Below are 57671 nucleotides of genomic sequence, written 5' to 3'. Positions count from 1 at the left end.
GGGTTTCGCGCCTGGTCACTGCCTTGCCTGATCGCTCTCTTGCCTGATCACCGTCTTGCCTGGCGACCGCCCTCTCGGCGAGACCGGCGCCTCGCCTCCTACCGCGGGGGCGCACCTCGTCCCCTACCGCGGGGCCGGCGTCACCGCCCACGTACGTTTCCCACGACGGGGCCGGCCTGGGCGGCCGGGATGTCCCTGCGGACGCCCCGGCCCGCCCCGCCCCGCCGCCCGCGCGGCCCGCCAGACTCGCGGGCGGCAAGTCCTGACCGCTATTTCAGCGGCACGTTGTCGAAGCACTTCATGTTCCTGGCGACCTTGAAGGCGCCGCCCTCCAGCTTGACCAGGGCGCCGCAGCCGTTGGGCTCGGTGTGGTCCTTGGGGTAGCGGATCCTGCCGAACCCGGCGTTCTCGTAGGTGAACGAGCCGTTGGCGGTGGCCAGGAACCTCTCCCTGGTCAGATCTCTGCCGGTCTGTTCGAGCACCTTGAGGAAGATGTCGGCGGCCCAGTAGCCGATGGCCAGGTGCTGGGTCAGCGCGGTCCCCGGCGCCGCCTTCTCCACGTCCGCCTTGAGCTGGGCGATCTCCGGGGCCTGGGACTCGAAGGGTTCGAACATGGGAGCCGCGATCACGCCTTCGAGCGCCTGGGCGGTGGCCGGGTCCTTGAGGATGGCGGCGTCGTAGCTGGTCGCGTCGGACAGCAGCCCCCGGTATCCGGCCTTCTTCAGCGCGGCGTACAGGCCGGTGTTGAACTTGGTGCCGGCGATGATCGACACCACCAGGTCCGGCGGCCCGCCGCCGGCCGAAGTCATGATCTTGTTGACGTAGGGCAGCCAGTCCGGCGGCGGGGCCGCGGCGGGCAGGCCGGAGTTGAGGCCGGCCAGCGTGAAGCCCGCCGCCTGGAAGGACTGGGCGATGGTCCGGCCGCCGTATTTGCTGCCGCTTGAGTCTGTCGTCTGGATGTAGACCGTCTTGCCCGCGGACCCGCCGATCAGCTCGGCCATCTGGCTGCCCCACCAGGTCTGCGAGCCCGCGCCCTGTTTGGGGGCGAGGCAGCCGTTGTAGCCGAAGCCGGTCCGCGTGCCGCACCACTGCGGCCCCGTCGCCCAGCCGAACCACGGCACGCCCTGCTGCTCCAGGAAGGTCGCGCCGCCGAAGTTGGGCGCGTGGACCGGCACCAGCGCGAAGACCTTGTCCCGCTGGACCAGTTTCTTGGCCGCCGCGTCTCCCTTGGCGGCGTCCTGGCCGTCGTCCTCGGCCCCGACGAACTCGATCCTGCGGCCGTGCACGCCGCCGGCCTCGTTCGCCCGCTGGAACCGGGCCCTGGCCCCGATCTCGGCGTCTTTGGTGGAGTAGCCGCTCGCGCTGGTCTTGGTGAGCACGCCGCCCACCGTGATCGTCGTGTCGGTCACCCCGGCCGCCCCCGCCGCGCCGGAGGCGCCGCCGGCGGTCCGCTGCCCGGCCGCGCAGCCGACGGCGGTGAGCGCCGCCGCGGTCACCAGGCCGATGAGTCGCACTGCCTGCCGTCTCATGGAACACCCCCTGCCGTGCCACGCGGCCGCAGACCTAATTTGGCCTAGCGCTCGCTTGGTTTCGTCAGCGTAGATTTGGCGCTTCCAGGGTGTCAATGGAGCAGCGCCCGGCAGTTGCGACGTCAATTAAACCAAGCAAATGTTTGCTTATGAACCTGGTCCGGGCTAGCGTGCGGAGCGCACAGGTCTTCGGCGACGGGAGCGGACTGATGTTGATGCGCGCGGCCGTACTCACCGAGTTCGGGGCGGCGCTGGAGGTCCGCGAGGTCGAGATCGCCGATCCCGGGCCGGGCGAGGTCCGCGTCAGGATCAGGGCGTCCGGGGTGTGCGGGTCGGACATCAAGGCACTGGACGGCAAGAGCCCGGTGGTGCGGCGGCTTCCGTTCGTCCTCGGCCACGAGAGCGCGGGCACCGTGGAGAGCGTCGGCGCCGGCGTGACCGGCGTCAGACCGGGCGATCATGTGATCATCGCGATGAACGGGGCCTGCGGGCGCTGCCGCAACTGCGGCGCGGGCCACTTCCACCTGTGCGGCGGACCGGCCCGGACGGCCGCCATCATGGGCACGATGCGCGACGGCACCACCCGGATCAGCGTGGACGGCCACGACGCCCGGACGATGATCGGCATCGGCTCGTTCGCCGAGTACGCCGTGGTCAACGAGCCGATGTGCGTGAAGATCGCCGAGAGCGCGCCGTCCGACACCATGTGCCTGCTGGCCTGCGGGGTGATCACCGGCGTCGGCGCGGTGCTCAACGTGGCCAGGGTGCGGCCGGGCTCCAGCGTGCTGGTGGTCGGCTGCGGCGGCGTCGGGCTGAACGTGGTCCAGGGCGCCGCGCTGGCCGGGGCCACGACCATCATCGCCGCCGACGTGACCGAGTCCAAGCTGAAGCTGGCCGAGGAGTTCGGCGCCACCCACGCGATCCTCTCCACCGACCTGCCCCGGCAGGTCGGTGAGATCGTCAAGGGTGGCGTGGACTACGCCTTCGACGTCACCGGCGTGCCCGAGGTGCTCGGCAGCGCCTTCGCCGCCACCCAGCCCGGCGGCACGACCGTGATGGTCGGCAGCCCGCCCCAGGGCCGGCCGCTCACCATCGAGCCCGGCCTGCTGTTCGCCTCCCGGCGGCTGATGGGCACCCAGGGCGGCGACGCCGCCCCGCTCCGCGACCTGCCCATGCTCGCCGAGCAGTACATGCGCGGCCGTCTCGACCTCGACCGCCTGGTCAGCGAACGCGTGCCGCTGGAGGACGTCAACGAGGCGATCCGCCACGTCCGCGAGGGAACGGTGGCCCGCAGCGTCATCGTCTTCGACTGACGCTCAGCCGTGGCCGGCGCCGACGAGCTCCTTGCGCGGGCCCTCGGCGGGCTCCTCCTCGTGCCCCTCGACGGAGAGGTTGGGCAGGATCCGGTCCAGCCACCCGGGGCACCACCAGTTGAACCTGCCGAGCAGAACCATGGTGGCGGGGACCAGGAAGCCGCGGATGATGGTGGCGTCCACCGCGACCGCCACGGCCAGGCCGACACCGAAGATCTTGACCATGGGGTCGGGATAGGCGATGAAGGCGACGAAGACGGCGACCATGATCAGGGCGGCGGAGGTGATGACCCGGCCGGTGGCGCCCAGGCCCTCGGCCACCGCCCTGCGGTTGTCGCCGTGCCTCAGATACGCCTGCCGTACCGCGGTGAGCAGGAAGACCTCGTAGTCCATCGACAGGCCGAACAGCACCGCGAACAGCATCAGCGGGATGTAGCTGTCGATCGGCACCGAGAAGAACAGCGTGGCCAGGTAGGAGTCGTCCACGCCGACCGGTGGGTCCATGCCGACCAGGCCGCTGCCCAGGCCGAGGGAGAAGACCAGCGAGAGCGCGCCGAACGCGGCGCCGAGCGAGACCAGGTTCATCATCGCGGCCTTGATCGCGACCACCGGCGACCGGAACGCCAGGAGCAGCAGCAGCGCGCTGAGCAGCACCACGACACCGACGACCAGAGGGGTGCGGTCGGCGATCCTGGTGCTCGCGTCGGACATGGCGGCCACCTCCCCGCCCACATGCACCCGCGCCCCCTCGACCCGGATCGCGCGCACGTCCTCGACCACCCGCAGCGCCTGCGGATCGCTGGGCGCGTACTCGGTGACGGCCTGCACCAGGGCGGTGGTGCCGTCGTCGTTCAGCACGGGCTCGCCGACGTGGGCCACCCCCTCGACCGCGCCGACCTCCTCCTTCAGGATCTGGAGCACGGCGGGCGCGGGGTCGCGGTCGACGGCCTTCTCCTCGAGGGAGGCGACCACGATCAGCGGCCCGTTGATCCCCGGCCCGAATCCGGCCTGCATGAGCTCGTAGGAGCGGCGGGCGGCGGTGTCCTTGTCGCCGTAGCCGTCGTCGAGCGGGCCGAGCTTGAGCGCGAGGGCGGGCGCGGTCAGGGCGGCGAGGACGGCGACGCTCAACGCGAGGACGCTCCAGGGCCGTCTGGCCACCCAGGTGCCCAGGGCGCTCCAGCCGGAGGCGTCGTCCGCCGTCCTGCGGCGGCCCACGAAGGGCAGCCGCAGCGCGTTGATCCGGTGCCCGAGCAGGCCGAGCAGGGCGGGGACCAAGGTGATCGAGGTGAGCACGGCGCAGACGACCGAGATGCCGGTGATCCAGCCGAGCGTCTGCAGCATCGGGAAGCCGCCGAGCAGCAGCGCGCTGAGCGCGATGATCACCGTGCCGCCGGCGAACACCACCGCGCCGCCCGAGCTGGCGGCCACCCGGCGTACGGCCTCGCGCACCGGCACGCCGTCGGCCAGCAGCTTGCGGTGCCGGCTGAGCAGGAAGAGGGCGTAGTCGATGCCGACGCCCAGGCCGATCATCGTCGCCATGATGGACGCCTGCTTGGGGACGTCCACGATGTGGCCGAGCAGGCTGATCACGCCCAGGCCGGTGGCGATGCTGACCAGCGCCGTGAAGATCGGGATCATCGCGGCCACCAGCGTGCCGAAGGCGAACAGCAGCACCAGCAGCGCGCAGACCACGCCGATGATCTCGCTGGTCCCGGTCTTGATCTCCTTGTCGGCCGGAGTGGACGCGTCGGCCGGCACCGCCTCGATGCCCAGCGCGCGCACGGGCCCGGCCGCCTCCGACAGCCGCCGGGTGGTCTCGGCGAGCTTGCTGTTGTCGTGCCCCTTGAGCCTGACCGTGATGAGGCCGATCTGCAGGCTGGGCGCCAGGCCGCCGACCCGGTAGGGGGTCAGGACCTCCGCCACGTGCGGGACCTTCCGGATCTCCGCCACCGCCCGCTCCACCGCGAGCTTGCGGGGCTTGGCGACGAGGGGGCCGTCGGCGGAGTAGAGCACGATCTGGACCGTGCCGCCCGGGTCGTAGCCGGGGCCGAAGCCGTCGCGCATCAGGTCGTGGGCCCGCTGCGCGTCCGTGCCGGGTATGGTCACGTTGTTGCTCACGGGACCGGCGAACACGATCGACCCCGCGGTCAGCAGCACCGCCGCGGCCACCCAGAGTGCCAGCACGATCTTGCCGTGCCTCGCGCACCAACTCCCCAGTCGCCCCAGCAAGCCAGACATCGGTGACCGCCCTGTTCAAGACTGAAATGCGCCTGAAACGCCGTCCTGTACGGTCGTACAGAACCTACGATCAAGCGTAGGCGCGGACATTCCAGAATGCTCTAGAACACGTGGGAATGAGACGATGACCACACTTGAGCACGGCTACGACACACGGCGCCGGATTCTCGACGCCGCCCGTCAGCTCTTCGCCGAGCGCGGTTACGCCGCGACCTCACTGGCCGACATCGCCTCGGCCGTCGGGCTGACGAAGACCGCCGTCGCCTACCACTTCCATCCGAAGGACCGGCTGGCCACCGAGCTGCTCGCGCCCGCGGCCGAGGACATCGTGGCCCTGCTGGAGACCGACCTCGGCGGCGAGCGCCAGTTCGTCGAGGCGCTGGTGACCTTCGTGGTCCGGCACCGGACCATCATCCGCCTGATCATGGAGGACATCAGCGGCGCCGACGACGCCCCGCCCGGCTCCCCCGGCGAGGCCATCCGCGCCTTCCGCGACGCGATCTACACCCGTCTGGCCCCGGCGGACCCGGACCCCGCCGGGCGGGTGCGGGCCTGGGCCCTCCTGGGCGCCCTGCAGTGCGTGGTGGTCAAGACGATCGACCTGCCGGAGGAGGTCGTCCGGGAGACCCTGCTCGACACCGCCCGCGCCATGCACGGCCCACCGGCCTGACCCACGCCCGCCGCCCGTCCCCGCACACGCCCCCTGACCCACGGGCCCCGACACGCCCCCCGACCTCCGGCCCGGCCCGCTCCCAGGCGCCCGCCTCCTCCGTACGGGCACGGGGCCGCTCAGCCCCGCCCCGCGGCCGGGGCGGAGCCGAGCACCTCCGAGGCCGTCGGGTCCACCGGGGTGGCCGTCTCGCCGGGGTCGGGGCCGGGACCGCTCTGCCCCCCGACGCCGACCGTGATCACGACCACCGCGCCCGGCCGGGCACAGCCTCCGGACGCGCCCCGCTGCGCCAGCACCACACCGGACTTCGACGGGTCGGCGACGAGGCGGGGGCGCACCCGCACGGTGAAGCCCGCCCCGCTGAGCGCGCCGCGCGCGTCGGCCTCCGTCCGGCCGACGACCGAGGGCACCTCGGCCCCGCGCCTGGACACCACGAGCGCCACCACGCCACCCGAGGAGACACGCTCGCCCGCCCCGGGGGTGCTGGCGAGGACCTGGCCCGCCGGACCCGCCGAGCAGCGCGTGGTGACCCCTCCCGGCACCAGCCCCGCCCGGGTGACAGCGGCCTCGGCCTGCTCCCTGCGGAGGCCGGTCAGCACCGGCACCGCCACCCCCGCGGAGACCGCCAGGTCGACCTCCGTTCCCTTGGCCACCAGCGTCCCGGCCTCCGGCCGGCTGCTGAGCACCTGCCCGATCCGACGGTCGGAATCGGTCGCGGTGAGGGCCCCGGCGACCAGGCCGGCCTTCTCGATCAGGCGCAGCGCCTCGGCACGGTCCAGCCCGGCCAGGGCCGGCACCGCGACCCCGGCGGCCGCCGGAGGCGTCGGGGACGCCTGGGACGGAGGGGCCGCGCCCCTCGTGCCCGTGCCCGGCCGGTCGCTCGGACGGGCCACCCTGGCCGGCAGCGGGGTGAGCTCCACCCGCGCGCCGGGCACCCCCGCCGACGCCTTCGGCCTGTCCGGCCCAGGCTGCCCGTCGCCGCCGCTCAGCGCCGGGACCAGCACCGCGACCAGCACGGCCGCGCTCACCAGCAGCGCCCCCGACACCGCGACCGAGGCCCTGGTGGCCGCCCGCCCCGGACGGGTCCGCGGCTCGGCCGGCTCACCGGGACCGCCGTGGGGGCCGCGGGCCGGCGGCGCGGGCCGGGCCTGGCCCGGCGGGGACCCGTACCTGGCCGGGCCCGGCCAGGTCCCGGACAGATCAGGGCCCGGGACCGGCGGGGACCACGGCGCCTCCGGCCGTACGGCGTCGCCCCCGAGCAGCGCGAGCAGCAGCTCCCGGCTGCTGGGGCGGTTGCGGGGGTCCTTCTCCAGGCAGCCGGCGACCAGCGCGCCGAGCCGCCCGTCGAGGCAGCCCAGCTCCGGTGGCGCGGTGAGGATGCGGTGCAGCACGGCCGCGATCGAGTCCTGCCCGAACGGGGCGTGGGCGTTGGCGGCGAAGCAGATCGTGGCGCCCCAGGAGAAGACGTCGGCCGCCGGCCGGATCTCGGCCCCCTTCACCTGCTCGGGCGCCATGTAGGCGGGTGTGCCCGCGCCGCGCCCGCTCTGCGTGGCTCCCGCGTCCAGTGCGCGGGCCAGACCGAAGTCGATGACCCTCGGCCCGTCCGGGCCCAGCAGCACGTTCTGCGGCTTGAAGTCGCGGTGCACGATCCCGGCGCGGTGGATGGCCGCCAGGGCGGTGGCCGTGCCGATGGCCAGGCGCTCCAGCGCGCCTCCGCCACGGGGGCCGCCGTCGGTGACCTCGCGGTGGAGCGAGGGGCCGTCGACGTATTCGCTGACGATGTAGGGCCGGTCGTCGGCCAGCCCGGCCTCGATCACCTGGGCGGTGCAGAAGCGGGCCACCTGCTTGGCGAGCTCGACCTCGCGCAGGAAGACCGCCTCGTCCTCCCCGAGCGGGCCGTGCAGCAGCTTGATCGCATAGGGCGCCGAGCCCGTCGCGGGGTGCACCCCGAGATAGACCACCCCCTGGCCGCCCTCTCCCAGGCGGCCGACGATCGCGTATCGACCGATCCTTTCGAGGTCCCCCGTCCTGAGCGGCTGCGCATGCGGCACGCGGGCCTCCCTCCCCACCACTCTTCCCACTCAAGGAGAGGTATTCCCGGCAGTCAACGGTGGTGAAGCGCTCATGGTCCCGACCGTGACACTCATGTGATGCTCGGGTCAGGGGGAGCGGACCACGTCTCCGGAGTAACGGGGCACCCGCTCGCCCGTCCTGGTCACCTGGAAGGCCAGCCGGTCGGGGCCGCGCCGGGAGAACGCCACCGTGCCCGGGTAGCACTGGCCGCCGCTGACGCCGACCAGCCGGTAGGTGGCCTCGGAGCCGGTCCGGGAGAGCCGGGCGGCGCAGTGCAGATCGGCTCCCCACCTCATGCTCGCCCCCTCCTCCGTGAAGCGGACCTCCACGGGGAAGACCCGCTCGGCGGTGGAGTGATCGGCGAGGCCCGCCCAGGTGCCCGTGTAGGAGGAGCCCTCATCGGGCCAGAAAAAGGCCGCCCCGGCCACGGCGGCCGCGATCGCCACGCCCACCGCCGCGAGCAGCGGCCACCGGCGCCGCCGTGACGTCCCCACCCTCACCGCGGGGAGCTCGGCGGTCGCGGTGAGAGGGGCCCACGGCTCCGCCTCCGGCCCTCCGTGGGCCGGGAGCTCCGCCGTCGAGGCCGCGGAAGCCGGGGACTCCGCCGTCGAGGCTACGGAAGCCGGAGGCTCCCCCGTCGAGACCCCGGACGGCGGAGGCTCCGACACCGCGGACCCGGCCGCCCCGGGCCCGGAGGCCGCGGGCCCGGGTGTCCCGGCCGGCCGGGAGACGGCGGCGCTGCCGTACAGCCGGCGCAGCACCTCCTCGGCGACCGGCCGGTCCCCGGGCTCGGCGGCCAGGCAGGCGACCACGATCTCCCGGAGCGGGCCGGCCAGCGGGCCCAGGTCGGGCCTGCCGTACAGGATCCTGGCCAGCACCTCGTGGTAGGAGCCGGCGGAGAAGGCGTGGCGGCCGGTGGCGGCGTAGGCGACGGTGAGCGCCCAGCCGAACATGTCGGCCGCGGGCCCGGCCGGCTCGCCCTTGATCTGCTCGGGGGCCATGTAGGCGGGGGTCCCGAAGGGGATCTTTCCGGTGGTGATCGTGGCGTCCATCATCCGGGAGATGCCGAAGTCGATGACCCGGGGACCGTCCGTGCCGAGCAGGACGTTGCCCGGCTTGAAGTCGCGGTGGACCACCCCGGCCCGGTGGATGGCGGCCAGCGCGGTGGCCGTGCCGACCGCGATGCGGTCCAGCGAGCCGTCGGCGCGGGGCCCCTCGGCCGCGATGTGCTCCTGGAGCGAGACCCCGTCGACGAGCTCGCTCACGATGTAGGGGCGGTCTCCGTCGAGGTCGGCGTCGAGCACCTGGGCCGTGCAGAAGGGGGCGACCCGCCGGACGGCCTCGATCTCGCCGGCGAGGCGGCGGCGGACCCTCTCGTCGTCCAGCAGCCGGGCGTGCAGCAGTTTCACCGCGACGCGCGTGTTCTCCGGGGACTCGGCGAGGAAGACGATCCCCTGGCCTCCCGCGCCGAGGCGGCCGGTCAGCCGGTAGCGACCGAGTTGCCGGGGGTCCTCCGGCCGGAGCGGAGCCGGGCGCGACATGGGACCCGACTATAACGACCTCTCGTTCATGCCAGGAAACGCGCGTAATCGTCGAGCACCGGGAGCACGCGGGCGGCGGGGGCGCCGGGGAGGTTGAGCACGACCTCCTCGATGCCCGTCTCCCGGTAGTAGTCGAGCTTCTCCCGGGTCGGCAGCGTCCCGAACGGGATCACCCTGGCCATCTCCCTCCCCGCCTTCTCGCAGGCTTCGCGCAGGGCGGGGAGCGCCGCCCGGACGCCTCTGCCCCCGATCGGCATCCAGCCGTCGGCGTACTCGGCGACGTGGGCGAAGAGCTTCGGGCCCGCCGCGCCGCCGACGTAGACGGGCGGCCCGGACACCGGCTTGGGCCAGGACCAGGACGGTCCGAAGCTCACGTGACGGCCCTCGAAACCCGCCGCGTCCTGGCTCCACAGCGCCTTCATGGCGAGCAGGTGCTCGCGGGCGACGTCCCGGCGGGAGCCGTAGGCGACGCCGTGGTCCTGGATCTCCTCCACGTTCCAGCCGAACCCGACGCCGAGCACCGTCCGCCCGCCGGACAGGTGGTCGAGGGTGGCGACGGCCTTGGCGGTCACGATGGGCTCGCGCTGGGCGGCGAGCAGGATGCCGGTGCCGAGAGTGATCCGGCTGGTCACGGCCGCCGCGTGGGAGAGCGCGACCAGCGGGTCGAGGGTGCGGCTGTACTCCTCGGCGAGCACGGCCTCCCCGGTCGGGGGGGCCGTGCGGCGCGAGGTCGGGATGTGGGTGTGCTCGGGCAGGTAGAGGGAGGCGAAGCCGCGCTCCTCGACGGCTCGGGCCAGCTCGGCGACCGGCATCGACAGGTCGGTGGCGAACATCGTGACACCCAGCCGCATGACAGCCTCCGCTCTCCCCGCGCCGGGCAGGCCCTTGCCAAACCAAGCGATTGCTCGGCTACCATTCCTAGGGTAGCTTGCCAGGCGGGCAATCCTCACGGAAGGGCGCTCATGGCGTTCACGGACTTAGGCGACGTGCGGCTGTTCCACACCGACGACGGATCGGGAGACCCGGCACTGCTGCTCGTCCACGGCCTGGGGTCGGACTCCCATGAGTGGGTCCACCACATCCCCGCGCTCGCCGGGCGGCACCGGGTCATCGCGGTGGACATGCGCGGGCACGGCTACTCGTCCGCGCCGGAGACCGGCAACACCCCACGACTGATGGCCGAGGACCTCGCCGGGCTCTGCGCCGCGCTCGGCGTCGGGCAGTGTGTCGCGATCGGCCACTCCATGGGGGGCCAGATCGTCTCCCACCTGGCGGTGGAACACCCGTCGCTGGTCAGGGCCCTGGTCACGGTCGATCCGGGATACGGCTTCACGGGCGCGGTGGCCGCCTCCTTCCCCGCGCTGATCGAGCAGATGCGCGAGGACCCCCTGGCAGCCAGCCTCCGCAACGACCTGTGGACCTCCACCGGGGCGACCCCGGACTGGCTGCGCGAATGGCACCGGCGGCGGATCCTGGCCACTCCCCCGCACGTGCTGCTCCAGGCGTTCGAGGCGATGTTCGGCGGGCCGGAGCCGCTCGGTCTCCGCCCCAACTCCGACGGATACCTGTCACGCCGGCCCTGCCCGGTGCTGACCTTCTGGTTCGATCCGGCCCAGGCCGCGTGGGAGGCGAGTCTGTTCAAGGACCCGCGCTCCAGAGCCGTCACCTGGGAGGGCAGCGGCCACCGGCTGCACGAGGAACGCCCCGGGGAGTTCCTCCTCGTCGTCACAGACTGGCTAAGGAGCCTGGCATGAAGTTCTCGATATTCCTCAACCCGCAGATCCCCGGCTCCGGATACTCCAACGAGGAGAACGCGGTCGCCAAGCGACCGATCGGGCGGAGCGTCGAGTCCTACCAGGCGCTGCTCCACGAGGTGCGCGAGATCGCGATCCACGCCGACCAGATCGGCTTCGACGCGCTGATGATGACCGAGCACCACTTCCACTCCGAGGGCTTCGAGTTCTCGGTGAACCCGCTGATGTTCCTCACCGACCTGGCGGCCAGGACCGAGCGCATCCTGCTGGCTCCGCTGGGCATCGTGCTGCCCGCCTGGGACCCGATCAGGGCGGCCGAGGACGTGGCCCTCCTCGACCAGTTCAGCAAGGGCCGGCTGAGGCTCGGCGTGGCCCGCGGCTACCAGAACCGGTGGATGAACGTCCTGGGCCAGCGCTGGCAGGCCACCGCCGCCCGCTCCGACGGCTCCAAGACCGACACCCGCAACTTCGACGTCTTCGGCGAAGTCCTGAAGATCATGAAGATGGCGTGGACCCAGGACACGCTGCGCTACAAGTCCGACGTGCTGGACTACGAGGTGCCCGCGCCGTTCGACGGCATCGAGGGATGGCCCGCGCTGGAGTGGACCCAGAAGTTCGGCGCGCCCGGCGAGGTCGACGACCAGGGCAGGATCCACGCCGTCTCGGTCGGGCCCAAGCCGTACCAGAACCCGTACCCGGAGCTGTGGCAGCCGTTCACGATCTCCGACCGCTCGGTGATCCGGGCCGCGCAGGAGGACATCCTGCCGTGGATGTTCACCCCGAACCCGGACGAGCACGCCGCCAAGGCCAGGCTCTACCAGGAGGAGTCGGCCAAGTGCGGCCGCGACTACAAGCTGGGCGAGCACACCGGCATCCTCAAGATCGTCGGCATGGCCGACACCCGGGAGGAGGCCATCGCCACCTACGGCATGAGCATGCAGAAGGACTTCGCCGCCTTCTTCGGCCCGTTCGGCTACCTGGAGGTCCTGCGCAAGAAGGAGGACGACCGGCACCAGCCGATCAGCCCGGAGAAGGGCGACTACAAGCGCATGAACGAGGTCGAGATGGCCCTGCTCGGCGGCCCCGACGACATCAAGCGCGGCATCCAGCGGATGCTCGACCGGATGCCCGACCTGGAGTGGTTCGGCCTGTTCATGCAGGGCCAGCAGGGTGTCCTCCCCCTCGACACCGTCAAGCGCAACCTCGAACTCTTCGCCACCAAGGTCATCCCCGAGTTCTCCGACTGACCCTTCCGAATCTACGAAGCCCGGGGAGGACCCGTGCAGTTCTGGCTTGGAGCGTCGTTCGTCGAGACCGACCAGTTCGTCGAGCTGGCCAAGGTGTCGGAACGGTGCGGCTTCCACACGCTCACGCTGTCGGACCACATCTTCTACGCCGACTTCGACTCCCCCTACCCCTACTCCGAGACGGGCGCGCCCCGCTGGGACGCCGAGACCCACTGGCCCGACGTGTGGGTGACGATCGGGGCGATGGCCGCGGTCACCTCGACCCTGCGCTTCGCCCCCAACGTCTACGTCGCCCCGGCACGGGACCTGTTCACCGTCGCCAAACAGGTCTCCACGGCGGCGGTGCTCTCCGGGGACCGGGTGACCTTCGGCGTCGGCGTCGGCTGGTGCAAGGAGGAGTTCGTCCAGACCGGCCAGGACTTCCACACCCGGGGCCGCAGGCTGGACGAGATGATCCCCGCGCTGCGCGAGCTGTGGGCCGGCGGCACGGTCGAGCACCACGGCGCCCACTTCGACTACGGCCCGCTGTCGATCTCCCCCGTCCCCGCCCGGCCGGTGCCGTTCTTCGTGGGCGGCGACAGCGAGGCGGCCCTGCGCCGCGCGGCCCGGATCGGCGACGGCTGGTTGGGCAACCGCATCTACACGGAGGAACAGCTCGACGAGATCCTCGCCGCGCTCAGACGTCACCTGAAGGAGTACGGCAGGCCGGAGGACGCCCTGGAGATCATCGCTCCCCTCGCGGTCATGCCCGACGCGGGCACCTACCGGCGCTTCGCCGACAAGGGCGTCACCGGCACCCTGGCCGCCCCCTGGTGGCTGGCCACCCCCGAGGAGAAGGCCGGGCACGGCGACGGCCTCGCACTCAAGATCGCCACCATGGAGCGCTTCGCCGAGGAGGTCATCGCGGAGATGTGACCCTGGCCGGGCTGGTCAGGCGGGTGACGCCGAGCGCCGTCCGGGAGAGAGCGACCCGGTAGCCTGGCAGGGTGTTGGAAGAGATCACAGCGACCCGCTACGTGACGCCCCTGCGCGAGGGCGGGTCGCTCCCCGGGGTGGTCGAGGCCGACGACCTCGGCACCTACGTCGTCAAATTCCGTGGCGCCGGGCAGGGCCGCCGGGTGCTCGTCGCGGAGATCATCTGCGCCGAGCTGGCCAGACGGCTCGGCTTCCGCACCCCCGAGCTGAAGGTGATCGACGTCGATCCGCAGCTCGGCGCCCGGGAGCCCGACGAGGAGATCCAGGATCTGCTCAAGGCCAGTGAGGGCCACAACCTGGCGGTCGACTTCCTGCCCGGCGCGCTCGGCTTCGAGCCGCTCGCCTGGCCCCCGGACCCCGGATCCGCCTCCCGGCTGCTCTGGTTCGACGCCTTCGTCCACAACGTCGACCGGAGCTGGCGCAACCCGAACCTGCTCCTCTGGCACGGCGACGTCTGGCTGATCGACCACGGCGCCGCCCTCTGGTTCCACCACAACTGGCCCACCGCCGACCCGCAGCGCGGCTTCGACGCCGCCGACCACGTGCTGGCGCCCTTCGCCACCCGGATGGCGGAGGCCGACGCCGAGCTCAGCGAGCAGATCACCAGGGACTTCCTCGACGGGGTGGTCGACGAGGTCCCCGACGAGTGGCTGGAGGACGAGCCCGGCTTCGACGGCGCGCAGGCCGTACGGCAGGCGTACGTCGAGCACCTGCTGGCCCGCGCGCAGGGGCCCCGCTCCTGGCTGCCCGGTCCTTCGAGCGCCTCCAGACAGGACAGGAAGACCGGCTCGGTCGGTGCGTTCTGGAAGGACAACCGGTGAGAGACGTCTACGAGTACGCCGTGATCCGGGTGGTCCCCCGCGTGGAGCGGGGCGAGCTGATCAACGCCGGGGTGGTGCTCTACTGCCAGCCGCGCGCCTACCTGTGCGCGCGGGTGGAGCTGGACGAGACACGGCTGCACGCGCTCGACGCCCACGCCGACGTCGACGGAGTGCGGCACGCGCTCGGCGCCTACCAGCGCTCCTGCACGGCTGACGCGGGGCCGCTGACCGGCGAGCCGCTCGGCGGCCGGTTCCGCTGGCTGACCGCCCCGCGCAGCACGATCGTGCAGACCGGCCCGGTCCACGCCGGCCTCACCACCGACCCCGAAGCCGAGCTGGAGCGCCTGATGTCCCGCCTGGTGCGCAGCATCTGAGGGGGTCCGGCGTCCGCCCCCGCCCCAGGAGCCGTCCGGGCCGGGCGGGGCGGGGTGCCCGCCGCGACGGGAGCGGGTCCGTCCCGGTCAGGCACCCCGTCCGCGCGGATCTTCGGGCTCTCAGCGGGCCGCGGCGATACGGGTGACGGCTTCGGTGAGGGTCTCCGGTGCGCAGCCGAAGTTCAGCCTCGCGAATCCGGCGCCGGCGCGGCCGTAGCGGTGTCCGGCGTTCAGCGCGACCCCGGCCGCGGCGAGGATGTGTCCGGCGGGGTCGTCGCCCCAGCCGAGGTCCCGGAAGTCGATCCAGGCCAGAAAGCCCGCCTGCGGCTGTCTGTAGCGGACTCCGGGGAGCAGCTTCACCAGCAGTTCCTCCAGCAGTCGCCGGTTGTGGTCGAGGACGCCCAGGACGTCGGCGAGCCACTGGTCACCGTGGTCGAACGCGGCCACCGTGGCGATCACTCCGAGGTGCCCGGTGCGGTAGAGCGAGTGCGGTGACAGGCGGTCGACGTACCGCTTCGGCGCCGGGTCGGCGGTGACGACGGTGGCCGCCTTGAGCCCGGCCAGGTTCCAGCCCTTGCTGGCGGACAGGAACGAGAATCCCCAGCGCCGCGCCTCCTCCGATACCGACAGGAAGGGGACGAACTCGGCCTCGGGGAGGACGAGCGGGGCGTGGATCTCGTCGGACAGCACGTAGACGCCGTACCTGTCGGCCAGCTCGGCGAGCGCGACCAGGTCCTCGCGCCGGTGCACCAGGCCGACGGGATTGTGCGGGTTGCACAGCACGTACGCCGTGGCCCGGCCGGCGAAGGCGCGTTCCAGGGCGTCCAGGTCGAGCCGCCATCCCAGCGGCCCTCCGGCCAGCGGCGCCTCGACGACATGGGCCCCGACCTCGCGCACCCACCAGGAGAACGGCTCGTACACCGGCGGGCTGATCACCACACGGTCTCCGACGCCGATGACGCGGCGCAGGATTTCGACGATGCCGATCCCGACGTCGGCGACGGTACGCACGTCGTCGGCGTCGATCTTCCAGTCCCAGGTGCGCCGGGCGTAGCCGACGACCGCGTCGGCGAGGTCACGGGTCGGCGCCGCGTAGCCGGTGTCCGACCGGTCGACCGCCTCGTGAAGGGCCCTGGCGACCGGCTCCGCCAGCGGAAAGTCCATCTCCGCGACCGGGAGGGGCAGGACGTCGTCCGGGAAGGTCCGCCATTTCGCGCTCCGGCGCCTGCGCAGCTCCGAGAGAGAAGGGATCGAGAGGTTGCCCATGATGGGGACTCCTGAAGGTCTTTCCAGGGATGTGGTGGCGGTAGCCGGAGACGGCGTCGTCCGACGCGTCGTCCGGGCGTTGACGGGATCTCCGGCCCGGGGCTCCGCCGGCCTTGCGGGCGGCCGCCCGGGCGGGAGTCCGGCGCGCCCCGTGACCGCCAGGCGATCCCAGGGTCTGGTCTGCCGTCACCCCTCGATGATCGGTGCCGCAGGGGCCGTTCCGCTTCCGATAAAATGACAGATAATGTCGAAAATCCGCCATTCTCCGCGTGCGATGACGGGCCTCCGCCCCCTGCCCGCCGGTGCCGGAGTCGACGCTCACTGGCACGACGAGAACCAGATCGTCTACGCCGGCCGCGGCGTGCTGGCGGTCACCACCGACGCGGGCAGCTGGATCGCCCCTGCCAGCCGGGCGATCTGGATCCCGGCCGGAACCGTCCACGAGCATCGCGCCTACGGCGACATCGACCTCCACCTGGTGGGACTGCCGGTGCAGGACAACCCGCTGCGCCTGGACCGGCCCGCGGTCATCGGCGTCGGCCCGCTGCTGCGCGAGCTGATCATCGCCTACACCGAGCGGCCCGCCGATCTCACCGCCGAACGCCGCCGCCTACGGGCCGTCCTGCTCGACCAGCTCCGCCACTGCGCCCAGCAGCCCGTCCACGTGCCCGCCGCCAGGGACCCGCGGCTGGCCGCGGTGTGCGCCATCCTCCGCGACGACCCGGCCGACAACCGGACCCTGGCGCGGCTCGGCTCCGCGGCCGGCGTCAGCGGCCGCACCCTGACCCGGCTCTGCCGAGCCGAACTCGGCATGAGCTTCCCGCAGTGGCGCACCCAGCTGCGCCTGTACCACGCCCTGCGTCTGCTGGCCGAGGACACCCCGGTCACAACCGTCGCGCGCCGATGCGGCTGGGCGTCCAGCAGCGCCTTCATCGACGTCTTCCGCCGGGCCTTCGGCCACACCCCCGGCGCCCACCGCGCCGCGGCGTCCCCCGGGCCGACGGTCCGCTGACGATCGCGTCGCCCCGGCGGGCGTCGGCCACGCACCACGCGCGGGCACGGCCCGGCAGGAGGTTCCGGCCTGCGCCGTCAGCCGCCTCCCGTGGAGCACGTTCCGCCACCCGCGGAGCACGTTCCGGGACGAGCTGTCACGCGCGATCGAGCGTGGAGCTCCGGGACGCGCGGCCGCGACGGGGGAAGAACACGATGAAACATCCGGCCAGACATCCGGCGGCGCCGGCGACGAGGAGCCACGCGCCCGAGTACTGGGAGTCGTACTCCTCCTGGTCGGCGTCGGCGAACCCCGCGTACCGGTCGGCCTCCCCGGTCAGCTCCTCATACCGCCCGGGATCGGTCTCCTTGACGGTCTCCGCCTCGCCGAGCAGTCCGGCCGCCTTCCGCAGGTGCCCGTCGATCCGTTCCTGCGTGGCGCCCGCCCGCAGGAACACCGACACGCTCAGCCCCGCCACGAGCAGGGCCACGACCAGCAATCCCGTTCCGAACCACGACTTCCGCTGCGCCACCTTCATGAGAAGGGACCGTAATCCGGTGGCCGGGCCGACCGCATCCGTCACCGGGGTGATCCGGTGTCCCCTGTCCGGGTGACCCGTGACCAGGCGCCTTCTGCCGGACAACGGTCGCGCGTACGCTCCGGGCGCCGGCGCTCAGAAGAGCACCGACATGAAGGTGCCGACCTCCCTGAACCCCGCCTTGCGGTAGGCCGCCCTGGCCGGGGCGTTGTAGTCGTTGACGTACAGCGAGACCACCGGCGCGAAGCAGTCGAGCGCGTGCTTGACCACCGAGGCCATCCCCGCCGCCGCGTGCCCGCGGCCGCGCAGGTCGGGGTGGACCCAGACGCCCTGGATCTGGCAGGCCAGCGGCGTGACCGCGCCGATCTCGGCCTTGAAGACGACCCGGCCGTGCTCGATCCGGGCGTAGGACCGGCCGATCCGGATCAGCTCGGCGACCCGGGAGCGGTAGAGGGCACCGCCGTCCCCCGCCTCCGGGGAGATGCCCACCTCCTCGGTGAACATCGCCACGCAGGCGGGGAGCAGGATCTCGAACTCCTCCGGCCGCACCCGCCTGACCAGGGGGTCGATCGGGACCGGGGACGGCGTGGTGGCCGCCATCACCGGCTGGGCCCAGCGGACCGCGCGGGCGGCGCCCCAGTGGGGCTCCAGCCGCTCCCACAGCGGAGCGACGGCGTCGGCGGGGCCGACGATCGAGGAACAGCGGCGCCCCTGCCTACGGGCGCGGTCAGCGAAGGCGTGCACGGCGTCCGTGCCGGCGTTCACCGGGACCAGGTTGGCACCGGCATAGCAGAGAGAGGTCAGACCGCCGCGCGGCCCGAACCCCCACATCTGACCGCCGAGCCTGGCCGGATTGAGCCCGACGGCACGGACCCTGGAGGCGACGAAGACGTTGACGACGGGGTCGGCGTCCAGAAGGGCCAGCACCTCGTCACGATCGTTGTCGTCGAGCACGCGCGACGCCGTTGTGCGCAGCATCACGCGATCAGCCTACGCGACCCCTTCGATTTTGGCAGGAACCAACCTAGAGCCAGTCATCTCCGCCTACTCAAATCAACCCTCGCCGCCATACGGGCGGTGGGCGCGGGCTCGGCGACCCCCGTGCAGCGGGCGTCCGGCCCGGTCGCGGCGCGCTCGTCCGGACCCGGCAGGCTGCCGTCCTTGAGGTAGGCCGCCAGGTAGCGGTCCGCGCAGCGGTTTCCGCTGAGCACGACACCGTGGTTGCCGCCGGGCACGGTCACCAGCCGGGAGCCGCCGAGCAGCTTGCGCATCTGCAGGGCCCCCGGATAGGGCGTCGCGGCGTCACGCTCGGCCTGGACGAGCAGGACCGGCGGCAGGTCGCGGCTGTCCTGGATCTTCAACGGGGTGCCGCCCCGCTCGGACCAGAACGCGCACGGCGCGTTGTACCAGGCGTTCGGCCAGGTGAGGAAGGGCGTGGTGGCGTGCAGCCGGGACATGTCGCTCCGCCACCGGCTCCACTCACGCGGCCACGCGGCGTCACGGCACTGTATCCCCAGGTAGACGGCGTAGCCGTTCTCCGCCTTGGCGTCGTTCTTCACGTGCCGCTGGTAGGCGGCGAGCATGGGCGCCGTGTCGCCCTTCTTGACGTAGGCGGAGAACGCCCTGGCGAGCTGCGGCCAGGCCGCGTCGGAGTAGCCGCCGACGGTGTAGATGTCGTCGAGCTCGCTCGGGCCCACCACCCCGCCGGCCGGGCGGGTGCGCAGCCGCTCCCGCATGGCGTACCAGGCGAAGGAGACCGACTTGCCGGTGCCGCCGAGCTTGTAGACGTCGTTGTGACGGGCGGTCCACTTCAGGAAGTCCTGGTGCCGCCGGTCGAAGGCGACGTCCTGGGTGAGGTTGGCGGCGTACCAGACCCCACGGGGATCCACGACGCTGTCCAGGACGAGCCGCTTGACCCGGTCGGGGAAGAGCGTGGCGTAGACCGCGCCGAGGTAGCTGCCGTAGGAGTAGCCCAGGAAGCTGATCTCGGACTCGTCCAGGGCCTCCCGGATGGCGTCCATGTCCCGGGCGGAGTTCGCGGTGGTCATGTGGGGCAGCAGCCAGCCCCACCGGTTGCCGCACGCCTCGGCGTACTGCTTGGCCCGGCCGATCAGCGCGTTCTCCTCCCGCTCGGTGCGGGGCACGTGGTCGGGGCGGGGGGCGGCGTAGTATTTCGCGGGGTCCACGCATCGGAGCGCCGGCTCGCTGTCCCCCACCCCCCGAGGATCGAAGCCGATCACGTCGAACCGGTCGGCCAGGTTGTCGGGGAGCCGGGCGGCGACGTATTTGGCCAGGTCGCGGCCGGAGGCTCCGGGGCCCCCGGGGTTGACCAGCAGCACGCCCAGGTGGTTGTGGTCCCGCGAGGTCTTCCCCTTGATCCTGTTCAGGGCCAGGCTGATGGTCTGGTACGGGTTGGCGTAGTCGAGCGGCACCCTGAGGTTGGCGCACTCCACCTCGCCCTCCCTCGCCCTGGACCTGGCCGGGGCGGTGAGCACGCCGTCGAGCGGCACGGTCTTGGGGGCCTCGGCACAGGGCCCCCAGACCAGCTCCTCCCGCCTCTGCGCCACCGCCCCCTCCGGAACCCCGAGGGTGGCGGCCAGCATCCCGATGGTCGCGACGATCCCGACGACCCTTTTCACAGAGACTCCCCCTACTCATAAGGCAGAGGCGATGGTCTCCCAGGTGATGGCACCGTCATCGGTAACACACCCGGATCATTACCACTCTGTAGTCAAGCGATTGCTATGTGTAATCAGTGTGGGCAGGGGCGGGGCGGCTCCGTCACCGCGCGTCCACGGGAGACCCATGGGTCCCGCGCGGCCACGCACAGCAGGTGGCCGGCGGACGTGAGCGGAGAGCCGTGCAGAGGTGTACGGCTGTGCAAAGGTGTACGGCGGTGTACGGCTGTGCAGAGGTGCACGGCGCGGCCGCCCGGCGGCGCGCAGCTCGTTCGGCACAGCCGGGCGGCACAACTCGTTCGGCACAGCTCGTGCGGCACAGCCGGGCGGCGGCCTTCGGGCATCTGGCGGCGCGCACGGCCATCCGGGCGGCGCACGGCCGCCCGGCGGGTGCTAGCGGACGATGACCTCGGGCCCGGAGGCGTCCTCGTCGTCGAGGTCGACCTCCACGCCCATCTCCTCGGCCAGGCGCAGGGCCTCCTCGATGAGGGTCTCCACGATCTGGGACTCGGGGACGGTCTTGATGACCTCTCCCTTGACGAAGATCTGGCCCTTGCCGTTGCCGGAGGCGACACCGAGATCGGCCTCGCGGGCCTCGCCGGGGCCGTTGACGACGCACCCCATCACCGCGACGCGGAGCGGGACCTTCAGCCCCTCAAGACCCGCCTGGACCTGCTCGGCCAGGGTGTAGACGTCGACCTGGGCGCGGCCGCAGGACGGGCAGGAGACGATCTCCAGGCCGCGCTCGCGCAGGTTCAGCGACTCCAGGATGCCGATGCCGACCTTGATCTCCTCGACCGGCGGGGCCGACAGCGACACGCGGATGGTGTCGCCGATGCCCTCGGACAGCAGCGCGCCGAACGCGACGGCGGACTTGATCGTGCCCTGGAACGCCGGGCCCGCCTCGGTGACCCCGAGGTGGAGCGGGTAGTCGCACCGGGCGGCCAGCTGGCGGTAGGCCTGGACCATCACGACCGGGTCGTTGTGCTTGACCGAGATCTTGATGTCGCGGAAGCCGTGCTCCTCGAAGAGCGAGCACTCCCACAGGGCCGACTCCACCAGCGCCTCAGGGGTCGCCTTGCCGTATTTCTGCAGCAGGCGGGGGTCGAGCGAGCCGGCGTTGACGCCGATCCTGATGGGCACCCCGTGGTCGGCGGCGGCGCGGGCGATCTCGCCGACCTTGTCGTCGAACTTCTTGATGTTGCCGGGGTTGACCCGGACGGCGGCGCAGCCCGCCTCGATCGCGGCGAAGACGTATTTCGGCTGGAAGTGGATGTCGGCGATCACCGGGATCTGGGACTTCTTCGCGATGATCGGCAGCGCGTCGGCGTCGTCCTGGGAGGGCACGGCCACCCGGACGATCTGACAGCCCGAGGCGGTCAGCGCGGCGATCTGCTGGAGCGTGGCGTTGATGTCAGCGGTGACCGTGGTGGTCATCGACTGGACGGAGACCGGCGCGTCCCCGCCCACCGGCACGGAGCCGACCATGATCTGACGGGATTTGCGTCGCTCGGCGATCGGCCTGGTCCTTACGGAAGGGATCCCGAGAGCAACAGAAGTCATTTTCAGCCCTTGTGAAGTCGACGACTTCCCCAGTCTAGGCAGTCGCGGTGAGCTCCCGAGCCCGCGCCCGCGCCCATTCGTCGGCATCGAGCACTTCTGCGACGGAATCTGCTCCTGTCACGGTGTGCTCGGAGACCACCGCGGTCACGGTGTCGACGATGCCGAGGAAGGGCAGCCTCCCGGCCAGGAATGCCTCGACGCACACCTCGTTGGCGGCGTTGTATACGGCGGGGGCCGTGCCGCCGGCGGAGCCGACGTGGCGGGCCAGCGCGACGGAGGGGAAGGCGTCGTCGTCGAGGGGGTCGAAAGTCCAGGTGTGGGCCCTGGTCCAGTCGACGGCGGGGGCGGCTCCGGCGACCCGCTCCGGCCAGCCGAGGGCCAGGGCGATGGGCAGCCTCATGTCGGGCGGGCTGGCCTGGGCGATGACCGAGCCGTCCACGAACTCGACCATGGAGTGGACGACCGACTGGGGGTGAACCACGACGGTGATCCTGTCGAAGCCGATGTCGAACAGCAGATGGGCCTCGATGACCTCCAGGCCCTTGTTGACGAGTGTGGCGGAATTCACCGTGATGACGGGCCCCATCGACCAGGTCGGGTGGGCCAGGGCCTGCTCGGGGGTCACCTCCGCGAGCTCCGCGCGCGACCTGCCGCGGAAGGGCCCGCCGCTCGCGGTGACGATCAGGTTGCGCACGGCCGACGCGTCGGGGCCGGCGGGGCCGGCGGCCCACAGGCACTGGGCGAGCGCGGCGTGCTCGGAGTCGACGGGGATGAGCTGTCCGGGCTTGGCCAGGCGCTTGACCAGCGGCCCGCCGATGATCAGCGATTCCTTGTTGGCCAGGGCGAGCGTCCTGCCCGCCTCCAACGCGGCCAGCGTCGAGGTCAGCCCGAGCGCGCCGGTGATGCCGTTGAGCACCGTGTCGGACGGCCAGGCGGCGGCCTCGGCGACCCCCTCGGACCCGGCGAGCACCTGGGCGCCCACCCCGTGCGCGGCCAGGGCCTCGCGCAGCCGCGGCGCGGCCGAGGGGTCGGCCACGGCCACCACGTCGGGCCGGAACTCGGCCGCCTGACGGGCCAGCAGGTCGATCCGGCCGCCGCCGGCGGCGAGCGCCGCCACCCGGAACCGGCCGGGGTTGCGGGCGATGACGTCGAGGGACTGGGTCCCGATGGAGCCGGTCGAGCCGAGCAGGGCAACGGAGCGGGTGGTGTCTGGCTGCACCGCCCCATTCTCCCGGCTGCCGCTCACCTGTCGAACCGGGATCGGAATCTGTGATGCGTGAAACGCAGGGGGAAATGCAGTTCTTACGTCGGAATTTCGCCATATCAATAGTCGTAAATATTGAGAAATGCGGCCATGCAGCGCACTAGCTTCCCCACTCAGCGTCAGGTCTCGGGAGGTACAAATGCGCCGCACGGCACGCCTGATCCCCGTCATCGCCCTCACCGCGGGCGCCACCCTGCTCTCGGCGGCGGTCGCGCACAGCGCCGGCGCGCCGGCGGCCGGCCCCCGGCCCGCCGAAAGGGAGGCCGCCGACACCACGACCGAGCAGCGCACCGTCCGGCGTTACTGGACGGAGGCGAGAATGGAGGCGGCCCAGCCGCTCGACGCCTACGCTCCGAAGAAGGAAGGTCGCCGGCTCACCGCGGCGGCGATCGCGGCGCAGGCCGCGGCCGACCCCGTCTCGGTCCCCGCGACCGCGCCGGACGGCGACGCCGTCACCGCCGTCCGGGCCGCCGCCGCACGCGCCACCACCGGATCGCGGTGGACCCGCGGCGGCGCGGTCGCCAGGACCGCCGGCCGAGTGTTCTTCACCTATCAGGGCCGCAACGCCTCCTGCTCGGGCAACGCGGTGACCGGCGACAACAGGAGCACTGTGATCACCGCTGGGCACTGCGTGAAGCTGGGCGGGGCCTTCCACGGCAACTGGGTGTTCGTGCCGGGCTACGACGCCGGCGAGCGGCCGCACGGCACCTGGGTGGCGACCACGCTCTACACCACCCCGCAGTGGAACAACAGCGAGGACATCAACTACGACGTGGCCGCGGCCGTGGTGGCCCCGCTGGAGGGCCGGTCGCTGACCGACGCGGTCGGCGGGCAGGGCGTCTCCTTCAACCAGCCCAGGCGGCGGCAGATGCACTCCTTCGGGTACCCGGCGGCCGCCCCCTACGACGGGTCGAAGCTGGTCTACTGCAGCGGGCGGTCCTTCGACGACTTCCTGATGTCCCGCGACATCGGCCTCGGCTGCGACATGACCGGCGGGTCGAGCGGCGGCCCCTGGTTCACCGGCTTCGACGAGAGCACCGGCCTGGGCACGCTGAACTCGGTGAACAGTTTCAAGTACGGCTTCGCCGCCGGCTGGATGTTCGGCCCGTATTTCGGAACCGAGGCACAGGCCGTCTACGAGGCCGCGCAGGGCACCGGCACCCCCTGAGATTCACCGAAAGTAGTCACAACAGCACACCACGTAGTGCAAAATCGGGTCTCATGACCTCGAGCCTCCCCCTGCTTGCGGGCGCCGCGCTTGTCGCCGGCCTGATGGGCCTCCCCCAGGCCGGCGCGACGACCACCGAACACGGGCGGCGGGCCGTCGGCGCCGCCCACCCCCTCCCGGCAGCCGTGAAGGCCCCGCGCGCGGCCCCCGGCAGGGACGGCGTCGCCGAACACGTGACCCCACCCGGCCCGGCGGACCAGCGCCGGGTGCTCGACTACTGGACCCCCCGCCGGATGGCGGCCGCCGTCCCGCTCGGCCTGCTCGGGACGGTGACCGGCGTGTTCGGCGGGCCGGGCCTGCCGGACCACCAGCGTGCCGCCCGCACCACCGGGGCGCGCTGGAGCGCGGGCGGGTCGGTGACCCGCACCACCGGACGGGTCTTCCTCACCCTCGGCGGGCTCGACTTCGTCTGCTCGGCGAGCTCGGTCAGGAGCGCCAACAAGGACCTCGTGGTGACCGCCGGGCACTGTGTCAAGGACGGCACCGGCGCGTGGGCGGACAACTGGACCTTCGTGCCCGGTTACGACCGGGGCCGCCGGCCCTACGGGCAGTTCACCGCCCGGCGCATGTTCGTCGCGGGCCCGTGGTCGCGCAGCGCCGACGACAACCACGACATCGGCATGGTGGCGCTCAACCACAGCGGCGGCCGGCACCTGGGAGAGGTCGTCGGCGGCCAGGACATCGCCTTCGGCGCCGCCCGGGGCCGTCCGGCCCACGGCTTCGGCTTCCCCGCCGAGGCGCCCTACGACGGCGAGCACCTGGTCTACTGCGCCGGCCCGGTCCATGACGACCCGCACGGCCAGACCGGCGACCAGGGCATGCGCTGCGACATGACCGCCGGATCCAGCGGCGGCCCCTGGATGAGCGGCTTCGACGCCGCCACCGGCCGCGGCACGATCACCTCGGTGAGCAGCTTCAAATACAGCGACGACCGGAGCACCATGTACGGCCCCTACTTCGGCGACGTGGCCAGGGAGCTCTACACCACCGCCGAGAGGGCGTGACCACGGTGAGTGCCCATGCCCAGGTCATGAGCGAGGAGGGGGAGCTCGCGGCGGGCGACCACCGGAGCTCGGCACGGAGCCGGGATGGAATGGATACGGCCCGCACCCCGGGGCGACGGGGGGCGGGCCGTGGACGGGATGTCAGAGAGACAGGCCGGTGAGGACCATGACCTTCTCGTAGGTGAAGTCGGCCATGGCCGAGCGGACGCCCTCGCGGCCGACCCCGGAGTCCTTGACGCCGCCATAGGGCATCTGGTCGGCCCGGTAGGACGGGACGTCTCCGATGATCACGCCGCCGACCTCCAGCTCCCGGTTCGCGCGGAAGGCGACGTCCAGGCTGCGGGTGAAGATCCCGGCCTGCAGGCCGTACTTGGAGTCGTTGACCGCGGCGAACGCCTCGTCGACCCCGGACACCGTCTGGATGATCATCACGGGGCCGAAGACCTCCTCGCAGGAGACCTTGGCGTCGTGCGGCACGTCGGCCAGGACGGTCGGCGCGACGGTGGCGCCGTCGCGGGTGCCGCCGGTCAGCAGCCGGGCGCCGGCGGCGACGGCCTCCTTGACCCACTGCTCGACGCGCTCGGCGGCCTCGACGGAGACCAGCGGTCCGACCTGGGTCTTGTCGTCGGCCGGGTCGCCGGTGACCAGGGCCTCGACGGCGGGGATCAGCCTGGCCACGAAGTCCTCGCGCACCGACTCCTCGACGATCACCCGCTGGACCGCGATGCAGCTCTGCCCGGCCTGGTAGTTGGAGAACAGCGCCACCCGGGAGGCGGCCCAGTCGAGGTCGGCGTCGGCGAGCACGACGGCGGCGGCGTTGCCGCCGAGTTCGAGGGTGACGTGCTTGCGCGGCACCTGGTCCATGATCGCGTATCCGACGGGGCCGGAGCCGGTGAAGGAGACGATCGGCAGGCGCGGGTCGTCGACCAGGGCGGCGGCGCGGTCGTTGGGGACCGGGAGCACGGAGAACATGCCCTCGGGCAGCGCGGTCTCGGCCAGGATCTCGCCCAGCACCAGGGAGGAGATGGGCGTGGCCGGCGCCGGCTTGACGATGATCGGGGCGCCGACCGCGATGGCCGGGGCGACCTTGTGGGCCACCAGGTTGAGCGGGAAGTTGAACGGCGTGATCGCCAGGACCGGGCCGTGCGGGACGCGCGAGACGTAGGCGAGGCGGCCGGCGGAGGCGGCCTCGGTGTCCAGGCGCACCGCCTCGCCGCCGAGGCGGCGGGTCTCCTCGGCGGCGAACCGGAAGGTGGAGATCGCGCGGTTGACCTCGCCCCGGGCCCAGAAGATCGGCTTGCCGTTCTCCTCCATGATCAGCCGGGCGATCTCCTCGGCCCGCTCGGCCAGACGGCGCGAGACGTGGGCGAGGGCCTCGGCCCGCACGTGAACGGGGAGCGCGGCGGCCTGCTTCTGCACGGCCGCCGCCGCGGCGACGGCCTCCTCGACCTGGCCGGCGGTCGGCACGGAGCAGACGCCGACGACACGGCCGTCATGGGAGTTGGTCACGGTGAGCTCGGCGTCCCCCGTGGCGGGGCGGCCGGCGAGCCAGAAGGGGCGCACGTCCATGGCTCTGACGGTATGCCACCGATCCGGAGGTGGCGTTACTCCACTACGCACAAGACCCTTGCGCGGGCACGCCGTTACGCATAAAAATATCTCCCTCTCTGCCTGTAACGAAACTGGGGCAGATTACGGATATTCGTTATATGGCAGCGGTTTGAAGGATCGCCGCCCTGGCTAAGTCACCGAGTGCAACTCCCCGACAGCGGAAGGGCGTGGCCGCATGATCTCTCCGGCGCCGCGCGGACTGCAGGGCGCCTATCTGGTCGGCGAGCGGGCCACCCAGGACGAGCTCCGCGGCAAGCTGCTCGACGTGGCCAGCCAGCTCCTGGTCACCATCGGGCCCGAGAGCCTGTCGATGCGCCGCATCGCCACCGAGGCCGGATGCTCGACGACCGTCATCTACACGATGTTCGGCAGCAAGGAGGGCCTGGCCGAGGCGCTCTACCTGGAGGGTTTCGAGCGCTTCCGGCGGCGCCTGGAGGCGGTGCCCGCGCGCGGGAACGCGCTGGAGCACCTGACCGCGCTCGGCCCCGCCTACCGGGAGGCCGCGCTGGCCGAGCCCGGCTACTACGCCCTGATGTTCGAGCGGGCGATCCCCGGGTTCGTGCCGAGCGAGCGGGCCAGGACCCTGGCCCGGGCGGCGCTCAACGTCCTCGACCGGGTGATCGCCGACTGCATCTCGGCGGGATACATCATCCCGACCCAGCCCAGGAAGATCGCCGACGCCCTCTGGGCCGCCGCCCAGGGCGCCATCAGCCTGGAGCGCGCCGGGCACCTGCGTGACAGCCACACCTACGACGCGGTCACCTACGCCACCATCTCCCGCTACCTGGCCGGCGGGCGCTGACCCCGCCGCACCCGCTCGCCGCGTCCGCGCGCCTCCCGGGCCGCCGCTCTCCCATACCGCTCACTCCGTCATGGCCAGCGCCACCCAGAGTTCGGCGCGGGCCGCCGGGTCGTCGAGGTCGCGGCCGAGGAGTTCGGCGACGCGGCGCATGCGGTAGCGCAGGGTGTGCCGGTGCACGCCGAGCCGTTGCGCCGCCGCGTCCCAGTGGCCGTTGCACGCCAGGTAGGCGCGGAGGGACTCCAGCAGGTCGGCGCGCGAGCCGTACTCGCGCAGGGGGGCGAGCAACGCCGCGGAGAACGCCCCGGCCACCTCGGGGTCCAGCAGGGACAGCAGGCCCTGGCCCGCGAGGTCGGCGAAGCGCATGACCCGTCCGGCGACGCGGCGGGCCGCGGCGAGCGCCCGGTCGGCCTGGTCGAGTCCGGTGCTCAGCTCGTCGGGGCCGACCGGGGAGCCGATCCCGACCGGGCCGTGCTCCCGCAGCGCCGCGGCCGTCTCCTCGGCCCGGTCCGCCGCGACGACGACCACCACCCGCTCCTCGGCGGCCGCCGCGAACTCCTCGCCCGCGGCCTCCAGCACCGCCTCCTGGTCGCCGCCGGCGGCCAGCACCACCAGCGGCCCGCCGGGGAGCCCGCCCCCCAGCAGCTCCAGCGTCTCCTGACCGGCCCGCACCTGCCCGGCCAGCAGCAGCCGGAGCGCCGCGGAGCGGACCCGGCGCTCGGCCGCCAGATGCTCCCTGCCGTGCTCGATGGCGAGCGTCAGCAGGGAGCCCGCGGCGTTGATCACGGTGTGCGCGACCGGGCTGAACGGCCGGTCGAGTCCGACCGCGAAGAACCCCCTGACGCGACGGGCGCCGATCGGCTGGACGATGACGTGCTCGCCGGGCGTGGACAGCGCCAGGCTCGCGGGGGTGCCGCCGCCCGCGGGCCGCCGCAGGCGCTCCAGCTCGGGGCGGAGTCCGGCGATGCCGGCGGCGCCCTTGCCCGCCGCGTGCCGTACGGCCCCCGCCTCGTCGAGCAGGACGGCCCAGCCGCCGAGCTCGCGGGCCAGGCCGTCGATCACCGCGCGGGGGCCCTCGGGGCGGAGCGCGGCACGGGTGAGGCGGCCCTGGGTGGCGAAGGCGCGCCTGATCTCGTCGTACTGCTCGGCGGCGATCAGGTCGCTGACCACCTTGCCGATCGCGACGAACGGGGTGTCGCGCGGCACCTCGATCAGCGGCAGCCCGGCCCGCGTCGCCGCCTCGACCAGCCCGGCCGGGATCACCTCGTGTCCCAGCCCGACGCCGAACCCGAGCCCGGTGACCCCCTTGCCGACCAGCCGGTCGACGTACGGCCCGGCGTTGTCGGCGCCCAGGCGCATGCCCGTGGTGAGGACCAGCTCACCGCCCTCCAGGAACGGCGTCGGGTCCTCCAGTTCGCTGACCGCCACCCAGCGCACCGGCCGGTCGAGCGCGTCCTGCCCGGTGAGCACACCGAGTTTGAGCGGCAGGCGCCGCACGACGGTGCGCAGCGTGGGAGCCACAACCACCCCCGATTTGTACGTTACGGCCAGAGCACTCCTCGCAATTTTGCCATAGTGCATCATCCGTATACCGGCATGCGCGACATACCGTCGCAGTATGAGCACCGTCACCCAGGGCGGCCCCTCGCTTCCGCAGGAGCGCCGGGTCGTCACCGAGATTCCCGGCCCGAAGTCCCGCGAGCTGTTCGCGCGCAAGCAGGCCGCCGTTCCCCCGGGCATCGGCACCACGCTGCCGGTCTTCGTGACGCACGCCGGCGGCGGTGTCGTCGTCGACGCCGACGGCAACTCGCTGATCGACTTCGGCTCCGGCATCGCGGTGACCAGCGTCGGCAACGCCGCGCCGCGCGTGGTCGAGCGGGTGCAGAAGCAGGTCGCGGACTTCACCCACACCTGCTTCATGGTCACGCCGTACGAGTCCTACGTCCAGGTCTGCGAGAAGCTCAACGAGCTCACGCCCGGTGACCACGCGAAGCGCACCTTCCTGCTCAACAGCGGCGCCGAGGCCGTGGAGAACGCGGTCAAGGTCGCCCGCCACGCCACGGGGCGCCAGGCGGTCGTCGTGTTCGACCACGGCTACCACGGCCGGACCCTGCTGACGATGTCGCTGACCGCCAAGAACATGCCGTACAAGCACAGGTTCGGCCCGTTCGCCCCCGAGGTCTACCGGGTGCCGCTGGCCTATCCCTTCCGCTGGCCCACCGGCCCGGACAACTGCGCGGAGGAGGCGGCGGCCCAGGCGATCGACCAGATCACCAAGCAGATCGGCGCGGAGAACGTGGCGGCCGTGGTGATCGAGCCGATCGCCGGCGAGGGCGGCTTCATCGAGCCGGCCAAGGGCTTCCTGCCGAAGATCGTGGAGTTCTGCCGCGAGAACGGCATCGTGTTCATCGCCGACGAGGTCCAGACGGGCTTCTCCCGCACCGGTGACCTGTTCGCCTGCGAGGACGAGGGCATCGTCCCGGACATCATCGTCACCGCCAAGGGCATCGCGGGCGGCCTGCCGCTGGCGGCCGTCACCGGCCGCGCCGAGCTGCTCGACAAGGTCCACGTCGGCGGGCTGGGCGGCACCTACGGCGGCAACCCGCTCGCCTGCGAGGCGGCGCTGGGCGTGCTGGAGACCATCGAGGCCGACGACCTGACCGGCAGGGCCCGCCACATCGGCGAGGTCATGCTCCCCCGGCTGCGCGCCATCGCCGAGGAGAACCCGGCGGTCGGTGACGTGCGCGGCCGCGGCGCCATGATCGCCATCGAGCTGGTCGTCCCCGGCACCAAGGACCCGCACCCCACCGCGGCGGGCGAGATCGCCAAGAGGTGCCACGCCGAGGGTCTGCTCGTGCTGACCGCGGGCACCTACGGCAACGTTCTGCGCTTCCTGCCGCCGCTGGTCATGCCCGACCACCTGCTGGAAGAGGGATTGGCGATTCTGGAGAAGGCCATCAACGAGGTCTGACGGTTTAGACCATCTCAAAAGGGGCACCCGGCTTGATGCCGGGTGCCCCTTTTGCTGCTGTACGACCCCTAGGTAGAGAGTGATTTAACCACTGCTTGACACCCACCAAAGCGATCACGGGTCGTGGCGGCGTTATAACGGTTCCGATATGACACTGCGCGATCAAGACGGGAGGCGCAATGAACTGGGGACCGAGTAGGACGGCGCAGAACACGCTGACGTTCGACCCTGAGGGCCTGACCCGCACCCAGCGCGAAGGTGACGCCTGCGTGGCCTGCCACAAGAAATGGCCCCGGCCGCGGATCAGGATCGGCCGCCTGCCCGACGACGGAGCCCTGTTCGCCTGCCCGGAATGCGCGGACGCGCTGATGCAGGACCTCCAGGAGAACGTCTACCCGCTGCCCCGCCGCGTGGCCTTCTCCTGAGCCTCCAGGCCCGCTCCCGGCCCTCCTGGAGACCCGGAGAGCACCCGGACCCTCCCGGCCCTCCTGAGCGTCCGGGCCCCGCTCCCGGGCCACGCCCGGAGAGGCCGAGAGCAGAGAGCCAGAACAGAAAAGGAAGGTGCCCTCCCCCGCCGGAGCGGAGAAGGGCACCGGGACGTGCCTGCGGCTACTTGGTGTAGCCGATCGTCGCCCAGCTCTTGTCGGCGTACCCGAAGGCACCGTAGTTCGCCAGGGTCTTCTTGGTGGCGTAGATGTCGGGGCGCTGGTACATCGGGATGGTGTGGACCAGGTCCCAGATCAGCTTGTCGGCCTGGTTGCCCAGTTCGATCGCCTTCTGGGGGTCCATCTCGCCGGCGGCCTGGTCGATCAGCTTGTCCAGCTCCGGCGTGCCGACGCGCGGGAAGTTGCTGCCGAAGTTGTCGGCGCTCACCGGCGACTTGTAGATCTGCGGCAGGGCGCCGTTCGGGAACGGCGTGCCCAGCCAGGAGAACGGGACGATGTCGAAGTTGCCGGGGATGATGAAGTCGTCGAAGAACTTGTCGTCCGGCACCGGCTCGACGGTGACCTTGATGCCGATCTCCTTCAGCATCGCCTGGGTCAGCTCACCCTCCTGCTTGGATGTGGTCAGGGAGGCCGGGACGGTGAAGCGGAGCGCGAACTCCTTGCCGTCCTTCTTGCGGTACTCACCCTCCTGCTTCCAGCCCGCGGCGTCCAGGAGCTGCTTGGCCTTCTCCGGGTTGTACTTGCCGAGCTCGCCGGAGTTGTCCACGTAACCCTTGTGGGTGTTCATGTACAGGTGGTTGTTGAGCGTCTGGATCGGCCAGTCCATGTCCTTGAGGTCGGACGCGGCGATCGTCTCGCGGTTGATGCCGAGCTGGACGGCCTGGCGGACCGACTTGTCCTTGAGGAATTCGCTGGAGCCGTTGATGGTGAAGTGGCGCCAGTTCGGGGCCGCGGCCTTGCGGATGTCGACGTTCGGCACCCCCTTGGCCCGCTTGAGGTCGGCGGCGTTCGCCGGGATCTCGACCGCGTCGAGCTCGCCGTTGGCGAAGGCGTTCAGCTTGGCGGTGTCCTCGATGGCCCGGAAGATGACCTTGTCGAGCTTGGCCTTCTGGCCCCACCACTTGTCGTCGCGGACGAGGGTGGCGGTCTTGGTGGTCTGGTCGAGCGACTCGACCTTGAACGGGCCCGCGGTGACGGGGAGCTTGTCGACCCAGCCCTTGTTGAACGCCTCGGGCGTCTCGTTCGTCGAGGCGGGGTAGAGCGGGGAGAACATGCTCGGCCAGTCGGGGTAGTTCTTGGCGAAGGTCACCACCACGTCCTTGTCGGTGGCGCCCTTCTCCACCGACTCGACCCGGTCGTAGCCGTCGGTCGAGGAGACCTGGTACTTCTTGTTCTCGCCGTTCAGGGCCTTCCACTGGGCCTGGAAGTCCTTGTAGGTGATCGGCTTCCCGTCCGACCAGGTCGCCTTCTCGTTGATCTTGTAGGTGACGACCTGCTTGCCCCCGGTGAGCTCCATCTTCCACTCGGTGACGTAGTCGGGGTTGTTGGTGACCTCGGCCTTGTCGTTGGCGATGGCGACGAGCGGCAGGATCGGCTCGATCACGTCGTCGGTGCTGGCGTTGGTGCCGTTGACCTGGTTGTAGTTCCACTGGGTCTGCCACAGGCTGAGCGCGAGCTTCACCGATCCGCCCTCGGCGACCTGGTCGTAGGCGACCGGGTTGATGGTGCTTCCGGGGAGACCGGCGGCCTGCTGCTGGGCCTCCTTGGCGGCCTCGCTCGACCCTGCCTTCGGCTTGTCGGCGGCGCCGCCGCCGCCACAGGCGGTGAGAGCCATGGCCAGGAGCGCTGTCCCGGCGACGGCCTTGTAGCCAACCTTCACGTGTTCCTCCAACGGGATTCGTCAGCGACGCGAGGTCACGACGACCTCGGCCTCTTCGGGGTAGTGGCAGGCGGCGCCGTGGTCGGCGGCGGGCGCGAGCCGGACAACAGCGGGCTCTTCCTCCGCGCACCTGCGCGCCTCCTCGGCGCCCAGCCGGGCGCGCTTGGGGCAGCGGGTGCGGAAGCGGCAGCCCGACGGCGGGTCGGCCGGGCTGGGCAGGTCGCCTTCGAGCAGGATCCGCTCGCGGGAGCGCTCCAGCTCGGGGTCGGGCAGCGGGATGGCCGACAGCAGCGCCCGCGTGTAGGGGTGCGCGGGCCTGCCGTACACCTCCTCGACCGTGCCGATCTCGGCGATCTTGCCGAGATACATGACGGCGATCCGGTCCGCGAGGTGCCGGACCACCGACAGGTCGTGCGCGACGAACAGGTAGGACAGGCCGAGCCTGACCTTCAGGTCCTCCAACAGGTTGATCACACCTGCCTGGATGGACACGTCCAGCGCCGACACGGGCTCGTCGAGCACGATCAGCTTGGGCTCCAGGGCCAGGGCGCGGGCGATGCCGATGCGCTGGCGCTGGCCGCCGGAGAAGTGCTGCGGGTAGCGCTGGGCGTGGCTCGGGTCCAGGCCCACCAGGCTGAGCAGCTCGGCGATCCGGGCCTCGACGTCCTTGCGGCCGTGCGCGCGCAGCGGTTCGGCGAGGATGTCGCCGACCGGCATGCGCGGGTCGAGCGCGGCCATCGGGTCCTGGAAGACGATCTGCAGGTCCCGGCGGAGCGCCTTGCGCTCGGCCTTGGCCAGCCGGGCGCTGTCCTTGCCGAGCACGACGACCGTGCCGCCCTGCGGCGCCTCCAGCTGCATGATCTGCTGGAGCGTGGTGGTCTTGCCGCAGCCCGACTCACCGACCAGGGCCAGCGTCTCGCCCTCGGCGATGTCGAAGCTGATGCCGTCCACCGCGTGCACGGTGCCGACCCGGCGCTTGAACACCGCGCCCTTCATCAGCGGGTAGTGCCGGACCATGTCCTCGACCCGCAGCACGGTCTCCCGCTCGGCGCGCGGCCGGGGATCGGCCGCCTCGGCGGGGGCCTCGGGCACGGGATAGATCGTGGCGCCGTCGAGACCCTTGAGCTCGATCTCGTGCGAGCGGATGCAGGCCGACATGCGGGTGCCGGGGCCGATCCGCTCCAGGTCGGGCTCGGCCTCGTCGCACGCGGTGACCCGCATCGGGCAGCGCGGCGCGAACGGGCAGCCCGGCGGGAGCGCGGCGGGCGAGGGCGGGCTGCCCTCGATCGGGACCAGCCGCCCCTCCGGGCGGTCCATCCGCGGGATCGAGGCGAGCAGGCCCATCGTGTACGGCTGGCGCGGGCGGTAGTAGATCTCGTCCACGCCGCCCAGCTCGACCGGCTTGCCGGCGTACATCACCAGCACCCGGTCGGCGATGCCCGCGACGACCCCCAGGTCATGGGTGATCATCACGATGCCGGCGCCGGTCTCCCGCTGCGCGGTCTTGAGCACCTCCAGCACCTGGGCCTGGATGGTGACGTCGAGCGCGGTGGTCGGCTCGTCGCAGATCAGCACGTCGGGGTCGTTGGCGATGGCCATGGCGATCATCGCGCGCTGGCGCATGCCGCCGGAGAACTCGTGCGGGAACGCCTTGGCCCGCACGCCCGGGTGCGGGATGCCGACCAGGTCCAGCAGCTCGACGGCCCGCTTGGCCGCCTTGTCCTTGCCGACCTTCTGGTGGATCCGCACCGCCTCGGCGATCTGGTCGCCGATGGTGTAGACGGGGGTGAAGGCCGACAGCGGGTCCTGGAAGATCATGCCGATGGTCTTGCCGCGGAGTCGGATGAGCTCCTCCTCCGGCATGTCGAGCAGTTCCCTGCCGTGCAGCTTCACCGATCCGCTGACCTCGGCGCCGGCCGGCAGCAGGCCCATCACCGCCAGCGAGGTCACCGACTTGCCGGAGCCCGACTCGCCGACGATGCCGAGGACCTCGCCCCGGCTGAGCTCGTAGCTCACTCCGCGGACGGCCTTGATGCCGCCGCGGAAGGTGACGTTGAGGTCGTTCACCTCGAGGATCGTCATGAGTTGCTCCCCGGGTCGAGCGCGTCGCGCAGGCCGTCGCCGATGAGGTTGACACTGAGCACGAGCACCACGAGCAGGCCGGCCGGGAACATGAACAGCCAGGGATAGCCGGTGACCTTGCTGCTGCCGGCCGCGATCAGCGTGCCGAGCGAGACGTCGGGCGGCTGGATGCCGAACCCGAAGAACGACAGCGCCGCCTCGCCGATGACCGCCGCGCTGACGTTGAGCGTGGCGTCGATGATCAGCAGGGAGGAGAGGTTCGGCACGATGTGCCGCAGGATGATCTTCCAGCCGGGGATGCCCATGTAGCGGGCGGCCAGGATGTACTCCCGCTCCCGCAGGGAGAGCGTCATGCTCCGCACCACCCGGGAGGTGATCATCCAGGAGAAGGCGGCGAGCAGGACCACGAACCAGAGCCAGGAGCCGCCCTTGAGGCGCGGCGAGATGATCGCGATGATCAGGAAGCTGGGCAGCACGAGCAGCAGGTCCGCGCCCCACATCAGGGCCCGGTCCACCCACCCGCCGAAGTATCCGGCGGCGGCGCCGACCAGGGCGGCGGCGCCGGTGGCGAAGAGGGCCACGAGGAAGCCGATGATGATCGACTTCTGCATGCCGCGCAGGGTGACCGCGTAGACGTCCTGGCCGATCTGGGTGGTCCCCCACCAGTGGTCGGCCGAGGGCGGCTCGAGGAAGGCCAGGAAGTCCTTGTCGGTCCAGTCGTGGGGGCCGAAGAACGGGCCGGCGTAGGCGAGCACCAGGAGCAGCACCAGCGCGATGAGGCCGTAGCGGGCCTGCGGGTTGCGCATCAGGCGGGCGAGGACGACTTTCGACCGCATCTAGCTCACCCGGACCCGGGGGTCGAGGGCGGCCACGGCGAGGTCCGAGAGCAGGCCCGCCACCAGGACGCAGACAGCGGCGAACAGGCTCACCGCGGCGACCGAGTTGGTGTCGTTCTGCTGGATCGAGTCCACCAGCCAGGCTCCCATCCCGTGCCAGCCGAAGATCTTCTCGGTGAAGGTCGCGCCGGTCAGCAGGGTGCCGAAGGCGAAGGCGAAGTAGGTCGCGGCCGGGACCAGCGCGGTCCGCAGCGCGTGCTTGAACAGCGCCGCGCGGCGGCTGAGGCCCTTGGCCCGGGCGGTGCGGACGAAGTCCTGGCCCAGCACGTCCAGCATCATGTTGCGCTGGATCCGGCTGTAGAAGGCGATCTGCCCGAGGCTGAGGGAGATCGTCGGCAGGATCAGGTGGTTGAGCCGGTTGACGAACTGGTCCCAGCCGCTCAGCGCCGGGTTGTACTCACCGGTGTACTCCAGGAGCGTGAAGCCCAGGGTGTCGTTGAGACCGACCGCGGCGATCGTGAGCATCGTGGCGGTCACGAAGACCGGGATCGCCATGATGACGAAGGAGCTCACCCCGATGACCCGGTCGCTGAGCTTGTACTGCCTGACCGCGGCGAAGGCTCCCACGGCCACGCCGACACCCGAGCCGACGATCGTGCCGATGAGCAGCAGCCGCAAGCTGACGCCGACGCGCCGGCCCATCTCGTCGTTGACCGCCTTGCCCTGCCAGGTCTTGCCGAAGTCGCCTTGGACGATCCCGGAGACCCAGGTGACGTAACGCTCGAAGACCGGCGTCTTGTCGTTGAGGTTGTAGTCGTCCAGCGTCGCGTCGATGACTGACTCGGCCACCGGCGGCTGCCGGCCTTCGTACTTGGCCCTCGGTTCGAGGCTGGTGGCGGCGAGGAAATAGGCCATGCTCGCGGCGATCGCCACGAGCAGGACATTGCTGACCAGCCGCTTCAGCAGGTAGGCGCCCATCGTCCTCCCCTCGTGTATCGCCTGGGGCGCGATGGGCGGCGTGGGTCACCCGCGAGCAGCCATCACATTTACCCCGTTAACGCGCGTTTAATCCCGCTATGACTTTTTTAGACCGGGATGAGCGAAACGATACCTGCGGGCGGGCGACAGCCCCACCACCTGGGATAACGATCCGGATTCATGATGTCCGGATTCTGTAACCTATGTTCGGGTTCTGTGACAGATCACAGAGTGTGACGGCCACGCCGGCCCCCGAGAGGGGCCCGGCGTCGGCCGCCCGGCACGCCGAGGGGCGGCGGCCGGATCGATCGTGACCGCCGCCCCTCGGGGGTGGACGGGCCGCCGGGCGGCCGTCGTCGCCCACGGCGCGCGGACTCGGGGACCGGGCGCCGGGGACTCCGGCCGGGCGGGGGCGGACTCAGGCGGGCTGGAGGACCTGGTCGGTCTGGTCGCGCATGCCCCAGGGCGAGCCGTAGGCGTTGAGCAGCTCAAGGAAGGGCACCGAGTCGAACGCCTCGGGCCCCAGCACCCCCGCGCCCGACCAGGCGCCGGTGGCCAGCAGCTCCAGCGCGACCACCGGGTGCACGGCGGTCTGCCAGACCACGGCCTGGCAACCGTACTCCCGCATCGACCACTCGTTGTCGACCACGTGGTACAGGTAGACCTCGCGCGGCCCGCCGTCCTTGCCGACGCCCTTCACCCAGGTGCCGGCGCAGGTCTTGCCGCGCATCCGGTCACCCAGCGTGGCCGGGTCCGGCAGGCTGGCCGCGACGACGTCACGGGGTGAGGCCTCGACGCCGCCGACCCGGATCTTGCCCGCGTTGTCCAGGCCGAGCTTGTGCAGCGTCTTCAGGACGCCGATGAACTCCTCGCCGAGGCCGTACTTGAACGTCACCCGCTTGGTGTCGATCCAGCGCGGCACGAGCAGCACCTCCTCGTGCTCGACGTTCACGCACTCGACCGGGCCGATCCCCTCGGGGAAGTCGAAGACCTCCGGCTCGCTGAACGGCTCGGTGGTGTGCCAGTCGCCGTTCTCCCAGATCACCGGCGGGTTGAGGCACTCTTCGATGGTCGTCCAGATGGAGAAGGTCGGCGCGAAGTCGTAGCCCTCGACCACCAGGTTCGACCCGTCGCGGATGCCGATCTCCTCGATGCTCTCGAAGAGGTGCTCGGCCGCGTAGCGCGCGAACACGTCGGCGAGCCCGGGCTCCACCCCCATGCCCACCAGCGCCAGCCTGCCCCGGTCACGCCAGGCGTCGCCGAGCGCGAACTGCTCGTCGCCCAGCTTCACCCCGGTCAGCTCGTAGGGCCTGCGGGGGTGGGGCCGCGACAGCGACATCGCCATGTCGAGGTAGTGCGCCCCGGCGTTGAGCGCGGCCCGGAACAGGGACATGGTGAAGCGCGGGTCCACGGCGTTGAAGAGCACATCACAGCGGTGCTCCGCCAGGGCGGCCTCGACCGCCGTCTGGTCGGAGGCGTCCAACCCGATGGCGCTGAAGCGCGGATCGTCGATCTTGGCCACGGCGTCGGCGGCGCGGCTCTGTTTGGAGTCGGCCACCACGATGTGTTCGAAGAAATCTCGGCGTGCGGCGATCGGGACCACGGCGGAGCCAACCCCGCCCGCTCCTACAAGAAGGATTCTCATGGCAGCGAGCCTACTCGCTGACTGGTCAACCAGTCGATAGCCGGGACAGGATTCAGCCACTGAATCCATCGTTGATGTTGGTGATCGCGACGGAAATCGCGGCGATTACCGGGTTAGGCGGACATGCCTGGAGGAGGACGGAGCGCTCCGGGGTCGGGGGACCACCCGGAGCGCCCCTGGCGGGTCACGCCCAGCGGGGGGATGGGCGTGCCCGCGGCCCGTCAAGCGGGGGTAACGGGAGCCCCGCTCACCTCACCAGGTTCTTCCATCGTTGTGTCCAGTCGGCGTAGTCAGTGCATTCCCCGCCCCGGCCGCCGCAATCCCGCGTCGGACGGGCGGCGAAGAAGATCCGCCGGATCCAGTCGTCGTCACGGACGTGATAGATCTCGCACATGCGGTCGGCGCGCCCGCCGCAGGCGTCGGGATTGGCCGGGGCGAGCCCCGTCCAGGCGGCGGCCGAGCGCTGCACCTTCGCCGAGCCCATCCAGTTGAGCCATCGGTAGGCGCAGTTGGGGCTGGTGGCCTTGGCCGCCAGCATCCACGAGTCGACCCACCCCGTCATCGGCGCGCCGTCCAGCGCCCTCACCGGCCGGCCCGCGCGCCGGAAGAGGTCCCGGTGGTACGGCAGGGCCTGGGCGAGCCGTACCGACCCCGACGCGAAGGCCCGGATCACATCGATGGAGTCCTTCCAGTAGACCCGGTCGGGGCCGTCGCGCTCGGCCAGCAGCTTCACGGCGGCGTCGAGCTGGGCGGGGGTGAGCTGGAAGGGGTCCTCGACCCCCAGGCCGGGATCGGACCGCCCGAGCGCGAGCGCGGCGTCGGCGATGCTCAGCGGGCTGTCCCTGATCGCCACGGGGGTGGTCGTGTAGAGGGCCTCCGGCCCCTGCGGCCTGCCCATCTCGTAGATGACCTGGTTGACCCCCCAGAGGTAGGGGACCCCGTAGACCTTGCCCGCCCGCCGGACGGCCGGCAGCTCGCGCAGCCGCTTGGGGATGTCCTTGTAGAAGTCGAGCAGCGCGGTGTCCACCGGCGCCACCCTGCCCTCGGCGACCAGCCGCCCGGCCAGCCCCGGCGGGGGCGAGATGACGTCGTAGGAGTTGCCGGCGAGCTTGGCGGCCATCTCCTCCTCCGTCTTGACCCGGTCGAGCTTCACGACCCGGCACCCCGTCTCCTCCTCGAAGGAGGAGACCCAGTTGGCCCTGGAGCTGGTCCCGCCGTACTCGACATGGCCCTGGAAGGTGAGCACCTGGAGCGTGCCCTCGCCCTTGCCGATGGAGGCCGAAGGCGTCGGGCTGGGAGTGGCGCCGGAGCCGGCGGCCGCGCCGGAGCCGAGGCCGGGACCGGGGCTCCGGCCGGGCGACGCCGCCGCGGGCGCGGCCGGGACCGACGGGCCGCCCACCGGCTGGACGGCGCCCGCCGCCCCCACCGAGACGGAGACGGCGAGCGCCAGCCCGCCCGCCCCCGCCAGCGCTCCGAGATGTGTACGGCGGAGCCTGTCCCTGCTCACGAAGTCCCCCCACGGTGCCACTGCCGACCTGTCCGGAGCCTATCTGCCCGCCACCCGGCAGGCCGGGCGGTCGGGTCCCCTCCGCCCCCGCACGGCCCGCGAGGCCCGCGAGGCCCGCGAGGAAAACCTGGACGGCCCCGGACGGACCCGGACGGGCCTGGACGGGCCTGGACGGACATGGCGGAGCCCCGCGAGAGGGCTCTCGCGGGGCTCCGGTGCGCGGCGGGACGGTCCCGGCGGTTACTTGTTGGTCGGGAAGCCCAGGTTGACGCCGCCGTGGCTCGGGTCGAGCCAGCGCGAGGTGACGACCTTGCCCCGGGTGTAGAAGTGCACGCCCTCGGTCCCGTGCACATGGGTGTCACCGAACAGCGAGGCCTTCCAGCCGCCGAAGCTGTAGAAGGCCATCGGCACCGGGATCGGCACGTTGATGCCGATCATCCCGACCTCCACCTCGTTCTGGAAGCGCCGGGCGGCGCCGCCGTCGTTGGTGAAGAGCGCGGTGCCGTTGCCGAACTCGCCGCCGTTGATCAGCTCCACCCCCTCCTCGTAGGAGGACACGCGCACGATCGCCAGGACCGGGCCGAAGATCTCCTCCCGGTGGACCCGGGATTCGGCCGGGACGTGGTCGAGGACCGTGGGGCCGAGCCAGAAGCCCGGGGTCTCGGCCGCCGTGGCGCCGCCCATGATCGGGGTCTGGCGGCCGTCCACGACGAGCTTGGCGCCCTCGGAGACGCCCAGGTCGAGGTAGGAGGCGACCTTGTCACGGTGGACCTCGGTGACCAGGGGGCCCATCTGGGAGGCGGGGTCGTCGCCGGGGCCGATGGTCAGCTCGGAGACGCGGGAGACGATCTTGTCGACCAGCTCGTCGCCGACCGGGTCCACCGCCAGCACGACGGAGATCGCCATGCAGCGCTCCCCCGCCGAGCCGAAGCCCGCCGAGACCGCGGCGTCGGCGACGAGGTCGAGGTCGGCGTCGGGGAGCACCAGCATGTGGTTCTTGGCGCCGCCCAGCGCCTGGACCCGCTTGCCGTGGGAGGTGCCGGTCTCGTAGACGTACTTGGCGATGGGCGTGGACCCGACGAAGGAGACGGCGCGCACGTCCGGGTGCTCCAGCAGCCGGTCCACCGCCACCTTGTCGCCCTGGACGACGTTGAAGACGCCGTCCGGCAGCCCCGCCTCCCGCCAGAGCGCGGCCATCAGCAGCGAGGCCGACGGGTCCTTCTCGGACGGCTTGAGGATGAAGGCGTTGCCCGCGGCGATCGCGATGGGGAACATCCACATCGGCACCATGGCCGGGAAGTTGAACGGCGTGATCCCGGCCACGACGCCCAGCGGCTGGCGGATCGAGTAGGAGTCGACGCGGGTGGAGACGCCCTCGGAGAAACCGCCCTTGAGCAGGTGCGGGATGCCGCAGGCGAACTCCACGACCTCCAGGCCGCGGGCCACCTCGCCCAGCGCGTCGGAGTGGACCTTGCCGTGCTCGGCCGAGATGAGCCGGGCGAGCTCGTCACGGTTGGCGTACATCAGCTCGCGGAAGCGGAAAAGCACCTGGGACCGCTTGACCAGCGAGGCGTCCCGCCAGGCCGGGTAGGCCGCGGCGGCGGCGGCCACGGCCGCGTCGACCTCGGCCACCGAGGCCAGGTGGACCCGCCCGCTGACCTCACCCGTCGCCGGGTTGAAGATCTCGGAGGTGCGGCCGGAGCCCTCGACGGGGGTTCCGTTGATCCAGTGGGTGATGTTCTTCACGACGAGACGACCTCAGCGTTGATGACTTCGAGCGCGTTGACGATGATCCCGAGACCCTCGGCGGCCTCGTCCAGTGTCAGGGTGAGCGGCGGGGCCATGCGGAGCACGTTGCCGTACAGTCCGCCCTTGCCCGCGAGCAGACCGGCCTTCTTGGTCTCCTCCATGAACCGGGCCGCGAGCGCCGGGGAGGGCTCGCCGGTCGCCGGGTCGACCAGCTCGACGGCGAACATCAGGCCCTTCCCGCGGACGTCGCCGACGATCGGCAGGCGCGGCGCGGCCTCGCGGAGCCCGTCGATGATCAGGGTGCCGGTCCGGGCCGCGTTCGCCTGCAGGTCGTGGTCGAGCACATAGTCCAGCGTCGCGTTGGCGGCGGCCATCGAGATCGGGTTGCCGCCGAAGGTCGCGAGGCCGACCGCGTGCAGGTTGTCCATCAGGTCGCCGCGGGCCACGACGCCGCCGACCGCGAAACCGTTGCCCAGCCCCTTGGCGAAGGTCATCATGTCCGGCGTGACACCGTGGTTCTGGATGCCGAAGAACGCCGAGCCGGTGCGGCCCCAGCCGGTCTGCACCTCGTCGGAGATGAGCAGGATGCCCTGCTCGTCCAGGACCTCCTTGTAGGCGGCGAACAGCCCGTCGGGGGCCATGGTGAACCCGCCCACGCCCTGGATCGGCTCGGCGATCAGCGCGGCCACGTCGCTGGAGACGGAGGTGGCGAGCACGTGACGCAGGTCGTCGACGCAGGCGGCGATGTATTCGGCGTCCGACAGCCCGCGGAACTGGGTGAGGTGACGGTCGGCGCCGTGCAGGAAGTGCACGTTCAGCGGCGACAGCGAGTTGTTCTTCCAGGCGCGGTTGCTGGTCACGCTGACGGCGCCGAAGGAGCGGCCGTGGTAGCTCTGCCGCATGGCGAGCACCTGGTCGGACTTGCGCGCGTAGGTCGCCAGCAGCAGCGCGGTCTCGTTGGCCTCGGTGCCGGAGTTGGTGAAGAAGACCTTGGCGTCCTTGATGCCGGACAGCCTGGCGATCTTCTCGGCGAGCTCGACCTGGCCGCGGAGCAGGTAGACCGTGGAGGTGTGCACGACGCCGGTGGCGAGCTGGCGCTCGACGGCCTCACGCACCTCGGGCACGTCGTACCCGATCATGTTGGTCAGGATGCCCGCGAAGAAGTCCAGATAGCTCTTGCCCGACTCGTCGACGACCCGGTTGCCCTTGCCGCCGACGATCTCGATGGGCTCGTTGTAGTAAAGGGCCACCCAGTTGGGCATTACCGCCCGGTGGCGTGCAAGAAGGTCCGACATGTATCGAGTATCGCGGCTCGGGGCGGCCACTCCCACCATCAATGTGTCGGGAGATGTCCGATTAACCCGTCACATTGTCACCGTGGGGTCCTCCGCGGCCGGCCGGCCCGTCGGCGCGGAACGGAGGGGTCCTGTACGGCTTGCGCCCTGCGACGGTTGGCGCAAGCCGTACAGGACATCGGACGGAGCACCCCCCAGGTTCCCCGTCCGGGCACAGGGTCAGGCGGCCACGAGGGACCGCGCCCGGGAAGGGCGGCCGGCGACCGCGGCTGAGCGACTCATGTCCTCATCGTCACTCAAATTTCCTACTAAAGCAATCTGAAATGCATGAATTTTTACGGCTTTCCTCCGGAACGTCCCTCTACCCCTAGGGGATGTCCCGTCCGCCTGGCGGTGTAGCGCGGGGACGCCGGTTACTCCCGGAGAGGCACCGCGTCCGCATCCCCACGGCCGACGACCGACGGGGGTCTCCTCCTCCACCATCGAGTCATCCGACGAGACCGACGAGAGGCACCCCGCCATGACCCTCACGATCGACCGCCCCGAGGCCCCGGCCGGCCCGCCCAAGCTCGACGCCCACCGGCTCAGGACCGCCCAGCGCGAGACGCTGGGCTCCCCGAGGATGGAGTACGGCCTGCTCGCCAAGATGATGTTCAAGCCCGTGGACCTGCTCTACGGCAGGGCGGGCTCCTACACGAAGTTCGCCATGCTGGAGATCATCGCCCGCGTGCCGTACCAGGCCTGGGAGCGCATGGGCTACTGGGCGCTCCACCGCCACCACGGCAGGTCCGCCCTGGCCAGGCGGGTCTTCGACCGGATCGTGGAGGCCCGCGCCGACCAGGACAACGAGCAGTGGCACCTGCTCATCATGCAGGACCTCGTCCAGCGCAACGGCGACCGGCAGAACTGGCTGCTGCACAGGCTCGCGCCCTGGTTCATCGCGTTCTTCTACTACCACGTGTCCTGGGTGCTGTTCCTGGTCAGGCCGGAACTGAGCTACAAGCTCAACGCCGAGTTCGAGGACCACGCCGAGCACGAGTACATGACGTACGTCGCCGAGCACCCCGAGCTGGAGTTCCAGCCCGACCCGGGCACCTACGCCGCCGAGTACGGCCGCTACGCGTCGGTGGCCGACCTGCTCCGGCAGATCGGCCACGACGAGCGGGTGCACAAGCTCGACAGCCTGGAGAACCTCTCAGCTCCCCGTTTCCACCAGGTCCGGCTCTGAGGCCGGGGCCGCGGGGGCGGGACGCAGCACCGCGAACGCCAGCGCGGCGGCCGCGAGGGTGAAGCCGACGCCCACCCAGGAGCCGAACGCCATGGCCGAGACGAACGCCTCCCGCGCGGTCCGGGCCAGCCCGGGATCCCCGAGCAGGAGCGCGCCGCCGATCGAGTCCCGGGCCGCGGCCGGGGCCCCGGCGGGCATCGACGAGGTGTAGACCCCGGCCAGCACGCTGCCGAGCACGGCCACGCTGAGCGCCATGCCCACCTGCTGGACGGTGTCGTTGAGCGCCGACCCCACACCGGCGTGCTCGGGCGGCACCGCGCCCATCAGGGTCGCGTAGGCCGCGGGCCCGGCCAGGCCGCCGCCGACGCCCATGAGCATCAGACCGGTGATCATCATGCCGTATCCGGTGTCGGCGGTCATGAAGGCGAGCACGCCGAAGCCGAGGGCCATCACCGACAGCCCCACCGCGACCAGCGTGCGGTTGCTGACCTTCTGCCCGAGACCCGCGCCGACCGCGTTGAAGAGGGCGGCGGCCACGGCGTACGGCAGCAGCGCCAGGCCGGCCTGCATGGGACCGTAGCCCAGCACGAACTGCAGATACTGGGTCAGCATCAGCAGCAGCGCGCCGGTGCCGAACGACATCAGCACGATCGAGAACGACGACCCGCTGAAGTTGCGGTCACGGAACAGCCCGAGCGGCAGCATCGGGTGCGCCGCCCCCCGCTCCCAGAGCACGAACCCGCCCAGCGCCAGTACGGCCAGCACCGCGGCGACCACCACCTGGGAGGAGGTCCAGCCCTTGCCCGGCGCCGAGATCACCACGAAGACCAGGGCGCTCATGCCGGTGGTGGACAGCACCACGCCGACCGGGTCGAGCCGGCGGGCCGGGCCGCGGGTCTCGGGCATCAGCAGCACGGCCGCGACGACGGCCACGGCCGTGATCGGCACGTTGAGCAGGAAGATCGAGCCCCACCAGTAGTGCTCCAGCAGGAAGCCGCCCAGCGTGGGACCGGCGATCACGCCGACCATGGCCACCGCGCTCCACGCGGCGATGGCCTTGCGGCGCTCGCTGTCGTCGAAGACGGTGATCAGGATCGACAGGGTGCTCGGCATCAGGATGGAGCCGCCGACGCCCATCAGGGCCCGGGCGGCGATGAGCTGCCAGGGCTCGGTGACCAGCAGGGCGACCAGCGAGGCCCCGCCGAACAGCACCAGGCCGATGATCAGGAAACGCTTACGGCCGTAGCGGTCGGACAGGCTGCCGGCGGTGAGCAGCAGCCCGGCGAAGACCAGGATGTAGGCGTCGATGATCCATTGGATGTCCGAGGGGCTGGCACCCAGGTCGGTCATCAGGGCCGGGATGGCCAGATTCAGGACGGTGTTGTCCACGACGAGGACGAGCAGACTCAGGCAGAGCACGCCAAGGATCCACCAGCGCCGGGGGTGCGGCTCTGCTCGCACAGTGTTCGATTCCACCCGCACAGCGTACGACAACTCTCGAACGGTGTGCGAGTGGATTTATGCTTGAGTGGTGAAACAGCACCTGAGCTCGGTCTGGACCCGCGAGCCCCGCCCCACCAAGAGTCCGGTGCTCAACCGCGACCAGATCGTGCGCGCGGCCGTGGAGCTGCTCGACGCCGAAGGACTCGACGCGCTGAGCATGCGCCGGCTGGGCGCCAGGCTCGGCTCCGGCGCGACCAGCATCTACTGGCACGTGGCCAACAAGGACGAACTGCTCGAACTCGTCATGGACGAGGTCTTCGGCAAGGTGCCCCTGCCCGATCCCAACGTGATCGGCTGGCGGGACACGGCCTCGGTGTTCGCCTACGGCCTGCGCGCCGCACTCTTCGCGCATCCCTGGGCGGCCGCGCTGATCGGCACCAGACCGGCCCTCGGCCCCAACGCGATGGAGCTGTCGGCCCAGCTGCTGCGCACGTTCACGCTAGCCGGTTTCAAGGGGCTGGAGCAGGATTACGCCTCCTCCGCGCTCATGTCGTACGTGCTGGGCGCGACGACACCCGAGCTCACCTGGCGCAGGATCGTCAACACGGGCGAGATGAGCGGCGACGACGTGCTGGCGGCGATGAGACCCCTGGTGGAGCAGGCGTCCCGCAACCATCCCGAGCTGGCCGCGCGCTACGCGGAGTACTACGGCACCGAAATCGACGTCGAGACCACCCGCCTGCTCAGCTTCGACTTCGGCCTGATGTGCTTCCTCGACGGCCTGCAGGCCCGCCTGAGGCAGGCCCACCCGGAGCGCGAGCCCGGGAGCGTGGAGACGACGGCCCCCGCAAGGCGTGAAGCCGGGAGGAGTGGAGACGACGGCCCTCAGGCCGGGGAGAGGTGATGCCCGGAGACGACGGCCGACGTGAGACGGTCTCTCGCGAGGCGGTCTCCTACGCGGCCGTTCCCTTCGAGGACGCCGGCACGGCCGTGGTCCCCTCCTCCGCCGGGGCGTCACCGCGGGCCGAGTTCGCCAGGATGCCCCAGACCGCGCCGGCCAGCACGACCGCCCCGCCGGCGAGCTGCGGCCACGACAGGGCCCCGCCCAGCAGCAGCCACGTGGCGAGCACCGCCACGACGGGCTCCAGCATGCTGAGGATCGACGCGCGGACCGGGCCGAGCGCCGTGGCCCCGACGAAGAACAGCGCGATCGCGAGCACGGTCGACACGATCGCCACGGCCGCCGCCCAGCCCCAGCCGGCCGGCGCGAAGCCGAGGTCCAGCCCGCCGGCCGCCAGTCCCAGCAGCGCGAACGAGCCCGTGGCGAACATCGCCAGGTAGGCCGTCGTGACCGTGGGGGACAGCGAGGCGGAGACCCTGCTGCCCAGGACGATGTAGCAGGCGTAGGCCACGGCGGACCCGACCGCGGCGAGCACGCCGAGAACGTCGAGGCCGGCGTCGAGCGGGCCCACCACCAGCGTCAGCCCGGCCAGTGACACCAGGATCGGCCCGACGACGGTCCAGCTCAGCCTGGTGCGTTCCACCACCGCCGACAGGACCGAGACGAGCCCCGGATACACATACAGCAGCAGCACGGCGAGAGCCGGCGCGATGCGCTGGACCGCCGTGAAGTACAGCAGCGACTGGGTGGCGTACATGCCGCCGCCCAGCAGCGCCAGGGTCATCCACTGCCGCCCCGTCAGCCGCCCGAGCCTGCCGCGCAGCCCCAGCCACCCGAGGAACACCGCCGCCGCGATCGCGAACCGCAGCATGAGAAGTGTCGTCACCGACATTCCCGTGCCGTAGGCGTAGAACGCGAAGACGGGCATGAACCCGAACCCCGCCGCCGAGACCAGCGTCGCCACGACACCGCGCCGCATCACCACCGCCACCTCCGAGGGGCCATTGTGACCCATGGGCCCGGGGCGCCCGTCATCGCACCGGCCGCGCGGCGCGACCGTCATCGCGCGGCGCGACCACCATCGGGCGGCCTTCCCCCCCACGGAGGTCAGCGCTCAGGGGCCCGCCCGCGCGCGGCGGTCACCGCTCGGTCACCGCCGCACGCGACGGGTCACCGCTCACAGTCCCATCCACTGCTGTATGCGGGAGAGCAGCTCCTGGGCGTCGACCGGCTTGGTGACGTAGTCGCTGGCCCCCGCGGCCAGGGTCTTGTCCCGGTCGCCCTGCATGGCCTTGGCGGTCACCGCGATGATCGGCAGGTTGGCGAAGCGCGGCATCTTGCGGATGGCGGCGGTGGCGGCGTAACCGTCCATCTCCGGCATCATGATGTCCATCAGGACCAGGTCGACGTCCTCGTTGCGCGCCAGCGTCTCGATGCCCTTGCGGCCGTTCTCCGCGTAGAGCACCTGCATGCCGTGGAGTTCGAGGATGTTGGTCAGCGCGAACACGTTGCGCACGTCGTCGTCGATGACCAGCACCTTGCGGTTCATCAGCATGGTGTCCGCCTCCTCCAGCGCCCGCGGCCGTTCGTCGGGGCTGGGCTGGACCAGCGGCAGGACATGGCCCGGCTCCTGGGCCGACAGGTGCAGGGTGATGCGCTCGCGCAGCTCGTCGAGGCTGGGCAGCAGCTCCAGCGGCTGGGTGTTGGAGCGGCCCTTGAGCAGGTTCTCCTGCGGCCGGGTGAGCGTACGGCTGTGATGGGCGAGCACGGGGAGCCCGCGCAGGGCCGAGTCCTCGTCGAGCCCGCGGAGGAACTCCGCCGCCCCGTCCTGTCCCATGCCCAGGTCGAGCACGACGCACTGGTGGCCGCCCCTGTTCAGGATCTCCAGGGCGGTCGCGGGGTCGTTGGCGGTGGAGACCCAGACCGGCCCGTGCGTCCCGGTCAGGTCGGCGACGACGCTCTCGGCCAGCTGGGAGAGCAGGCCGTTGAGCCGGGACTCCACGACGAGCAGCCGGCGGCCGTCCCCGCCGAGCCTCTCGGGCGCCGCGCCGACCGGCTGCAGCGCGAGCCCCGTGGCCGGTCTGACGGCCGGGCCGGCGCCGGCCGGGGCGACATCCGCGATCGGCAGGAAGAGGCTGAAGGTGCTGCCCTCGCCCAGGGCGCTGACCGCCTGGAGCTCGCCGTTGAACAGCGCGGCTATCTCACGGCTGATGGACAGGCCCAGCCCGGTGCCGCCGTATTTGCGGCTGGTGGTGCCGTCGGCCTGCTGGAAGGCGTCGAAGATCTGGGAGAGGTTCTCCTTGGCGATGCCGATGCCGGTGTCCACGACGTGGAAGGCGAGGACCTCCTGCCCGGGGGCTCCCGGGAGGTCCACCTCGTCGGTCCGTTCGATGCGGAGCCGGACCGAGCCCGTCTCGGTGAACTTCACCGCGTTGGACAGCAGGTTCCGCAGCACCTGGCGTAGCCGCTGCTCGTCCACGAGCAGCTCCTCGGGCACCTCCGGCGCGACGCTGACGTCGAAGCGCAGCCCCTTCTCCGTGGTCAGCGGGCGGAAGGTCGCCTCGACGTAGTCGAGGAGCTGCCGCAGGGGCAGGGATTCGAGGCTGATGTTCATCTTGCCGGCCTCGATCTTGGACAGGTCGAGGATGTCGTTGATCAACTGGAGCAGGTCGGTGCCGGCCGAGTGGATGACGTTGGCGTACTCCACCTGCTTGGCGGTGAGGTTGCGGGCCGGGTTCTGGGCCAGCAGCTGGGCGAGGATCAGCAGCGAGTTGAGCGGGGTGCGCAGCTCGTGGCTCATGTTGGCCAGGAACTCGCTCTTGTATTTGGAGGCGAGCGCGAGCTGCTTGGCCCGCTCCTCCAGCTCCTGCCGGGCCTGCTCGATCTCGCTGTTCTTCGTCTCGATGTCGCGGTTCTGCCGGGCCAGCAGCTCCGCCTTCTCCTCCAGCTCGGCGTTGGAGCGCTGCAGCTCCTCCTGCCCGACCTGGAGCTCGGTCGCGAGCCGCTGCGACTCGGCGAGCAGGGAGTCGGTGCGGGCATTGGCGACGATCGTGTTGACGTTGACGCCTATGGTCCCCACCAGCTGTTCGAGGAAGGCCCGATGCACCTGGGTGAACCTGTTGAGGCTGGCCAGCTCGATCACGCCGAGCACCTGGTCCTCGACGATGATCGGCAGCACGATGAGGTTGACCGGACCGGCCGCCCCCAGGCTGGAGGAGATGGTGAGGTAACCGGCGGCGATGTCCTCCACCAGGATGGGGCGCTTGACGAGCGCGGCCTGTCCCACGAGCGAGTCGCCGAGGGCGTAGCGACGGCCGGTCTCGCGGTGACCGTATCCGCCGACCACCCGCAGCTCCGCGCCGTCCGGGGTCTCCTCCGCGAGCAGGAACGTCCCGCACTGGGCGGAGACCAGCGGGGCCAGCTCGTTCATCACCAGCTCGGCCACGACGGCGAGATCGCGGTGGCCCTGCATGAGCCCGGAGATGTGAGCCAGGTTCGACTTGAGCCAGTCCTGCTCCTGGTTGGCCAGGGTGGTCTCGCGCAGGGACTTCACCATGGAGTTGATGTTGTCCTTGAGCTCGGCCACCTCGCCGGAGGCGTCGACGGTGATCGACCTGGTGAGGTCGCCCGAGGTCACGGCGCTGGTCACCTCGGCGATCGCGCGGACCTGGCGGGTCAGGTTGCCGGCCAGCTCGTTGACGTTCTCGGTCAGCCGCTTCCAGGTGCCGGAGACGCCCTCGACCTCGGCCTGCCCGCCGAGGCGCCCCTCGCTGCCCACCTCGCGGGCCACGCGGGTGACCTCGGCGGCGAAGGACGACAGCTGGTCGACCATCGTGTTGATCGTGGTCTTCAGCTCCAGGATCTCGCCCCGGGCGTCCACGTCGATCTTCTTGGTCAGGTCGCCCTGGGCGACCGCCGTGGTGACCTGGGCGATGTTGCGGACCTGGTTGGTGAGGTTGCCGGCCATCGAGTTGACGTTGTCGGTGAGGTCCTTCCACGTGCCGGCCACGTTGGGCACGCGGGCCTGACCGCCCAGCTCGCCCTCGGTGCCCACCTCTCGGGCCACCCGGGTGACCTCGTCGGCGAACGCGCTCAACGTGTCGACCATGGTGTTGATGGTCTGCGCGAGCGCGGCGACCTCGCCCTTGGCCTCAACCGTGATCTTCTGTGACAGGTCGCCGCGGGCGACGGCCGTGGTGACCTGCGCGATGGAGCGCACCTGGCTGGTGAGGTTGTTGGCCATCGAGTTGACGTTGTCGGTGAGGTCCTTCCACGTGCCGGACACCCCCCGGACGGTGGCCTGGCCGCCGAGGTTGCCCTCGGTACCCACCTCACGGGCCACCCTCGTCACCTCGTCGGCGAAGGCCGAGAGCTGGTCGACCATCGTGTTGATGGTCTCCTTCAGCTCCATGATCTCCCCGCGCGCGTCCACCCTGATCTTCTGCGACAGGTCGCCCTTGGCCACCGCCGTGGTGACCTGGGCGATGCTGCGCACCTGGGCGGTGAGGTTGTCGGCCATCACGTTCACCGACTCGGTGAGCGCCTTCCAGGTGCCGGAGACGCCCTTGACGTCGGCCTGGCCGCCGAGCCGGCCGTCGGTGCCCACCTCACGGGCCACCCTCGTCACCTCGTCGGCGAAGGACGACAGCTGGTCGACCATCGTGTTGATGGTGTTCTTCAACTCCAGGATCTCACCCCGGGCGTCCACGGTGATCTTCTGTGACAGGTCGCCCTTGGCCACCGCCGTGGTGACCTGGGCGATGCTGCGGACCTGGTCGGTGAGGTTGCCCGCCATGAAGTTCACCGAGTCGGTCAGGTCGCGCCAGGTGCCGGCGACGCCGGTCACCTCGGCCTGGCCGCCGAGCCGGCCGTCGGTGCCCACCTCACGGGCCACCCTCGTCACCTCGTCGGCGAAGGACGACAGCTGGTCGACCATCGTGTTGAGGGTGTTCTTCAGCTCCAGGATCTCGCCCCGGACGTCCACGGTGATCTTCTGTGACAGGTCGCCGGTCGCCACCGCGGTCGCGACCTGGGCGATGTCGCGGACCTGATCGGTGAGGTTGCCCGCCATGGCGTTGACCGAGTCGGTGAGGTCCTTCCACGTGCCGGAGACGCCGGGCACGTCGGCCTGGCCGCCCAGCTGTCCCTCGGTGCCCACCTCACGGGCCACGCGCGTCACCTCGGAGGTGAACAGGGAGAGCTGGTCCACCATGCCGTTGAACACGGTGGCGATCTCTTTGAGCAGCCCGTCGCCGTCGTCGGGCAGGCGAGTGCCGAAGTCGCCGTCACGCACGGCCGTGAGCCCGGCCAGAAGCTGACGGAGATCCAGCTCCTCGACGCCCGGAGCGGAGCCGCGCGCCGCCGAGCCAGAAGCCTCAACCATGCTCATCATCGCGCCTCTCGACCGGGAAAGGGTCAAGTAATCTTAATGCCCCAGGGCCAGGACTTGACCTGCGCCGATGCGTGAAAGCTCAGAGCGGGGCGTACGGCCGCCGGGCGGCGGAATCCACACGGAGCCGGCCGCCGCCGTCCGGGCCCTGCCCCCCGTCCGCCGCCCGCCGGCCGGGCACGGGCTCCCGCCGGCCTGGCAGCGGGTCCTGGCCGGTGGCCGCCCGCCGGCCGACCACCGTCCGCTGCGCCAGGAGCGCACCCGCCAGCACCAGGGCGCCGCCGAGCAGTTGGGGGGCGCCGAGCGCCTCGCCGAGCAGGACCCAGGCGATGAGGATGCTGGCGAGCACCTCCAGCGAGGCGACCGTGGCCGCGACGGCGGCGGTCAGGGCCCGCACCGCCGCGATGCCGGTGGCGTAGGCGATCACGGTGCCGACGACGACCAGCCAGCCGACCGCCGCGGGGGCCGGCAGCCTCCAGCCGCCCAGCACGAGGTCGGCGGTGGCCAGGTCCCAGGGCAGGCGCCACGGCGCGGCCAGCGGCGTGAGCACGGCGGCCGCGCCGCTCAGCCCCCACGTGAGCGCTCCGAGCGGGTGGACGTCGTCTCCCGCCTCCTGGCTGAGCAGGAAGTACACCGCGGCGCAGACGGCCGTCCCCAGGCCCAGCACGAGGCCGAGCCCGTCGAGGCGGACACCCCGCCACACCTCGACGACGCAGGCGAGCCCGCCGACCGCCAGGACGGCGCCGACCGCGGCGGCACGCGGCAGCCGGGTCCGGCGTGCCAGCCGCACCCAGGCCAGGACCAGGACCGGCGAGGCGTATTCCAACAGCACCGCGACCCCCACCGGCAGGCGGGCGATCGTGCCGTAGTAGAAGGCCTGCACCGCGGCGAAGCCGACCAGGCTGTAGGCGGCGACGAAGCGCAGCCGGTGCCGGGGGACGGCGAGGGCGGACGGCCGGACCAGGGCGGTCGCGACGAGCAGCACGAGCGCCGCCCCGGCGAGCCTTGTCCACACCGCCTGCAGCGGTGACAGCCCCGCGTCGATGAGCGACTTGGCCAGCGGGCCGGAGAAGCCGAAGCAGACCGCCGAGACGGCCGCGAAGATCAAACCTTTGAAACCGGGACGGGACATCTGGATCCCTCCTCCCATACCAACACCACCATACTCTCTTCACTGGTGTCGCTGATGGCGGGGGTGGGTCGCTGGGGCGGCGGGCGCGGACCGGTAACCGGATCGGCACCAACATGATGTAATGCAGCTATCGTCCGGACTTACAGTCTGATCGGATACTCTCGGTGTGTGCTCCCTACCATCGCCGACGTCCTCGCCCTGGACACCGTCCGCCGAGGCAACCCCCGGGTCGTCGCGGGAGCCGACCGGCTGGACACCCGGGTGCGCTGGGTCCATGTCGGTGAGGTCACCGACATCGCCCACCTGCTGCGCGGCGGAGAGCTGGTGCTCACCACCGGCGTCGCGCTCCCCGACGCCCCCGAGAGACTGATCCAGTACGTCGCGGAGCTGGCCGCCGTGGGCGCCTCCGGGCTGATCGTGGAACTGGGCCGCAAGTTCGTCAGGGAACTGCCCCGGGGCGTGGTCAGCGCCGCCGAGGAGCACGGCCTGCCGTTGATCACGCTGGCCCGCGAGACCCCGTTCGTGCAGATCACCGAGTCGGTCCACGCCAGGATCATCGACATCCAGCTGGAGGAGCTGCGCGCCTCCGAACAGCTCCACGAGGTCTTCACCGAGCTGTCGGTCGAGGGCGCCTCCCCGGCCGAGGTGCTCAGCCAGGTCGCGCGGCTGTCCGGACGGCCGGTCCTGCTGGAGAACCTCGCCCACCAGGTCCTCGCCTGCGAGACGGCCGGACGCGACACCGGGACGCTGCTGGCGAGCTGGGAGACGCGGTCCCGGGCGGTGGCGCCGGAGGAGCGGACCGCCTACGACTCGGCCTCCGGCTGGCTGGTCACCATGGTCGGCGCCCGGGGTCAGGACTGGGGCCGGTTGATCCTGCTCTGCGACGGTGAGCCCGGCCCGCGCGACATCGTGCTCGCCGAACGCGCCGCGACCACCCTCGCCCTCGGCCGCCTGCTGGAGCGCCACCAGGAGTCACTGGAGCGCCAGGCCCACGGCACGATCATCACCGGCATCCTCACCCACGCCTACGCCGACCCCGACGAGGCCGCGGCCCGCGCCCGGGCGGTCGGCGTCCCGCTGACCGGCCGTAAGCTGATCAGCGTGGTGCTCCGCCTGACCGAGCTCCCGGAGAGCACGCTGGACGGCCAGGAGCAGCTGGTCCGGCTCGGCGAGCTGGCCGACGCCGCCGCGGCCGCCTGCCGCGACGCCCGCCTCCCCGCTCTGGTCGGCGCCCTGAACCAGAACCGCGTCGGCGTCCTGCTCCCGCTGCCCCCGCGCACCTTCCCCGAGCCCGCGCTGACCACGCTCGCCGACCGCCTGCGCATGGCCTTCACCACCCCGTTCGTCCTCGCCGCCGGCTCGGTGGTCGAATCCCTCCGTGACGTACGGCGGAGCTTCCTCGAGGCGGAGCAGGTCGCGGACGTGGCCGTCCGGCAGCCCGACGGCCGGGCCTTCTACCGCCTCCCCGACCTGCGCCTGCGCGGCCTGCTGCACCTGCTCAGAGACGACGCCCGCCTGCAGACCTTCGCCGAGCGCGAGCTCAGCCCCCTGCTGGCCCACGACGCCCAGCGCGGCGGTGACCTGACCAGGATCCTCCGGGTCTATCTGGACTCCGGCCGCAACAAGGCCGTCGCCGCCCAGAAGGCCCACCTGTCCCGTCCCGCCTTCTACGACCGGCTCCGTAGGCTGGAACGGATCCTCGACACCGACCTGGACGATGTCGAGTCCTGTCTCTCCCTCCACGTCGCGCTGCTGGCGCTGGAATCGTTCCGAAGAGACAACCCCCGCACCTGAAAGATCCTGAAAGGCCCCCATGCCTGACATCCTCGTCCCCGAGACCGCCGACCTGGCCCGTATGGTCACCGCCGCCGGGATCTTCGCCGTCCCCACCGGCGAGGTACGGCTGTCGCCCGACGAGCTGGACCCCGCCCAGATCATCGCCGGCTCACCGCAGGTCTCCTCGGCCGAGCTGTGGACCTCCCCCGACGGCTCCCAGAGCCGGGGCATCTGGGAGATCACCCCGGGCACGGTGACCGACGTCGAGCGCGACGAGATCTTCGTGGTCCTGTCCGGCCGGGCCACCGTGGAGGTGGAGGGCGGCGCCGCCGTCGAACTCGTCCCGGGATCGGTCTGCCTGCTCGCCGACGGCGCCAAGACGACCTGGATCGTCCACGAGACCCTCCGCAAGGTCTATCACTGCCTGTCCTGACGGAGATTACGGCGCAGGCCGTACGGGACCCAGATTCCGTACGGCCTGCGCCCGCCTGTCGCGCCTTCCGGGCCGCGCCCGCCTAGCCGTCTCGGTCGGATGTGACGTCGACGTGGATGGTGTCGTCCGCGCAGACGTAGAGATCCCAGCGGCGCGGTCGCGCCAGGATCACGCCCAGGATGAAACCCAGGACCATGCTCGCGATGATCACAATGAGAATGTTCAGCCCCATGACGGCTGCCTCTCGGAAAGACGTGCCGCTTGAACTGAGGGAATGCGGCCTACTGCACCGTAGCGCCGTATTGCCGCCCGCGCAGCGAAACGACGTGGGCTAACCCGTATTGACCAGCGCTGTTGACCCGATGGGGGCAGCCCGGGACTACGCGAATTCCGTCGTTCCGCATATGGCGCCGCCCAGGCGACAACACTTTCTTGTGGTGTTTAGCGTGTTTCGCTCCCCTTGACAGGTAGATCTCGGCACGATGGTGCACCGAAGTATGGTCACCAACGGGGAGAGATACATGTCGCGACGTATCATCGTCGGGCTTTCAGCCATAGCACTTACCATCACGGCGATTCCCGCCCAGGCCGACCGGGCGGGTCAGACCTTCCCCTCCTCGGCTTTCCCGCTCGGCCAGAACGGGATCCCGGTCAAGAACCGGCGCAGCGTCGCACCGGGGGTCGACCTCTTCAACGTGATGTACGGCACGTCCACCCAGGGATGGACCGTGACGGTGCTGATGCCCAACGGGCACGACGACGGCAGGCTGACCACCGCCCAGACGAAGGCCGAGGAGGTCGCGGCCGCGGGCTTCACGCCCACTCTGGAGAAGATCGTGCAGCCCGCCGCCGCGGACGCTCCGGCCGTGGAGCGCTATCTGGTCCGCGTCGGCCTGTGGACGTTCAAGCAGCGCGCCAAGGCCGACAAGATGGTGAAGGAGCTCAAGGAGGCCGGCATCCGGGCCAAGACCGACTATCTCGGCGACGACGGCCTGGAGACCACCGGCCCCTGGGACATGCGCGTGCTGATGGTGGACCCGAAGACCTTCAAGGGATCCTTCAGGACCAGCGTCGGCACCAGCGTCGCCAAGCGTGAGACCACCAGCTCCATGTCCAAGCTCACCAAGGCCATCGCCGGGGTCAACGGCGGCTTCTTCAACATCCACACGCCCAAGGCGCTCCAGGGCGACCCGATGGGCGTCTCGGTGGTCGGCGGCAAGCTGCTCAGCGAGGCGGTGCCCGGCCGCAGCGGCCTGGTCGTCAACGGACGCAAGGCCCGGATCACCGAGCTGCAGACGGCGATCACCGCGATCCCCGCCGACGGAGCGAAGACCGAGGTCAAGGGGGTCAACCGGGCCGCCGGAGCGGACGAGCTCGTCCTCTACACCGAGGAGTTCGGCACCAAGACGGCGGCCGACGGCGGCGCCGAGATCGTGGTCGACGCCCAGGGGCGGATCGTCAACGCCCGGGAGGCCGGCGGCGCCGTCCCGCGTGGCGCCTACGTGCTCCACGGCACCGGCATCATGGCCGACTGGCTCCGGGAGCACGCCCTGGAGACCTCCATCATGAAGCTGGACACCAGAGTCATCGACCTGCGGACGCAGCGGGCCGTCCCCCTCACCCCCGAGACATACATCATGGGCGGGGGCGTCGGGCTCCTCAGGAACGGCCGGGTACGGATCACCGCCCAGGCCGACGGGCACGCGTCGGTCGTGATGATGCTCCGCCGCCACCCGCGCACGCTGGTCGGCATCACCAAGTCAGGCGGCCTGATCCTGGCGACCGTGGACGGCCGCAACCCGGGCGTCACCGTGGGCGCCTCGATGGTGGAGGCGGCTCAGCTGATGCGCTGGCTGGGCGCCAAGCAGGCGATGAACCTCGACGGTGGCGGCTCGACCGCGATGGTGGTCAACCACAAGGTCATCAACCGGCCCTCCGACGGCAGCGAGCGGACCGTCGGCGACGGCCTGTTCATCACGCCCTGATCCGAATCGCTCCCTGAGACGGGTCGCGCCCTGAGCCGGGTCACTCCGGCCGGGGCCCTGCCCGACGCGCCGGTCCCGGCGGGGCCGGCCGTCCTCCGGCGTCAGAGGTTCGCCCCTGACGCCGGAGGTGGCCAGGTGTCGGCCAGGCATCGGCCAGGCGTCGACCCCCTTGGCGGGCGGAGGCCCGGGTGTCGGTCTCGGGTAAAAGTCCCCGGAAAACAGGAAAGGCCACCCCCGAAGGGATGGCCTTTCCACAAAAAATTGTCCGGCGGCGACCTACTCTCCCACACCGTCCCCGGTGCAGTACCATCGGCGCTGAAGAGCTTAACTTCCGGGTTCGGAATGTAACCGGGTGTTTCCCCTTCGCCATAACCGCCGTAACACTATGAAACTGTCAAACACACGCACTGCGGTGTTCGCTGTTTCAGAATCACATAGTGGACGCGGGCAACAACCCTGACCTCGCGCTGCTCCGGACCCGGCGAAGGGACAGAGCGCTGCAGAGACCAAAAGTATGCT

The 57671-nt window shown here is 71.3% G+C and carries 44 protein-coding genes and 1 rRNA gene; 18 read left to right on the top strand and 27 right to left on the bottom strand.

From position 1 onward, the window contains the following. Positions 1-269 precede the first annotated feature (269 nt). On the bottom strand, positions 270-1529 hold the full coding sequence (locus ACZ6R6_RS00225; protein ID WP_470088886.1) for an ABC transporter substrate-binding protein: 1260 nt from the start codon (positions 1527-1529) through the stop codon (positions 270-272). A gap of 209 nt (positions 1530-1738) precedes the next feature. Between ACZ6R6_RS00225 and ACZ6R6_RS00220 the strand changes: the two genes are divergently transcribed. Then, a complete protein-coding gene (locus ACZ6R6_RS00220; RefSeq protein ID WP_470089498.1) occupies positions 1739-2842 on the top strand; it encodes an alcohol dehydrogenase catalytic domain-containing protein in 1104 nt (367 codons plus the stop codon). Between the two features lie 3 nt (positions 2843-2845). On the opposite strand, the gene ACZ6R6_RS00215 is transcribed toward ACZ6R6_RS00220, so the two are convergent. Next, the gene (locus ACZ6R6_RS00215) at positions 2846-5080 is read right to left on the bottom strand and encodes an MMPL family transporter (RefSeq protein WP_470088884.1); all 2235 of its coding nucleotides are present in this window, start codon (positions 5078-5080) and stop codon (positions 2846-2848) included. A 124-nt stretch (positions 5081-5204) separates the two neighbouring features. Between ACZ6R6_RS00215 and ACZ6R6_RS00210 the strand changes: the two genes are divergently transcribed. Then, complete coding sequence (locus tag ACZ6R6_RS00210; RefSeq protein ID WP_470088882.1) at positions 5205-5750, top strand: TetR/AcrR family transcriptional regulator; 546 nt, start codon at positions 5205-5207, stop codon at positions 5748-5750. Between the two features lie 119 nt (positions 5751-5869). Here the strand turns inward: ACZ6R6_RS00210 and ACZ6R6_RS00205 are convergent, their stop codons facing one another. The 3 genes from ACZ6R6_RS00205 to ACZ6R6_RS00195 form a co-directional block, all read right to left on the bottom strand. Further along, on the bottom strand, positions 5870-7801 hold the full coding sequence (locus ACZ6R6_RS00205; protein WP_470088880.1) for a serine/threonine-protein kinase: 1932 nt from the start codon (positions 7799-7801) through the stop codon (positions 5870-5872). Positions 7802-7909: 108 nt separating this feature from the next. Continuing rightward, complete coding sequence (locus ACZ6R6_RS00200; RefSeq protein WP_470088878.1) at positions 7910-9364, bottom strand: serine/threonine-protein kinase; 1455 nt, start codon at positions 9362-9364, stop codon at positions 7910-7912. Positions 9365-9390: 26 nt separating this feature from the next. Then, entirely contained in the window at positions 9391-10215 is an 825-nt protein-coding gene (locus ACZ6R6_RS00195; RefSeq protein ID WP_470088877.1) for an LLM class F420-dependent oxidoreductase, read from the bottom strand. A gap of 111 nt (positions 10216-10326) precedes the next feature. Between ACZ6R6_RS00195 and ACZ6R6_RS00190 the strand changes: the two genes are divergently transcribed. The 5 genes from ACZ6R6_RS00190 to ACZ6R6_RS00170 all read left to right on the top strand — a co-directional run bounded on the left by ACZ6R6_RS00190 (position 10327) and on the right by ACZ6R6_RS00170 (position 14535). After that, positions 10327-11118 (top strand): alpha/beta fold hydrolase, encoded by a 792-nt coding sequence (locus ACZ6R6_RS00190; RefSeq protein WP_470088875.1) that lies wholly within the window; start codon positions 10327-10329, stop codon positions 11116-11118. Next, a complete protein-coding gene (locus ACZ6R6_RS00185) occupies positions 11115-12365 on the top strand; it encodes an LLM class flavin-dependent oxidoreductase (RefSeq protein WP_306856743.1) in 1251 nt (416 codons plus the stop codon). Before ACZ6R6_RS00190 ends, ACZ6R6_RS00185 begins: the two co-directional genes overlap by 4 nt. 33 nt (positions 12366-12398) lie before the next feature. Next, positions 12399-13280, top strand: coding sequence for a TIGR03619 family F420-dependent LLM class oxidoreductase (locus ACZ6R6_RS00180; protein ID WP_470088873.1), 882 nt, complete (start codon positions 12399-12401; stop codon positions 13278-13280). Between the two features lie 71 nt (positions 13281-13351). After that, positions 13352-14161 (top strand): HipA family kinase, encoded by an 810-nt coding sequence (locus tag ACZ6R6_RS00175; RefSeq protein ID WP_470088871.1) that lies wholly within the window; start codon positions 13352-13354, stop codon positions 14159-14161. Continuing rightward, complete coding sequence (locus ACZ6R6_RS00170; RefSeq protein WP_470088869.1) at positions 14158-14535, top strand: DUF3037 domain-containing protein; 378 nt, start codon at positions 14158-14160, stop codon at positions 14533-14535. Before ACZ6R6_RS00175 ends, ACZ6R6_RS00170 begins: the two co-directional genes overlap by 4 nt. A 120-nt stretch (positions 14536-14655) precedes the next feature. Here the strand turns inward: ACZ6R6_RS00170 and ACZ6R6_RS00165 are convergent, their stop codons facing one another. Then, positions 14656-15801 (bottom strand): MalY/PatB family protein, encoded by a 1146-nt coding sequence (locus tag ACZ6R6_RS00165; RefSeq protein ID WP_470088868.1) that lies wholly within the window; start codon positions 15799-15801, stop codon positions 14656-14658. A 274-nt stretch (positions 15802-16075) separates the two neighbouring features. Here ACZ6R6_RS00165 and ACZ6R6_RS00160 point away from each other — a divergent pair, with 274 nt between their 5' ends. Continuing rightward, a complete protein-coding gene (locus ACZ6R6_RS00160; protein ID WP_470088866.1) occupies positions 16076-16813 on the top strand; it encodes a helix-turn-helix transcriptional regulator in 738 nt (245 codons plus the stop codon). Between the two features lie 136 nt (positions 16814-16949). On the opposite strand, the gene ACZ6R6_RS00155 is transcribed toward ACZ6R6_RS00160, so the two are convergent. The 5 genes from ACZ6R6_RS00155 to dxr form a co-directional block, all read right to left on the bottom strand. Further along, a complete protein-coding gene (locus ACZ6R6_RS00155; protein WP_470088864.1) occupies positions 16950-17330 on the bottom strand; it encodes a hypothetical protein in 381 nt (126 codons plus the stop codon). Positions 17331-17465: 135 nt separating this feature from the next. Beyond that, positions 17466-18308, bottom strand: a complete 843-nt coding sequence (locus tag ACZ6R6_RS00150) for a GNAT family N-acetyltransferase (protein ID WP_470089496.1) — start codon at positions 18306-18308, stop codon at positions 17466-17468. A gap of 56 nt (positions 18309-18364) precedes the next feature. Continuing rightward, the gene (locus ACZ6R6_RS00145; RefSeq protein ID WP_470088862.1) at positions 18365-19969 is read right to left on the bottom strand and encodes an alpha/beta hydrolase; all 1605 of its coding nucleotides are present in this window, start codon (positions 19967-19969) and stop codon (positions 18365-18367) included. A gap of 432 nt (positions 19970-20401) precedes the next feature. Then, complete coding sequence (ispG, locus tag ACZ6R6_RS00140; protein WP_470088860.1) at positions 20402-21571, bottom strand: flavodoxin-dependent (E)-4-hydroxy-3-methylbut-2-enyl-diphosphate synthase; 1170 nt, start codon at positions 21569-21571, stop codon at positions 20402-20404. Between the two features lie 34 nt (positions 21572-21605). Continuing rightward, a complete protein-coding gene (gene dxr / locus ACZ6R6_RS00135) occupies positions 21606-22790 on the bottom strand; it encodes a 1-deoxy-D-xylulose-5-phosphate reductoisomerase (RefSeq protein WP_470088858.1) in 1185 nt (394 codons plus the stop codon). A gap of 184 nt (positions 22791-22974) precedes the next feature. Between dxr and ACZ6R6_RS00130 the strand changes: the two genes are divergently transcribed. Together ACZ6R6_RS00130 and ACZ6R6_RS00125 are read left to right on the top strand one after the other, a co-directional pair. Further along, complete coding sequence (locus tag ACZ6R6_RS00130) at positions 22975-24003, top strand: trypsin-like serine peptidase (protein ID WP_470088856.1); 1029 nt, start codon at positions 22975-22977, stop codon at positions 24001-24003. A gap of 53 nt (positions 24004-24056) precedes the next feature. Beyond that, positions 24057-25067 carry a trypsin-like serine peptidase gene (locus tag ACZ6R6_RS00125; protein ID WP_470088855.1) on the top strand — a complete coding sequence of 337 codons (1011 nt, stop codon included), beginning with the start codon at positions 24057-24059 and terminating at the stop codon, positions 25065-25067. Positions 25068-25208: 141 nt separating this feature from the next. On the opposite strand, the gene ACZ6R6_RS00120 is transcribed toward ACZ6R6_RS00125, so the two are convergent. Then, entirely contained in the window at positions 25209-26636 is a 1428-nt protein-coding gene (locus tag ACZ6R6_RS00120) for an aldehyde dehydrogenase family protein (RefSeq protein WP_470088853.1), read from the bottom strand. A gap of 217 nt (positions 26637-26853) precedes the next feature. Between ACZ6R6_RS00120 and ACZ6R6_RS00115 the strand changes: the two genes are divergently transcribed. After that, positions 26854-27480, top strand: a complete 627-nt coding sequence (locus tag ACZ6R6_RS00115) for a TetR/AcrR family transcriptional regulator (RefSeq protein WP_470088851.1) — start codon at positions 26854-26856, stop codon at positions 27478-27480. A gap of 60 nt (positions 27481-27540) precedes the next feature. Here the strand turns inward: ACZ6R6_RS00115 and ACZ6R6_RS00110 are convergent, their stop codons facing one another. Continuing rightward, a complete protein-coding gene (locus ACZ6R6_RS00110) occupies positions 27541-29004 on the bottom strand; it encodes a PucR family transcriptional regulator (RefSeq protein WP_470088849.1) in 1464 nt (487 codons plus the stop codon). Between the two features lie 91 nt (positions 29005-29095). On the opposite strand from ACZ6R6_RS00110, the gene gabT reads away from it, so the two are divergent. Together gabT and ACZ6R6_RS00100 are read left to right on the top strand one after the other, a co-directional pair. After that, a complete protein-coding gene (gabT, locus tag ACZ6R6_RS00105; protein ID WP_470088847.1) occupies positions 29096-30448 on the top strand; it encodes a 4-aminobutyrate--2-oxoglutarate transaminase in 1353 nt (450 codons plus the stop codon). A 179-nt stretch (positions 30449-30627) separates the two neighbouring features. Further along, positions 30628-30873: a hypothetical protein gene (locus ACZ6R6_RS00100; RefSeq protein WP_306856726.1), complete on the top strand. Its 246-nt coding sequence runs from the start codon at positions 30628-30630 to the stop codon at positions 30871-30873. Between the two features lie 184 nt (positions 30874-31057). On the opposite strand, the gene ACZ6R6_RS00095 is transcribed toward ACZ6R6_RS00100, so the two are convergent. The 8 genes from ACZ6R6_RS00095 to ACZ6R6_RS00060 all read right to left on the bottom strand — a co-directional run bounded on the left by ACZ6R6_RS00095 (position 31058) and on the right by ACZ6R6_RS00060 (position 42865). Further along, entirely contained in the window at positions 31058-32773 is a 1716-nt protein-coding gene (locus ACZ6R6_RS00095) for an ABC transporter family substrate-binding protein (protein ID WP_470088845.1), read from the bottom strand. Positions 32774-32794: 21 nt separating this feature from the next. Next, the gene (locus ACZ6R6_RS00090) at positions 32795-34855 is read right to left on the bottom strand and encodes a dipeptide ABC transporter ATP-binding protein (RefSeq protein WP_470088843.1); all 2061 of its coding nucleotides are present in this window, start codon (positions 34853-34855) and stop codon (positions 32795-32797) included. Continuing rightward, entirely contained in the window at positions 34852-35691 is an 840-nt protein-coding gene (locus ACZ6R6_RS00085) for an ABC transporter permease (protein ID WP_470088841.1), read from the bottom strand. The genes ACZ6R6_RS00090 and ACZ6R6_RS00085 overlap by 4 nt, the downstream gene beginning before the upstream one ends. Further along, entirely contained in the window at positions 35692-36669 is a 978-nt protein-coding gene (locus tag ACZ6R6_RS00080; RefSeq protein WP_470088840.1) for an ABC transporter permease, read from the bottom strand. Positions 36670-37087: 418 nt separating this feature from the next. After that, positions 37088-38314, bottom strand: coding sequence for a saccharopine dehydrogenase family protein (locus ACZ6R6_RS00075; protein WP_470088838.1), 1227 nt, complete (start codon positions 38312-38314; stop codon positions 37088-37090). Between the two features lie 247 nt (positions 38315-38561). Then, positions 38562-39821 (bottom strand): extracellular solute-binding protein, encoded by a 1260-nt coding sequence (locus ACZ6R6_RS00070; RefSeq protein WP_470088837.1) that lies wholly within the window; start codon positions 39819-39821, stop codon positions 38562-38564. A 240-nt stretch (positions 39822-40061) separates the two neighbouring features. After that, complete coding sequence (locus tag ACZ6R6_RS00065) at positions 40062-41567, bottom strand: CoA-acylating methylmalonate-semialdehyde dehydrogenase (RefSeq protein ID WP_470088835.1); 1506 nt, start codon at positions 41565-41567, stop codon at positions 40062-40064. Then, positions 41564-42865 carry an aspartate aminotransferase family protein gene (locus tag ACZ6R6_RS00060; protein ID WP_470088834.1) on the bottom strand — a complete coding sequence of 434 codons (1302 nt, stop codon included), beginning with the start codon at positions 42863-42865 and terminating at the stop codon, positions 41564-41566. The genes ACZ6R6_RS00065 and ACZ6R6_RS00060 overlap by 4 nt, the downstream gene beginning before the upstream one ends. 520 nt (positions 42866-43385) lie before the next feature. Between ACZ6R6_RS00060 and ACZ6R6_RS00055 the strand changes: the two genes are divergently transcribed. After that, entirely contained in the window at positions 43386-44093 is a 708-nt protein-coding gene (locus ACZ6R6_RS00055) for an alternative oxidase (protein WP_470088832.1), read from the top strand. On the opposite strand, the gene ACZ6R6_RS00050 is transcribed toward ACZ6R6_RS00055, so the two are convergent. Next, positions 44061-45569, bottom strand: coding sequence for an MFS transporter (locus ACZ6R6_RS00050; RefSeq protein ID WP_470088830.1), 1509 nt, complete (start codon positions 45567-45569; stop codon positions 44061-44063). The genes ACZ6R6_RS00055 and ACZ6R6_RS00050 overlap by 33 nt on opposite strands. Before the next feature lie 55 nt (positions 45570-45624). Between ACZ6R6_RS00050 and ACZ6R6_RS00045 the strand changes: the two genes are divergently transcribed. Continuing rightward, a complete protein-coding gene (locus ACZ6R6_RS00045; protein ID WP_470088828.1) occupies positions 45625-46440 on the top strand; it encodes a TetR/AcrR family transcriptional regulator C-terminal domain-containing protein in 816 nt (271 codons plus the stop codon). Between the two features lie 49 nt (positions 46441-46489). Here the strand turns inward: ACZ6R6_RS00045 and ACZ6R6_RS00040 are convergent, their stop codons facing one another. The 3 genes from ACZ6R6_RS00040 to ACZ6R6_RS00030 all read right to left on the bottom strand — a co-directional run bounded on the left by ACZ6R6_RS00040 (position 46490) and on the right by ACZ6R6_RS00030 (position 52958). Then, complete coding sequence (locus ACZ6R6_RS00040) at positions 46490-47416, bottom strand: DMT family transporter (protein ID WP_470089495.1); 927 nt, start codon at positions 47414-47416, stop codon at positions 46490-46492. 198 nt (positions 47417-47614) lie between these two features. Next, positions 47615-51820 carry a HAMP domain-containing protein gene (locus ACZ6R6_RS00035; protein WP_470088827.1) on the bottom strand — a complete coding sequence of 1402 codons (4206 nt, stop codon included), beginning with the start codon at positions 51818-51820 and terminating at the stop codon, positions 47615-47617. An 88-nt stretch (positions 51821-51908) separates the two neighbouring features. Further along, complete coding sequence (locus ACZ6R6_RS00030; RefSeq protein ID WP_470088825.1) at positions 51909-52958, bottom strand: EamA family transporter; 1050 nt, start codon at positions 52956-52958, stop codon at positions 51909-51911. Positions 52959-53126: 168 nt separating this feature from the next. Between ACZ6R6_RS00030 and ACZ6R6_RS00025 the strand changes: the two genes are divergently transcribed. Both ACZ6R6_RS00025 and ACZ6R6_RS00020 read left to right on the top strand, forming a co-directional pair. Beyond that, positions 53127-54752, top strand: a complete 1626-nt coding sequence (locus ACZ6R6_RS00025; RefSeq protein ID WP_470088823.1) for a PucR family transcriptional regulator — start codon at positions 53127-53129, stop codon at positions 54750-54752. A gap of 19 nt (positions 54753-54771) precedes the next feature. Further along, positions 54772-55167 (top strand): cupin domain-containing protein, encoded by a 396-nt coding sequence (locus tag ACZ6R6_RS00020; protein ID WP_470088821.1) that lies wholly within the window; start codon positions 54772-54774, stop codon positions 55165-55167. An 82-nt stretch (positions 55168-55249) separates the two neighbouring features. On the opposite strand, the gene ACZ6R6_RS00015 is transcribed toward ACZ6R6_RS00020, so the two are convergent. Further along, positions 55250-55399 (bottom strand): hypothetical protein, encoded by a 150-nt coding sequence (locus ACZ6R6_RS00015; protein WP_451932845.1) that lies wholly within the window; start codon positions 55397-55399, stop codon positions 55250-55252. 289 nt (positions 55400-55688) lie between these two features. On the opposite strand from ACZ6R6_RS00015, the gene ACZ6R6_RS00010 reads away from it, so the two are divergent. Then, positions 55689-57152 (top strand): phosphodiester glycosidase family protein, encoded by a 1464-nt coding sequence (locus tag ACZ6R6_RS00010; RefSeq protein WP_470088819.1) that lies wholly within the window; start codon positions 55689-55691, stop codon positions 57150-57152. A 263-nt stretch (positions 57153-57415) separates the two neighbouring features. Here the strand turns inward: ACZ6R6_RS00010 and rrf are convergent. Then, positions 57416-57532, bottom strand: a 5S ribosomal RNA gene (gene rrf, locus ACZ6R6_RS00005). Between the last annotated feature and the right edge of the window lie 139 nt (positions 57533-57671).

It is taken from the genome of Streptosporangium sp. NPDC048886 (assembly GCF_055586905.1).
This window is presented reverse-complemented; position numbering and strand designations above follow the sequence as displayed.

Coding starts and splice junctions, on each gene's coding strand:
- ACZ6R6_RS00195 (WP_470088877.1), bottom strand. CDS start 10,215: ATGCGGCTGGGTGTCACGATGTTCGCCACCGACCTGTCGATGCCGGTC.
- ACZ6R6_RS00120 (WP_470088853.1), bottom strand. CDS start 26,636: ATGGACGTGCGCCCCTTCTGGCTCGCCGGCCGCCCCGCCACGGGGGAC.
- ACZ6R6_RS00215 (WP_470088884.1), bottom strand. CDS start 5,080: ATGTCTGGCTTGCTGGGGCGACTGGGGAGTTGGTGCGCGAGGCACGGC.
- ACZ6R6_RS00225 (WP_470088886.1), bottom strand. CDS start 1,529: ATGAGACGGCAGGCAGTGCGACTCATCGGCCTGGTGACCGCGGCGGCG.
- gabT (WP_470088847.1), top strand. CDS start 29,096: ATGAGCACCGTCACCCAGGGCGGCCCCTCGCTTCCGCAGGAGCGCCGG.
- ACZ6R6_RS00020 (WP_470088821.1), top strand. CDS start 54,772: ATGCCTGACATCCTCGTCCCCGAGACCGCCGACCTGGCCCGTATGGTC.
- ACZ6R6_RS00100 (WP_306856726.1), top strand. CDS start 30,628: ATGAACTGGGGACCGAGTAGGACGGCGCAGAACACGCTGACGTTCGAC.
- ACZ6R6_RS00060 (WP_470088834.1), bottom strand. CDS start 42,865: ATGTCGGACCTTCTTGCACGCCACCGGGCGGTAATGCCCAACTGGGTG.
- ACZ6R6_RS00055 (WP_470088832.1), top strand. CDS start 43,386: ATGACCCTCACGATCGACCGCCCCGAGGCCCCGGCCGGCCCGCCCAAG.
- ACZ6R6_RS00150 (WP_470089496.1), bottom strand. CDS start 18,308: ATGCTGCGCACAACGGCGTCGCGCGTGCTCGACGACAACGATCGTGAC.
- ACZ6R6_RS00075 (WP_470088838.1), bottom strand. CDS start 38,314: ATGAGAATCCTTCTTGTAGGAGCGGGCGGGGTTGGCTCCGCCGTGGTC.
- ACZ6R6_RS00190 (WP_470088875.1), top strand. CDS start 10,327: ATGGCGTTCACGGACTTAGGCGACGTGCGGCTGTTCCACACCGACGAC.
- ACZ6R6_RS00210 (WP_470088882.1), top strand. CDS start 5,205: ATGACCACACTTGAGCACGGCTACGACACACGGCGCCGGATTCTCGAC.
- ACZ6R6_RS00185 (WP_306856743.1), top strand. CDS start 11,115: ATGAAGTTCTCGATATTCCTCAACCCGCAGATCCCCGGCTCCGGATAC.
- ACZ6R6_RS00115 (WP_470088851.1), top strand. CDS start 26,854: ATGATCTCTCCGGCGCCGCGCGGACTGCAGGGCGCCTATCTGGTCGGC.
- ACZ6R6_RS00220 (WP_470089498.1), top strand. CDS start 1,739: ATGTTGATGCGCGCGGCCGTACTCACCGAGTTCGGGGCGGCGCTGGAG.
- ACZ6R6_RS00125 (WP_470088855.1), top strand. CDS start 24,057: ATGACCTCGAGCCTCCCCCTGCTTGCGGGCGCCGCGCTTGTCGCCGGC.
- ACZ6R6_RS00155 (WP_470088864.1), bottom strand. CDS start 17,330: ATGAAGGTGGCGCAGCGGAAGTCGTGGTTCGGAACGGGATTGCTGGTC.
- ACZ6R6_RS00085 (WP_470088841.1), bottom strand. CDS start 35,691: ATGCGGTCGAAAGTCGTCCTCGCCCGCCTGATGCGCAACCCGCAGGCC.
- ACZ6R6_RS00030 (WP_470088825.1), bottom strand. CDS start 52,958: ATGTCCCGTCCCGGTTTCAAAGGTTTGATCTTCGCGGCCGTCTCGGCG.
- ACZ6R6_RS00200 (WP_470088878.1), bottom strand. CDS start 9,364: ATGTCGCGCCCGGCTCCGCTCCGGCCGGAGGACCCCCGGCAACTCGGT.
- ACZ6R6_RS00090 (WP_470088843.1), bottom strand. CDS start 34,855: ATGACGATCCTCGAGGTGAACGACCTCAACGTCACCTTCCGCGGCGGC.
- ACZ6R6_RS00015 (WP_451932845.1), bottom strand. CDS start 55,399: ATGGGGCTGAACATTCTCATTGTGATCATCGCGAGCATGGTCCTGGGT.
- ACZ6R6_RS00080 (WP_470088840.1), bottom strand. CDS start 36,669: ATGGGCGCCTACCTGCTGAAGCGGCTGGTCAGCAATGTCCTGCTCGTG.
- ACZ6R6_RS00040 (WP_470089495.1), bottom strand. CDS start 47,416: ATGCGGCGCGGTGTCGTGGCGACGCTGGTCTCGGCGGCGGGGTTCGGG.
- ACZ6R6_RS00035 (WP_470088827.1), bottom strand. CDS start 51,820: ATGGTTGAGGCTTCTGGCTCGGCGGCGCGCGGCTCCGCTCCGGGCGTC.
- ACZ6R6_RS00010 (WP_470088819.1), top strand. CDS start 55,689: ATGTCGCGACGTATCATCGTCGGGCTTTCAGCCATAGCACTTACCATC.
- ACZ6R6_RS00165 (WP_470088868.1), bottom strand. CDS start 15,801: ATGGGCAACCTCTCGATCCCTTCTCTCTCGGAGCTGCGCAGGCGCCGG.
- ACZ6R6_RS00160 (WP_470088866.1), top strand. CDS start 16,076: ATGACGGGCCTCCGCCCCCTGCCCGCCGGTGCCGGAGTCGACGCTCAC.
- ispG (WP_470088860.1), bottom strand. CDS start 21,571: ATGACTTCTGTTGCTCTCGGGATCCCTTCCGTAAGGACCAGGCCGATC.
- ACZ6R6_RS00130 (WP_470088856.1), top strand. CDS start 22,975: ATGCGCCGCACGGCACGCCTGATCCCCGTCATCGCCCTCACCGCGGGC.